Source organism: Pseudomonas sp. TKO26 (assembly GCF_003225665.1).
In the GTDB taxonomy this organism is placed as follows: domain Bacteria; phylum Pseudomonadota; class Gammaproteobacteria; order Pseudomonadales; family Pseudomonadaceae; genus Aquipseudomonas; species Aquipseudomonas saponiphila.
In genome coordinates, this window is sequence record NZ_QKLN01000004.1 from 112,645 (window position 1) to 165,945 (window position 53,301).

The window sequence follows — 53,301 nt, forward strand, 5'->3', positions numbered from 1 at the left end:
TACTCAAGCATCACCTTCTTAACCTAGAGCAGTCATTCAAAGAAGCTATTGCAGACTTGTCGCTTGGCAAATCCCACGCTCTATTCATAGACGGAATAGACTTTCGACCTGAGCAAATTAGCCATCGGGAGTATATAGAGTGCATAAAAGGTTTGGGTGAAGCTGTGTGGCAGTTGAACACTGATTTCTTTTCCGGCATTAACGACTCTAAAGGCAGGATAAAAGTATGCCTGCTCGTGCGCCCTGATGTTCTGAATACTCTAAACCTTTACAACTCTAATTCTCGAATCCAAGATAACTCCATACTGTTAAATTGGTCGGCTGACGAAAGAGATCACAAACAAGCAGGTATATATAAGCTATGCGACAAGTTTCTTGCCAGTCAACAAGCGACGAAGAATCAGCTTGGGGTAAGCTGGGAGCACTATTTCGATACGCCTCGTGAGCCTAGCAAAGTATTCAAGCATTTGCTCAAAACTACTTTTCATAAGCCGAGAGATTTTTTAACTTTTATAAAGATCTCCCGCGGCCTTGAAATAAAATATGGCAAGGGAGGGAGTGATGTGTTTTCTCCCGACATGATAAACTCGTCAAGATTCTCAAAAGAGTTCTCCGAGTATTTACTGGGTGAAGTGAAAAATTATGCGGCGTTCTATATGACGCACGAAGATTTTACTAAGTATATAAAGTTTTTTCAGTTTTTGGATGGGCGAAGTAGATTTTCCACTGCCCACTTTGTGGAAGCCTTCACCGCTTTTAAGAAGTGGGCCAACGGGGAAGAGTTCGATGCTCCCCGTTATTTGACTGATGCGGAGACATTGCTGCAGTTATTTTTTGATGTGAATGTTATTGGGTATAAGGATGTTACATCTTCTGGCAATAACGTTTTCTATCATTGGGCATATCGTGAGAGAACGCTCAATAATATCGCTCCAGCTGTTAAATTTGGCGCAGATTTACTGCTAAACCCAGGCATTGCTAAAGCATTGGACGTGGGGAGTCAGTTTAAATCAGTTTCACACGTTAGCGAGCGTAAAGCTAAAATAAAAAAACGCGTAAGGCGCAACGCACCTCATGAGCGCTCCTGAAGAGTAAGACGATCGTCCCTTTATCATTGCTTAGATGATAAGGTTGAGGATCAATCCGTGTTCAATAGGCTCCCACACCGTAACCTGGTAGGGAGCCTTTGCTCATTCGATGGAAACCTTCCAGGCAGTAATACCCATTTTCCACCTTGGCCCTCCTAGTTAATTAACATGCGGCAATGCTTGCGGATCCTATTACCCTTGGTTTGCCCCCTCAGCTAGATATATCCAGTCGCTCAGTGAACTTGCCTTGGACTTGCAAGTGGATATCTGTGAAGACTCAATGTTAGCTTCTGGCCAAAACCAGCCTCGGGACAATAGGGATTCGGTTCGAATCCCTATCCTCTCTTTGGTTACTTTAATTGAACGGATTTAATCGATATTTGATCGGTTTGAGTGGCCTTCCATCCACTCTGCTTAATTTTTGCTACAGCAAAGATTGCTTTTTTATTAAGTGTCTGAAAAATAAGTGATTTTTTATTTAATGCGCTCGATCCATCATCGGATCGATTGAGCTTGCAGGGTTCAGGAGGGGTAGAGGAGCCTTGAGGACTGCAGCTGTCACTGGGCTCTGAACCGCTAAGGGTGCCAGTGAAATCAGTTCCGCAATCAAAATAATGATCCGCATAGACCGTGGGCTGCAGGCTTTCTAAGAGATGGCGCTTGCGGAACGGATCTATCATTAACTATTTGAAAGTGTTGATATTTTATCTGGATTGCAAATCCGCCTACGCCGGTTCGATTCCGACCTCGGCCTCCACCCTTGAAAACCCCGTAGATCAACGTCTACGGGGTTTTTTATTGCCTGGGATTTGGGCAGTCATCTCCGCATATTTTTGGATCGTTCCCGTAATCAAACTATTTCTGGCATCGGGCTGAGCCAGTTTTCATCGTTTTCGCTCCTTGGTCATACCAGGTGCAACTAACTTCCCGGTCAACCGAGAATCTGCACGCCCGGTAACCCCGAGTCGCCTGAGATTCGCTTATCGACGTTCGTAGATAACGCCCTGAATCATCACCTGATCTGACTCGGGCTTTTCGTCAAAACGTTCGTGCGCCTGCGCAATGGCGAACTGGTTTTCGTTCGCCCAGTTGACCAGTGCCATCACCGGCTCCAGCAGCGTTTTTCCCATGTCGGTGAGTTCGTAATCGACGCGTGGAGGAATGGTCGGATACATCGTTCGGGTAATCAGTCCGTCACGTTCCAGCCCGCGCAAGGTCAGCGTCAGCATCCGTTGGGAAATGCCGTCGATGCCACGCTTCAATTCGTTGAAGCGCTGCGGGCCTTTAGCCAGCGTGGCGACGATGTAGAGGGTCCACTTGTCGCCGATGCGATCCAGGATTTTACGGGTCGCCAGACAGCCACCTGCGTCAGGAGCAGGCATGTCGGCAGGTAGTTCGGTGTGACTAAGTGACATGCGTGTGCCTTCTTGTGGGGAAACGGAAGTGACCATACCATCCTTCGTATGAATTGGTAATTTAGATTAAATAGTTTACTCAGTTCTTATTTTATACTTAGGAGCAGTCATGAGCCGTACTCTACTTGTCACTTCCAGTCCGCGCGGAGCGGACAGCCTTTCCACCCGCTTCGCCATTCAGATCACTGAAGGCATCCTGGGCCACTCGGGCGGCTCGCTTGTTGTGCGCGACCTTGCCGCCAATCCTCCACCGCACATCGCCCCGGCCTACATCGAGGGCCGCATCACATTGCCCGAAGAGCGCACGCCGGAACAGATCGAGGCCGTGAAGATCGCCCAGGAACTGGTGGATGAATTGAAGGCCGCCGATGTGATCGTGCTGGGGTCGGGCATGATCAACTTCGGCCCGTCCTCACAGCTCAAGGCATGGTTCGATCACGTCACTTGGCCAGGCATCACTTTCAGCTATGGCGACACCGGGCCGAAAGGATTGCTCGTTGGCAAGAAGGTCTATCTCGTTACCGCGGCTGGCGGCGTGTTTTCGGAAGGTGCTTGGGCGCCGTTCGACTTTCAAACCAACTATTTGCTGCACTTGCTCGGTTTCATCGGCTTGACCGACGTTGAAGTGGTACGCGTCGAAGGCACGGTGCTCGGTCCCGATGCGCTGCAGGCGGCAATCGCCAATACCGAAACAGCCATCAAATCCTTGTTGGCGAAGGTTGCGTGATCTCATGGGCGGGGTAAAACATCGCGCTGTTGTTCAGGATGATCGCGCGCAATGGCTATGAGGGCATCAAGCCGACAGGCAAATTGATCGCCAATTCGGGCTTGGACTGGACGCAGGAAGGCATCCCCAACCTCAAGGACGGCCGTGCTGATGGTGGCGTCAACGTGGGCTGGTATGGGAAAACCAAGCTCAGCATGAAGCTTTCCAGGGGTAGTCTCGCGAAGTTCCTTGAGGATCACGTGACTGACAAAGCGGTCCTACGCCTGGCACCTGCCATCGTAGTGATACGCCGTCCAGATCTGGCCGTTCATGCCCTTGCTGATACGGCGCGCCCAATACCCGGCAAAGACTGTCAGTTAGCGCAGCAGATGCACTGCCAAACCGACTAGCGCGCAGGCCATCAGCACTTGGATGACGCCCCGCTTGAAGCGGAACAAGGCAATCGCCGCTGCAACGGCGATCAGTGCAGAGGGCCAGTCGAGGTGGCCGCTGAAGCCTTTCGGCCAAATCGCGTGATAGCCGAAGAAACACGCCAGATTGAGGATCACCCCAACCACGGCAGCGGTGATGGCGGTAAGCGGTGCCGTGAACTTGAGTTCGTTGTGGGTCGACTCCACCAGAGGGCCGCCCGCGAGGATGAATAAAAATGATGGCAGGAAGGTGAACCATGTGACTAGCGCGGCGGCGACGGCTCCGGCCAGAAAGACCTGATCAGCCCCGAATACCTGCGAGACATAGGCCCCGATGAAGCCGACGAAGGCCACCACCATGATCAGTGGCCCTGGCGTGGTTTCTCCCAGCGCCAGCCCGTCGATCATCTGGGTTGGGGTCAGCCACCCATAGTGTCCGACTGCGCCTTGGTAGACATACGGCAGCACGGCGTAGGCCCCACCAAAGGTCAGCAAGGCGGCCTTGGTAAAGAACCATCCCATTTGGGTCAAGGTTCCTTCCCAACCAAAGAGCGCGGTCAAGGCACCCATCGGCAAAGCCCATAACAGGGCGCCGATCACTGCGAGCGATGCTAATTTCAACCAGCTAAAGCGGGCATGCTCCGGGGACGGAGTGTCGTCGTCGATCAAGGCCGGGCCGAAGGATTTCTTGGCGGCGCCATGGCCGCCGGTTCTGAATTTCGTGGGTGCCAGGCGTCCACCGACATAACCGATCAAGGCGGCCCCAAGAACGATCAATGGGAACGGAACATTGAATGCAAAGATCGCGGCAAATGAAGCCGCTGCTATCGCCCACAGCCAATTGTTCTTCAGCGCCCGAGAACCGATCCTATGTGCCGCCTGCACTACGATGGCTGTCACGGCAGGCTTGATGCCGTAGAAGAGCCCGGCTACCACCGGTACTTCGCCGAACGCGATGTACATCCACGACAGCGCGATCAGGATGAACAGTGAGGGCAGCACAAACAGCGCGCCGGCGATAACACCTCCCCACGTTCGATGCATCAGCCAGCCAATGTAAGTTGCCAACTGCTGCGCCTCTGGCCCAGGCAACAACATGCAGTAATTGAGGGCATGCAGAAATCTGTGTTCGGATATCCAGCGCCGCTGCTCCACCAATTCCTGGTGCATGATCGAGATCTGGCCCGCAGGCCCGCCGAAGCTGATGAAGCCGAGCTTCAACCAGAACCAGAACGCCTCACGCAGGCTGATCGCTTCCGGCTTCGACAGCTCTTCTTCAACCATGGGTGCCGATACCTTACTCATTGGGTTGTTCATCTTTCACAAAGCCGGCGAGCAGACCGTCGAAAATGGCGCTCGCAGCAGCCAGCAAATGGTCGTCGTCGGTAATGGTTTCGCGCAGGCCGGCAAGCACTCGCTCGACACCGGCTGCCTCCGCTGCATGAGTGCCTCCAACATCTAGGTAATGCACCAAGGCCGCGATACGGTTTAGGCCGGGCTCTTGAAGCTCGAAGCTGGCTTGCAAGGTCTCGAAAGTAACCCGGTTGCCCACATGACTGAAAGTCGCCTCAGCGAAATAAAAACTCAGCGCAGTGGCTGGGCAGTCCTGTGGCCTGTCCAGCCAGAGGATCTGAGCATCGTGGTCAATGAAGCGACGGATCAGCCAGGCACAAGCCAGGCGGTCAACCGAGAATGGCTGAGGTGAACAGAGGGGGAGCAGGTGCCTCGCGATGTGCCGGGTTCTGTAAGACTACCCTTGACCGTGCAACCAGCGCTCAGGCGCGGAAAGCGAGGCGCCGTCCTTTGGGGAATCCTGGTGCCCGATGTACGAACATCGGGCAAAAGGCTCAATTACAAGTGGAAGTCGCCCGCAGCCTCCGGCTGGTAAAGCACTTTCCGGATCTCGATCCTGCGGGTCCGATCAGAGATTCGCCAGTCGATGGCGTCTCCCTCCCGATAGCCAAGGATGGCGGCGCCTAAGTCGGAATACACGGAGTGCTTCCCTGCGTCGCAGTCCGCGTCTTCAGGGTAGACCAGGGCCACTTCGAGCTCTTCGTCATCCAGTTGCAGCAACGCCCTGGAGTTCATCGTGATGACATTGCCCGCCACCTGCTGCGGCTTGACGACAATGGCTCGTTCAAGCTCATGTTCAAGTTCTACAATCGCCGAGCCTTGCTCGAACACGATCAGGCTCTCGAGCCTGGCTTTGTCGATTTCAGTGATGTAGATCTCGGTGGAGTCGACAACGGTGCCTTCGCGCAAGAACTGGAGATAGCGCCCCGCGGTCATGGAAAATGATTTCAATGTCGGCGTTTCGCTTTCAAGCAGAAAGCCGCTGCGTTGAAAGGCTTTCAGCGAGCGTGCGTTGTCCGGGTGGATCTTGGCGATGAGCTTCTCGGCACGCATGTCGAGGAAGGCCAGTTTCATGCCTTCGCGGATGGTGCGGGCGCCGAGGTTTCGGCCCCATTTGTCGCTGTCTCCGATGACCAGGACTATCTCGCAGTTGGAGTCGGTCTTGATCAGACGGACAAAGCCCACCGGGGCGTCATGCCGGTCATAGGCCATGAAGAACCGGCCGCCTCGATTGAAAAGATGGGTCAGGATCGGCAATTGAGTCCGATCGATGACTTGTTCGATGGAGCGAGAGACATCACGCGAATCGCTCAGATAGCAGGTAACGCGCTCATCTTCCAACCAATCCATCAACGTCAGCGCGTGCGCCCGAGTGATTTCAGGGCACAGGGTAATGAAAGGCTTGTTCATCTAAACCACACTTCTTAGTAAAGGATGGAAGCCCTTCATGGCTAAAGTCACGACGGTTCTTCGGCAACCGCGCATTCTAAGATATACCGCGAGTAATAGCGAAGATCCCCGAGAGTTCGAGGAAAACATCGTATTGTCGAACCCGAGCCAGCCACGCGCTCAAGCGTCGATGAAGCCGACTCCATTCACGCTGTATTGAGCAATCAGTTCGGCAATGAAAGACGCTTGAGGCGGCAAACCTTCAACAAAGTGCTGCGGGCTGTCGGCGCCTCTCCGTAAGGGGAGGCGCTTGAGCTTGAGGAGAGTGTTGACCTGTCAGGCTGATGCCCGGTCTAGGCACTCAATGCTTTGCCCATCAAACGGTGAATCGGCTGATCAGCACGCCAAATGAGGTCGCGAGTCGCGACAGTTCGGCGCTTGAAGCGCTGGTTTGATGTGCGCCTGTCGCGGTTTGTGCGGAAAGATCCTGGATGTTGATCAGGTTACGGTCGACCTCGCGTGCGACCTGAGCTTGTTCTTCAGCTGCACTTGCGATGACCAGGTTCTTTTCGTTGATGACGGAAACGCCCTCGGTGATGCTGTCCAGGGCCTGGCCGGCCTCAATCGACTGCGCCCGTGTATCGGCGGCCAGCTCTTTGCTTTTGTTCATCGCAAGGACGGCTTCTTCAGCTCCCGAGCGCACCTGTTGCATCATCGATTCGATGTCCGCCGTCGACGCCTGGGTCCTGTGGGCCAGTGCGCGGACTTCATCGGCCACCACTGCGAAGCCGCGACCCTGTTCACCCGCCCGGGCGGCTTCGATGGCCGCATTGAGGGCCAGGAGATTGGTCTGCTCGGCGATGGCCCTGATCACTTCAAGCACTTTCGTGATCTCGTTGACGCGGGTTGCGAGCACCTCAACCTTGCCGGTCGAATTGGCAATTTCGTCTGCCATTGCGCCAACGGAGTCAACGGCCCTGCGCACTTGATCGCGCCCTTGCACGGCGCTGCGGCTGGTCTGCTCGGAGGCTTCTGAGGCGCCTGTGGCATTGCGGGCAACTTCTTCCACTGCCGCGGTCATTTCGTTTACCGCCGTTGCCGCTTGCTGAATCTCGTCATTCTGTCGCGTCATACTCCGCGAGCTTTCTTCCGTGACGGCGTTCAGCTCTTCGGATGCAGAGGCCAGTTGGTCAGCAGCACTGCCAATCTCCTTGACCGTGGCCCGCAGGTTTTGCTGCATTTTATCCAGCGCATTGAGCAGTGCACTGACCTCATCCCGGCCGCTGACCTGAATGCTCTTGGAAAGGTTGCCTTCCGCTACTTCCTCTGCGCTGTGGACAGCGATGGAAAGTGGCCGGGTGATCGAGCGGGTGATGATCATGCCCAACGAGACGGCCGCGATGAACGCGATCAGCACCCCGATGCCCAATGTCCAGTAAGCACTGGTAGTGGCGGCCTCGGCTGCGTCGGCGGCTTCACCGCTTTGGCGATAGTTGGAGGCAACTATGATTTGCAGTTGATCGATGATGCGCTTGGACGCCGGGGCAACCTGCTGCTGGAAAGTCTGCATGGCACCATCAAGGTCGCCAGATCTCGCCAGGGCGATGACTTTGTTCGCCCCCTGAACGTAGGCCGGCCAGTCCTTTTCGAACTGATCGCCCGCCACCCGCTCGTCATCGGCGAGAGGCGTCTGGCGATATTCCTTGAAAAGCCGCTCAACTTCCTTCTGGTTTTCGGACATGGACTGTACTGCCGCTTCAAACTTCCCTGAATCCGCCTTGGTGTACTTAAAAAGCAGGGCTGCATGCAGATCCCTGGAGTAGGCAAAAACACCGGCCCGAGCATTGCCCGTATTGTTAACGGACACCAGGTTGTTGCTAACGATTTCGTTTATTGTTGTTTTTAGCGATGCGATACCCGAGCGTCCCAAGAGCCCCACTCCCAGTGTGATGATGGCGCACACCACAAATGCAGAGATTAATCGTGTGGAAAGCTTGATGTTACGTAATGCGTCCATAGGACCCTCGACGAACTCTTAGTTGGCTGGCCCAAGCTGGCTTGGGTTTCCATGTATCCGCCGGAATATCTATTAACTTTAATGGCGAGCCGGTTTTTTTTGAGCACGATCATTAACTAGCTAAGTTTTTTTCTGCACTGAGTCATGGGTTTGATTTGGAACTAACGTGCAGTATTAACAATAAGGTTTCGTCTGCAGTCATTGTTGGTGTCATAAGCGATATTGACGGGGGCCAAACACCGTCTGGTGATGAGGGCCGCGATGGTGCGGCCAGTGGCACGCATGCGACACTTGTCGCCCGAAAAAACAGGCTGTGTATCTGCGTCGCAGGTACAGAGCTGTGTTTCGCAGTTGCGTCATTCTTGACGTTGCAGTGGGCACGGTGACTTCTTCTGGTGCTGATTAATGACTATGCATTTACTACTAGTTGATCTGCAATGGACTTTTGACCTCCCGCAACGGGTTTAAATTTCTACCAATCTATTACAACCGCTACACTAGAACTTGAACCGTACTATCCATAAGGTGGGAACGTGAAGCGTGATACACGCTTGGTTGTGCTTTTGCTGTTGGTCGTTGGTTGCTCCCTGGCGTCATTGACTGTCTGGAAAGTATTGGCATCTCGCGAGCAGGTATTAAGGGATGTCAATGTTCACGGTCTGAACCTGACCCAGGCGCTTGCTACCTACACCGAAGGGATAGTTCGTCAAAGCTCGGCGCTGTTGCTCGGGCTGGTCGAGCGCCTGGAAACCGAAGGTAGCGGTCCTCCTCAGATTCAGCGCCTGAGTAAGCTGATCCACCGGCAGGAACCGCTGATGCCACAGCTCAGCGGCGTCACCATTTACGATAATCAGGGCCGTTGGTTGATGTCTTCCAATCGGCCGATTCCTGCCGGGGCGAACAGCAGTGATCGGGCCTATTTCATTCATCATCGCGACGATCCATCCCGTGAAACCTTTATCGGGCCGCCCATCCAGAGCCGCTCCAATCAGGAGTGGGTGATTACCCTCAGTCGGCGTTTCAATGATTCTCGCGGCGAGTTTGCCGGAGTCGTGGCGGTTACCCTGGGGATCGAAAACTTCCTGCGGTTGTTTGGCAAGATCGATGTAGGGCAGGAGGGGGCCATCGGCTTGTCCAATACCGATGGTACGTTGCTGGTTCGCTATCCCTTCCGTGAGCAGGATATGGGGCGCAACTTTTCCAAGTCGCCGATCTATGCCAAGTACCTTGTCGATCGAACCGCCGGTACCGCGTCGTTTACCTCCAGCCTGGACGGTGTCGAGCGTCTTTATGCCTTTCGCAAGAGTGACCAGCTGCCTGTGATCACGACTGTTGCTCTCGGCAAGCGAGAGGCCCTGGCTGCGTGGCGTATGGAGGCGTTGTTGTCGACGGTCGTGGTGGTGGGGCTGCTGGGGCTTACCGCTCTGATCGGTTGCTTCTTGATCCTGGATATTCGCCGGCGAACCGAGGTTGAAGGCCAGTTGCGAGGCGCCCAGCAGCAGTTGCTCTCATCCAATCGCCAACTGGAGTTGCTGGCCATGAAGGACCCCTTGACGGGGCTGGCCAATCGGCGCTGCTTCGACGAGAGCCTCGCCACCGAAGCGCGTCGGGCACAACGTGCCAATGCCTCGTTGGTATTGATGATGATCGATATCGACTACTTCAAACTGTTTAACGATTCGCTCGGGCATGTAGCCGGAGACGCCTGCCTGCAGGCGGTTGGCAGAATCCTGGAGGAGTGTGTGCGACGGCCGTCGGATCTGGTGGCACGTTATGGCGGAGAGGAGATGGGCGTCATCATGCCGGGTACCGACAGCGACGGTGCGAGGATAGTGGCGCAACATATTCTCAGTCGCTTGGAGCAGGAGAACATTGCGCACGCTTCCAGCCCGTTGGGGCGGGTGAGTGTAAGCATAGGAATCGCCGCCGCCACGGGTGTGGAGTTGAACCATCTGCAAGGACTGATCGAAGCGGCAGATCAGGCGCTGTACATTGCCAAGGCATCGGGACGTAACCAGTTTGCCGAGGCAAAGGTGTAGTGGGCGTATGCCAGGCGTGCAGTATCAGCTGTCGGGGACGATGGCCGGGTCTTGAGCGACTTGCTCCGCCAGTTTCAATCGGTCGGCCTTGCTGATGTAGGTCGACTTCTTTTTCGGTGCCAGTTTGGCGCTGGCCTTCTTGGCGTTGGCCTTCAGCAGTTGGTTTATTTTCTTGCGGCGATTCATCGTTGTTACTCGGCGGATAAGTTGCCGGATGATATCAGCTAAGGGGATTGGGCCGTTCACCTGTGCCGAGTACGGGGGGCGCCGGGTCCTGTCGGCCTTGATCAGCTCAGCAGTTCTTGTCCTTGTCGTCGATCACGCAGGCCAGGGTGATGATGTCGTGACCTTCGGTGTACAGGGTGACAACGAGGGCCTCATGCCCCGCTCGGGGCAGATGACCAGTGCTGTGACACTGTGCCGCACTGGCGCAATTGCAGACTGTGGTCTTTGCTGTTGCGGGCCCGCTGGCGGAAGTGCTGGCAGGGCTTGCTGCGCGCCGTGCCATGGGCGTGCATCCGCCCCCTGAGACAAGGGGAAGGCGCGGATCGTGATCATTGTCTCGACCAAGGAGGTCAGGTTGAAAAGAAAAATGCTGGCGGCTTCGTTGCTGCTATGGATGTTCTCGCTGACAGCGCAGGCGGACTGCGCGGTGCTCGGGCCTGGTGAGGATCCGTGTGCCGGTCCGGTGCTCGGCCCGACGGTCTGCGAGTGCCCTTGATGACTGTCCGTGCCCTTGCCCGGGCACATGGACGATTGGATGACTGACCAGGAGGTCGCAAATGAAGAAAGTGCTGTTGGCGGTATTGCTGCTGTGTGGTTTCTCCCTGACTGCCCAGGCCTCGTGCCCGGTGTTCGGCCCGTCCAAGGATCCGTGCAGCGGTCCGGTATTCGGTCCATCGACCTGCGAATGCCCTTGAGATAGTGGCTATGGCAGGCCCGACGCAAATCGGGTCTGCCCGCTCCGCTGGCCGCTCGGCAAGTGCCGCAGCGTCTCTGGCAAATGCTTCACAGGTGGGTAATCAATTGCTGGTGATACCCACTTTCACCGATGGGGGCCGGACAGCGGCTTTCATCGAACGGCTGAATCCGCTCAATGTGTGGCGCGCAGCTCAGGTTGTCCTGTATTTTTCACCAGGGTCGGCAGGCAGTCTGAATCCAAGCCGACCAGGCGCGGACGTTGGAAGTCCCGTGCATCTCAATCCAAGGACAGCAGCCCCAGATGACTCAGCTAATTGATTTCAAATCCATCGTTGCAGCGGCGCAACGGATAGATGGATCGGTAACTCGCACGCCGACGGTCAACAGTTCAATGCTCAGCGACAAGGCTCGGCGGCCCGTCTTTCTCAAGCTTGAAAACATGCAGGTCGGGGGCTCGTTCAAGGCCCGCGGGGTGCTCAACAAGTTTTCGGCGCTTGCCAAGAATCTCGACGACAACCATTTCGTTGCCGTAAGTGGTGGCAATTTCGGGATTGCCATCGGCGAGGCGGCCAAGTGCTTCGGCGCCAAGGTAACGGTGATCATGCCCGAGAGCGCGCCCTCAACATCGGTCGAGCGAATTCGCGCCAGTGGCAGTTCGGTGATTATCGAAAAAGACGTTCATGGTGCATTTGCCCGGGCCAAGGCGCTTGAGGAGCAGGGCTATGTGGTTATCGACGATTGCGCCGACACCCTGATCGCCGAGGGGCATGGCACCCTGGCCCTTGAGTTCATTGCCGACTGCCCGTCCCTGACCGACGTATTCGTCGCGGTGGGTGGTGGGGCGATGCTGGCGGGAGTGGCCACGGCGTTGAAGGCGATCAAGCCCGGAATCCGTGTCTGGGGCGTCGAGACTGCCGGCGCAAGCTCCATGCAACAGGCGTTGCAGGCAGGCAAGCCAGTGGACGTGGAGATCAGTTCGATCGTCTCGACCCTGGGTGTTCCCATCATCGATGAGCTGATGTTTGCTCATGCGCGCCACTATCTGGAAGACATGCTTGTGGTTTCTGACCATGACGCCATCAAGGGCATGGTTTGCTTTGCGCAGGACGCCAGGCAATGGGTCGAACTGGCTTGCGGAGCGCTGGTTCCGGCCATGCTGGCCACCGCGCCGAGGCTGCCCGAGGACGCGGTCATCGGTCTGGTGGTCTGTGGCGGCAACATATCCCTTCAAGACATGAGCAAATGGGCCGCCTACGCGGGAATATCCTGAGTCCCCCCTGGGGTTTTCCTTGCATCAGGCTGGATGGTCAGGTCGGCGGCCTGCTGTTCGCAACGAATCAGCGAAGGCTATCGGCGGCACTGGGCATGGGTAGTGGCGGCAGGCTCGTGTCGCGAATGGCTGCTTCGAGCTTGTCCTGATAGAGGCTCAGAATGGAGTAGTCGAGCTTCTGGGTGATGTTCGCGCCACCTGCGCAATTTTGCAGCAGCTCGTCCAGTGCGCCGGCCACCAGGTCAGCGGTGACTTGCAGGACATTCAAGCCAAACGGGCTATCGACAATGACCAGACTCGTTAAATCGTACATACAACCCCTGCGGTCACTGTGATCAACAATAGTGGCTATGAGCCATCGCTATGTTAACTAAACCGCCGCCGGGCTGTCACTGGGCCGGCACGTTGGCATATGGGTTTTTCGGCGGTGAATTTCCTGCACCCGGATGCCCCTGTGTGTACCATTCGGGCCCGCGTAACAATCAGGTTCGATCTGCATGCTGAGACTGACAAAGGGTGATCACCAGCGCTCGCGCCAGGCGCGTTACGCGGCGGTGGTTGATGAAGTCAGGGAAACCCTGAGGCAATGTGGCTTCGAGATCCATCGCAACCCTACGCAAAGCCTGCAGATCCATTGCGACTACAAGGCTTGAGAGTGTGCAGTGCCGCGTCGGCCATGCAGCGCCCGGGGGCGCTTGCCGATGCTAGTGATAAGGATGTTACGTGTTGCGAAGTCTGTTGTTGCTGGCGCTGGCCCTGGGGCTGAATGGGTGCACCGCATTGATTGTCCGAACCACGCCCGACACCTGCCCCTATATCGGTGTGCGCATGGACTGGGCACTGGCGAAGGAAAACAACGGCGTGCTCTGGCCATTGCTGGCGCTGGATGCACCCTTTTCCGGCGTGGTGGATACCTTGATGTTTCCTTTTGAATATCAGTACAGCTGCTCGCTTTGATGCTCGGCGCTCGCAGGTCCGGCTCAGGCCGGACCGCCGGGGTTGCAGCCCAAGCTGGCTGAAACCCCGACACTGAGTCTGTCGACTGCCAGCACTATTCCCAGCGCTTGAACAGCACGCTGGCATTGACCCCGCCAAAACCAAAGCCGTTGGACAGGGCGTATTGCATGGCCACTTGGCGTGCCCGGCCGCTGACCAGATCAAGGCCCGCAGCGTCGTGGTCGGGGTTTTCCAGGTTGAGCGTGGCCGGGGCGATCTGGTCGCGCAAGGCGAGAATGGTAAAGATCGCCTCGATCCCGCCGGCCGCGCCCAGCAAATGGCCAGTGGCGGATTTGGTCGCGCTGATGGCCGGGCCGCGGCCGCTGCCGAACACGCTCTTGATCGCTGCCAGTTCGCCTTTGTCGCCCACGGGGGTGGACGTGGCATGGGCATTCAGATGCTGTACCTGGGCCGGCTGGACGCCGGCCTGGTTCAGTGCCTGCTGCATGGCACGCCGCGCACCGTCGCCATCTTCAGGGCCGGCTGTCATGTGGTAGGCATCGGCGCTGGTGCCGTAGCCCACCAGTTCGGCGATGGGCTGCGCGCCTCGGGCCAGGGCATGCTCCAGCTCCTCTATGACCAGCAGACCGGCGCCTTCGCCCATGACGAACCCGTCCCGGGCCTGATCGAAGGGGCGCGAGGCGCGCTCCGGCGTGTCGTTGTAATCGCTGGACAAGGCCCGCGCAGCGGCGAAGCCAGCCAGGCTGACCTGGTGAATTGCCGCTTCCGCTCCGCCACAGACGGCGATATCGATTTCTCCGGCGCGGATCATTCGCGCCGCGTCACCGATGGCCTGGACTCCGGCCGCGCAGGCAGTGACAGGCGCTCCCAGTGGCCCCTTGAGGCTGTGGCGGATCGAAACGTGGCCGGCGGCCATATTGCTCAGGAATGACGGAATGGTGAAGGGCGACAGGCGCCGCGGGCCTTTGCTGTCGCTGGTGCGCACGGCATCGGCAATCGCCGGGAAGCCTCCGACTCCCGAGGCAATGATGGTGGCGGTGCGTTCCTGGGCGGCGGCGTTATCGGGTTTCCACTGCGCCTGGGCCAGGGCCTCTTCCGCCGCGGCCAGGGCGAAGAGAATGAAACGGTCCATCTTGCGCTGTTCCTTGGGCGTCAGCAGACGGTCCGGATCGAAGCCGGCCTGCGGATCCTGCTGCGAGTCGGGCACCTGGCCGCCAATGGTGGTGGACAGACCCTGGATGAACTCCTGTGGCAGTTGACGGATGCCGGACTGCCCCGCCAGCAGGCGTTGCCAGACCTGTTCAACGCCACAGCCCAGTGGAGTGATTGCGCCCATGCCGGTGACTACGATGCGTTTACTCATGTGGGTCCTGCTCCTTCGCTTGTTTGGGGGGAACAACGAAATGTGGACGATACTATCATCATGAAAGTAACATCCCGTTCCACAAAAAACCGAGGTGCACTGCAGGAGCCCGTCATGCAACGAAAAAGTCTGATCGAAGCCGAATGTCCCATCGCCAGGAGCCTGGAGCGGGTCGGCGAATGGTGGAGCATCTTGATCATGCGCGACGCGCTGCATGGCTTGAGGCGCTTCGACGAGTTCTCCCGCAGCCTGGACATTGCCCCGAACATGCTGACCCGGCGCCTGAACGCGCTGGTGGAGGCTGGGTTGCTGGAGCGTCGCGCCTACAGCGAGCGGCCCTTGCGCCATGAATATGTGCCCACCGCCAAGGGCGAGGACTTTCGCGTGGTGTTGCTGGCATTCGTGGCATGGGGCAACCGCCACTTCGCTCCCGAAGGCGAGAGCGTGCAACTGATCGAGCGTGCAAGCGGACGACCTGTGCAGCCGGTCATGGCGGATGTGGCCGATGGGCATCTGGTGCCGTTGCAGGACTGCACCGTGCAGGCCGGGCCCGCCGCCAGTGCCAGCATGCGCCAGCGCTTTGCGACTATGGCGGATTGAGCGCGCCGGGGGCGGGCTGATTCTGCGCCACGCCCGCGTTGGCTTGGGGCGCGGCTTGTTGGGCCTCAATGGCTGGCGCGGGCCCGCTGGCGGCAGGGTTGAGGCTAGTGGGGATCAGTTTGCCGACCACATAGCCGCTGTGGCTGATCAGGGCCAGCAACAGCAGGGTGCTGTGCAGTTTCGGCAAGTCCTGCATAACCCAGTAGCCGGACCCCAGGCTATGGCCGACGGCTGCCCCATACACCAGGATCACCAGCAGGGTGATCAACAACATCTGCAGGCGCGGCAGGTCAACGATGGTGCCGTTGGTCACGTCTTCACCGCGAATCAGATCGGCCAGTCGCGCGTCCTTCGGATCACCTTTCATCAACACCTGGCCATTGGCCGAAGGCATGGCGGCCAGCTTCTGACTGTCGAGCAACTGCTGACCGGTGCTGGTCAGCGCAACGCTGTCGGTAGGTTGCTCGGCTTTACGACTCAGGGCCATGGGCGCGCTGACGAAACTGGCCAGGCTGAAGCCCATCAAGGCGATCAGGTTGTAATCCAGATCTACTGTCAGCGCCGTGGTGGCATCGCCGCGGACAATGTTGGCGATGTACACCGTGTACAAGGTGGCCAGCACCAGCAGGGTCCACAGGCTCATCTGCAGACGCGACAGCGAGTAGCGATTGCGCTCGTCGATCAGTACCCCGAGGACGCGCCCGCGAATGCGCAGGCCGGCCAGCACGAACAGCGCGGCCAGGCCCAGCAGACAGCAGCCCCAGGCGCTCAGTCGAGGCCAGTCGATATGGGGGGCAAACGGCGGGTAGGTGATGGGGCGGGGATGACCGAGGAGGATGAGCGTGGGGACTATGACCGCCAGCAGCACGGCCAGGGTGCGCAGCAGATAAGCATGAGCTTTCACGGTGGCAGGCCCTCTCCCTGTGTGGGCGGCTCATGTCCTGATCTGCGTGAGCCGCTTTTGTGCAGGCGGCGGGTCCTTTGGCGAGCGTCCCGGCGCCTGCTCTTGGGTATAGCGAATCCTTGTGCGGGCGACCGGCCGTTGGTCGGGTGCCGAGGGCGTCAGCGAGGAGCTTGCCCGCGGCGCCAGCTTGGGTGGAAGTGTCGCCAGTGAGGGTCCTGGGCCGCTGCCAGCAGCTCATGGTCGCCCCGGGTATCGCCCCAGGCCCGGACACGGTACTGGCTCAATGGGCCGTAGACGCTTTCCAGGCGCAGTACCTTGTTCTGGCAGCGGCAATTGTGACCCGCGATATGTCCGGTCAGTACGCCGTCGACCACCTCCAGTTCGGTGCCGATCAATTGGACTCCCAGGCGCGTGGCGAAAGGTTGCAGGACCAGGGCCGGCGAGGCCGAGCACAAGGTTACCCGTGCACCGGAGCGCAGTTCGTCGGCCACTGCCTGCAGACCGTTTGGACGCATCAGCCGGCTCCAGGACCGCCGGCAGAAGGCTTCAGCCTGTTGTTGCACCCATGTCGCTTCGACACCAGTCAGAAAGGTGCGGATCAATTGTGCCTTGAGCTGGTCGCGGTCCATCCGCCGAGCCAGATACTCCAGGCTGGGCAAGGCCAGCCTGAGGATTTTCCGGTTGAAGCGCTGCTTGCCGAAGGCAAACCGCAGGAAGGGCACGAAGCTGTCATGGCGGGTGGGGGGGCCGGCAAAGTCGAATACCGAGAGCACCTGGGCTGCATCGGCGTCCACTGCCCGGGGGTCCCGGGGAGGCGCAGGCGTTTGACCGTCTGCTGTCGAGGGGCTCATGGGCGTGGGAGCAGGGGAGTGGGGCGACATGCTGTTCTCGGTGGTGGGGGCGGCCTGCTGGTCGGGCCGCCGGGAGTGCCAGGGTTGGCAGCAGTTTACGCCTTGCTGGCGGCCGGGTGCGGATCGCCGGTGATTCACCAGCGCAGCATGGGCAGGGGCTTCCAGGGCCGGGTCAGGCACTGCTTGGCGGACAATTGAACCAGCCGCAGATGAAAGCCCGCGTCAGGAAAAGCCGAGAAGATCTGTCGCCGTACGTCCCGCGGGATGCCGAAACTGATCAGCCCCAGGGATACATCGATCCAGTCGGCACGCCGGAAACTCTCCACCAGGCTGCCGGGATGAGCCGTGGCAGCACCGACTTTGTGGTGCAGTTCGATCATCGCCAGCACTTCGCTTTTCCATTCGGGCCTGGCGATCTCATCCAGATGGGCCTCGGCCAGCTGTAGCGAGGGAGGCAGGTAGTCAAAGGTCCTGGCGGTCCAGATCCCCAAGTCATGGAAGGCGCCGGCGATGGCCAGTTTTTCCAGTTGCTCGGCGTTGGCGTCGATCAGCAGATTGCAGAAGTTGATGACTCGGTAGACGTGGTTGCGATAGCCGAGGAAGTCCTTGCCCAGCGCCGGGCGATGGCGCTGGAGCAATTCATCCAGAGGTTCCAAGCGGGTCAGTAGCATTGCTTCTTCCTTGCAGGCTCGATGCCTGGGCACGGTCGTCAATGTCCGGATACCAGTGTTAGTTCGCAGTGGTGGCTTGGCTGCGCGCTCTTTCAACCATGGCCACGATGGTGGCGCGCAGTTCTTCCTGGGCTTGTTCGGGGCTGATTTCACCCAGCGCCGCCGCGTGAGAGAGCGCTTCGGCGGCACCGAGCATTGCCCGTAAGCCGGCCGTGGTCAGCATTGCACCAGCGGCGAAGGGCTCCAGGTTGGCGCGGCATTTTTCCAGGAATAGCCGTTGGTAGTCGCGCTTGATGGTTTCCAGCTCCGGTGAGCTGGCCAGGGCCGCGATGACTCCCGGGATCTCCCGGCCCTGCAGCAGCACGCATTCCACATAAGAGCTGGCAATGACCGTGGAGCGGGCGGCCAGAGTCGGTTCGCAGGCTTCCAGGGCCCGATCCATCAGTACGGTCTGGCGCTGGTCGAAATCCTCATAGAGCGTCGCCAGGAGTACTGCCCGGGTGGCGAAATGGTCGTAGACCACCGGTTTGGTGACCTCGGCCTGCTCCGCCAGGTGGCCCAAAGTCAGGGCTTCGGTGCCATGCTCGCGGACAATCTGCCAGGCCACGGCGATCAACTGTTGCAGGCGCTGTTCCCGGGACAGGCGGCGTCGCGGTACGGAAGCAGGGGCGGGTTTCTGACGGCTTGACATGATTATATACCAAAGGTAACTTAATGACTTAACTTACTAAAAGTATATAGATTCCGGTTAATCCTGCGCAATCCGTCCTTTGGAGTACTCGTCATGCACGCTCTCATCGTTGTCGCTCATCACGACCCCAAGTCCCTGACCCACAGTCTCGCGCGGCAGATTGCCGAGGGGCTGGGACGTTCTTGCGAACATTCCAGCGAGATCGCCGATCTGTGGGCTGAAGGATTTGACCCGCGTTTCGCCGCCGCCGATATCGCGGTGCATCGCACTCAGGTGCCGCCTCCCGCGGATGTGCTCGCCGAACAGGCGCGTATCGACCGAGCCGACGCCCTGGTGCTGGTCTACCCGGTGTACTGGTGGTCCATGCCGGCGTTGCTCAAGGGTTGGATCGACCGGGTTTTCGCCAATGGCTGGGCCTTCGACTTTCGAGCTGACGCCAAGCTGGTGAAAAAACTCGGGCAGTTACAGGTGCATCTGTTGGGTGTGGCTGGAGCCGATGCCGGTACCTATGAACGGCATGGCTATCGCCAGGCGATGCAGACCCAGATCGATCACGGCATCTTTGACTACTGCGGAGCCCGAGTGCTGAGTTCGCAATTGCTGTTTGATTCTGAGGGCGGCGAGGTGATCCCGGCTCTGGAGCAGGCGCACGCGCTCGGACAGACACTGTTCAGCGTCAACCAGGAAAGCGAGCCGGCGTGAAGGCGAAAGGCGGGGGAGGGGCAATGCGGTGGGCGCGATCGATGGGATTGAGGTCTTTCAGCCCCAGCAGCACCAGGCAAAGGTGGTCAGGCAGAGCATCAGGGGCAGGGCGTCGAGAAAGTCATTCATACCAGCACACACCATAGAGAACGGTGCCGGCAATTTATGATGGGCAGGCACGTCTGTCTGTTGCGATTTTGTGAATTTTCAGCGCACTTTTGTTTAAGCCTGGTGACGCTTGCGCGGAGCAGCTTCAATCCAGGAAAAACCATTGGAAAACCGCTCTTCAAAAAGCCATAGACTCAAAAAAAGTGTGGATATTTAATGACTTAGGTGATTATATTTGCGTTTTTTTTCTAAAAATATCTTGTTACAGAATGTACTGTTCCGTTACTATAGCCCTGCGTTCACCTACCACGGTTTATGCATTTTTAGTCCCAAGTGTCCATCAGCTACTTGGGCTTTTTTTTGCCTGAAATTTGATTTCGCCGCCCATCGCCACGGCATATCTTTCTTTGCCGGACTGACAGTCGGACTCCTTGCGGAGCCCGTTGGTCGAGCATCAGGCAACCGGGTGAACGACGATATGCAGTCCTTCATCCGCCCGCGGAGGCACGAAGTAACTGCAGATCAACGCGAACTGCTCCTCGCTGGTGCTGAAGGGGTGGTCGCCCCGGTCATTGCGCTCACGCAGCCGGGTGCGGCAGATGTCTTCGTCCACATCCAGAAAATGCAGCCGATGAGCGACGCCGGCCCGATCCGCCAGGGCCCGCAACCCACTGCGCTGGGCGAGGGTATTGGCCGGAAAATCCAGTACGACACCGGTTCCTGCCTGGAGCATGGCGATCACCAGCGGCTCCAGCACGTCTTTCAGGCGCTGGGCATGCTGCAGATAATCCGCGAGCGAGTGGATCTGGCCTGGATACAGCTGCGCCAGCCACTGGTCTTCACTGATCAATACGCTGCCGCAAGCCTGTGCCAGATGACTGGCCAAGGTGGATTTGCCCGAGGCGATCTTGCCGCATAACAGGTGCAGCGTTGCGGGGGACGACGGGTTCATGTTGTGTCTCCTGTGGGGCTTGCCTCAGAAGAGCGGTCATGAACCCGCCTTCGAGGCGGGTTGGTTACGGTTTGGATAGCCGCTAGCCCACCTGGCTGATGCAGGTGGTAATAATCGCGGTGCGCAGTTGCCAAAGATTCAGGCTCATGGGCTGAAACTTACACAGTGGAGGGCCGAAAACCTAGAAAATCTTCGTGCAAATCCAGCGCTGATCGAGAACTCGGTTGCAGGTGGCAACAGCGTCGAGGAACTGTGAGGCAGTTATCGTTTCTTGTGTATTTTTCGACACACAAGCTCAGATGCTGGCCTATCCTCATCGGGAAAAATCCACTCAATCTCACACAGGCGAGACAGCCATGCTCTCCACCAGCGAGCTTTGCCACATACTGGAGTCCGGCTTTCTCCCGCTTTCCTGCACCTGCAGCCTGGCTGCCAATGGTGCCCTGACCATCAAGATCTACGATGCCGAAACGGGACGAGTGGAGCTGTTGCTGCCCGGGGTTTCCACCGCCGAACTCACCAGCGTGCGAGACATTTCCAATCTGATCGGCGAGTTGCGCACCGAACTGCGGGCCGGGCGCAGGGCCTTTGCCGGTGCTTTTACCCATCATGCCGGCTGAATTCATGCCGTCAGTGATTGCTGACAGTTGAACATGTTATTGCGAACGCTTAGCGTTATGCCGTTCGCCCGGTATCTATGACTCTTTACCGGTTCATGGATGGCGAGGTCATGTGTACTGGGCGAACTCCATCGGCAATCGGCGTGTTTGATCGGTGCGCAGGTCTTAGTTCCTCCCCTCATTTGTTAGCCATCGCAGGCACCAGTGGATTGATTCGATATCAAGGATGACTCTCATGAACATCGGCAATACTCGTCCTGGCAATTACACCTACGCCCAACTGTCCAAAGTGCTGGAACTCAATCGTGGCGTTGCGCAAATCAAGGGCTCCGAAGTCCGCGATACATCAGTCGTAAAGCAAGCATTTTCGACGCAGCTGGAGCACGAGCAGGCCGCAGCCAAGGACGAAGCGCTCAAACTCAAGTTATCGCTGAATTTTTCCGCCGAGGCCTGATACCTGATTGCCCAGATCCGTCCCGCGCTTTCAACAACACAGCGACGCGGGCTTCAAGTGTGTCTGGCGCTTGAAGATAAGTCGTTAAAAATCAGTTGGTTAGCTAATTCTGCCATGTTAGTCTTGGCGCCGCCGAGGCAGGTACCGAACTGCAAGACGGCATCCTCGCTGGCAAGTGAACGGATGCTGTAGATCCCTGATTTAGCGTGTTTTTTCACTGGATTCAGTGAGCGCAGAAGACGGTTTTTTTGCAGGTTTCGTTCTTGCTTCACCTGGGCTGGATGTATATATTCCACTCCCTGCTTCAAGCACTGGCCGGGCTGATGCCCATTCATGGCTCCAGTGTCGCGTGATCGCGCTACCGCCCGAATGGCGAAACTGGTAGACGCATGGGACTTAAAATCCCCCGCTCGTAAGGGCGTGCCGGTTCGATTCCGGCTTCGGGCACCATGAATATCAAGGGCTTGCATGACATACCTCATGCAAGCCCTTTGTTCTTTTTTCCGCAATCAAAAAATCTTTTCCGCAATTCGTGACCGTTAGTTACCTCGTGGGGGTGACCTTCATGCCCTTTCGCATACGGATGTACTGTTCTGTCAACTGACCGACATCAACGACAGTCGTCGCGGCTCGCTCGCCTATCGCTACGATTCCGTCGGCCGACTGCTCAGCGCCGTGACGCGTCAAGGCGCTGAAACGTTCGCCTTCGACCCGGCCGGTAACCTGCTGGATGACAAGGCTGCCGAAATCCGTCGTCCACTGGATCTGACGCCACCGCGCAGCAAGCTGGTCGACAACCTGCTGCGCGAATACGCCGGCACCCACTACGACTACGACGAACGCGGTAATCAGATCCAGCGCTGGCACAACGGTCAGCGTAGCGATATGCGTTGGGAGCTGTTTGATCGACTTGTCCATTTCGAAGATCCGCGCCTGAGCGTGGACTTCGCTTACGACGCACTGGGACGCCGCCTGCACAAAAAAAACCGCGCGCACTACAAACCGCGCCCGGAAGCCGCTTCCCTCTGGAACAGAAACGAACACGCCCGCAAACAGCGCGAACTGGGCTGCGGTTTTACGCTTTACGGTTGGGATGGCGACAATCTTGCGTGGGAAAGCAGTCTGGCGCAGGGCGATGGCGAGCCGGGACGCACGGTGCATTAGGTCTTTGCACGGGGCACTTTTGTCACTGTTGCACAGGCTGTACGGCATGCGCCGATCAATCTGATGGAGCAACCGGATTGATGATTCAAAACTGAAAGCATGGGCAAATACCCGTGGAGCAGAATCCAATCACGCCCTGACTGACGGTGTGTTGAAATCAATAAGCCGCAAAGGGGGGAAGTAATGACTGAAAAACTAAAATGCGTTGATCTTCTTCAGGGCTTTTTAGACAGGGTTTATGGACTGGCGTCGAGAGAACAGGACAGTGTATTAAGTAGAAACTGTGGTCATTACGATTATGCGGGTGGCAAATTCTTTGTATATATTACGGTTTTTCCCGAGGAAGTTGAGCTTGTTTTTGAAGGTGAGCAAGTAGAGGGCGGAAGTTTTGTTGTAAGTCTGGATATATGTACTCCTGAAGGGAAAATCTTGAAGGGCAAGGTGATGTCTGCAAAAGGCGGTTGTGACGAAATCAGGAAAGCTTTGGAGCGTTCAGATGCCTCAGTACTTGCAGAATTTTTGAGGTTTCTCAACGTATGAAGTCAATGCATGCTTGGTTCCAATAATTGGGACGGATTTATTTTTGCAATGAGTTATGAATGCAAGCTGGTGTCCGACGACACCACTTCAGCCAGCAAAGTAATGAAGAAAGTAGAGGGCAGTGGCACATGCGTTCGCGTGCAACAGCCTGGTGACCTCTACCTGAAAGATAAGTCGATCAGATGCGCACATCAGTCAGGCGTTCATAGTAAAAGATACAAAAAGTGAGCGTGTTGATGTTGAAGTAATAACTGGCAAAGCTTTTGTGGAGTAGCAAAGTGTTCAATACCTATCTGAATAATAAAGATTATTACCTCGAATTGGGGTGGAGTTTTTATGGTTGTTTTTAATTGACGATTCAGGTGGGTAAAGTTGCTGCTGAAGTATTTAAAGCACCTTATTAAAATACTTTTTCAAATGTTATGCAGTTTATGGAAGGCAATCAAATTCTCTCCGCAAAAAATGAAGTAAATGGACAGATCCTTAGAGTTGTGTTGGATGAGGATGTTCATGAACTTTGTTCATGTCGCGACAAGGAGGCAGAGATGTTCTACAACGCAAAACGCCGTCATGGTTTCAACAATCAGCTGTCACCAGTAGAGTTTGAAAAGCGTTACGTAGTCGCCAGCTGACTGAAAGCCAAGAGCTTCACCGGAACAGCGCTGACGGCAGCTCCTTTGGTTGGCGTGTCCAGCCATTCAGCCCCGTCAGCCGAGAGGCCACGGGGCTTTTTTGCACGATGAAGATTACCGAGGACCGGCTGGATTGGCAGCGCCATGCAGAAACATCTGTTCCACGATATTGGCCGAGTTGGCACTGGCGGCACGCCCACGGCGTTCGGCATCGACCATGGCGAAGATCATGGTCAGGAACAGCTCGGTGAAGACCGCAGCAGTGATATCGATACGGAACGCGCCCAGTTGCTGGCCGCGCAGAAAGAATGCATCGAGGGCGTCGAGATAGAACTGCCAACGTTTGCCTTCATCGGAGTCCGTGAACGTGTCAGGGCGATACTGAAAGAGCAGGAAAACCAACATTTCACGATGCGCCAGATGCTCATTGACCAAACTACGCAACGCCTGCGCAGGGTCGTCGTGCATCAGATCAGTCGTGCTGGTGATCTGGCTCAGCACCGTCTCACCGTGGCTTTTCATAATCAGCACCAGGTTGTCACGGGTACCGCAAAAGCGATGCAGCGTAGCCTTGCTCACGCCAGCCGCCTCAGCCAGTTCCTTGAGCGTCGCCCTAGGGCGATCAACGATGGCCAGGGCCAGCGCCTTGATGAGTCGTTCGTCTTGGGGAGTCAGGGACATCAGTCGTTCTCGAAGCGAATTTCAATGCGAGTGATTGTGCAGGAAAAGCTCATTACTGCAACCTTAGATGCCCTTGGGCATGACTTTGGCTCAAATGAGTCATTGCCTGTTCAGGTTCTTGCTCGAGATTTTTGAGCATTCGATGGTGAGCTTTGCGCTTCAGTACAAGCTGATGAGCCTGCTAGTGCACATCATCCACGAGGCGTGTCTAAGTTGATTGGCATTTGCAACGGGTAGCAATCGGCTAGAGGCGGCTACTGGCGATAGTTCGATATCGGACGTCAAGGCGTATGCGGATTGGGCTGATGGCGACCATTGAAAGGCTGGTTACACTCTTCAAGCTCGGCGGCACGATGGCGATGCTGGCAGGGCTTCCCATGGTTCTGTTTGGTGATAGATGGGCATCGCCATTCTCTGGCTAAGTGCTGCGTTCAACTTAAGCGTGCATCAAATCCCACTCCGCGAATCACTACCTGGATAACGACAACGGTACGCCCCAGACGGGATCCTCCATGCCTTGCCTGCCCAGCGGCGTGATCTGCATGGGTTGTGGAGCCTGGACAGCAGTTGCCGGTGCTTCTCGCTCAGGCTGCGCTGCTCAATGAGATTCTGGGTAAAGCTCATGGGCGCCGGCCAGGTGTAGATGGTCAGGTTGTCGAGCGGACACTCGATCTTCTGCGGATCGACCGCCCGGCACTTCGAATGCTGGTACTTGTAGCCAGGGGGCTTCAGGTGCATGCGCGGGGCCAGCAGCAATTGCCCGCCTTGAAGGGTGAAGCTGGCGCGCGCCTTGTCCACCGGCATGCGCGCCTGAACCTTGATCGCGGGAGCGTCGCGCGAGTCGGTTTGTTGGTAATAGCCGGCCGGGGGCCGACGTTGTCGCGGGGCGCGGGGGCTAGGACGAACAGGCTACAGATTCAATGGCGTGTTTGGCCTGGGCGACGCTGAAGGCGCCCGGCAAACTGACGCCGTTCTTGGCGGCAAGGATCTCGGCTATCACGCTGACGGCGATTTCCGCAGGTGTCTTGCTGCCAATGTAGAGGCCGATGGGTCCGTGCAGGCGCTCGAGTGAGGCTGGGGTTTCAGCAAAATGCTCGATCAGGCGTTCGCGGCGCAGTTGGCTGTTGCGCCGCGAGCCGATGGCGCCGATGTAGAACGCCGGGCTGTGGAGGGCTTCGAGGAGGGCCAGATCATCGAGTTTGGGGTCATGGCTCAAGGCGACGATGCAGGTTCGGAGGTCGACGGCAAAGTCGCGGACCACGTCATCGGGCATGCCGATGATGCGCTCCACGCCCTGTACCGCCCAGGTTTCGATGTATTCCGGACGAGGGTCGCAAACCGCGACCCTGAAGCCGTTGAACAAGGCCATGGTGGCCAGATACTCGGCCAGCGCGCCGGCGCCGATCATCAGCAGCCGATACGCCGGCCCCAGGGTATTGAACATCTGCCGGCCATCGAAACTGAACTGCTCGGGTGTCGCAGTGGCGGTCAGCGTCACCTCATTGCTGGCCAGAGTCAGGCCCCGGCGTATCAGGCGTCCGCTGTCGAGCGCAGCGAGCAGTTCATCCAGCGCTGGCCCCGACGGGTTGAATTCGAGAACCAGCTGCAGGGTGCCGCCGCAGGGCAAGCCGAAGCGATGGGCGTCGTCGGCGCTGACGCCATACTGCACCACCTCAGGCACGCCATCCTTGAGCCCGGCGCCGCCATGGGCGGTGCTATAGCGATGGATCAAGTCGTCCTCGATGCAGCCGCCGGACACGCTGCCGACCACCCGCCCATCCCCACGCAAGGCCATCATCGACCCCACCGGGCGCGGTGAAGAGCCCCAGGTGCGTGCCACCGTGACCAGCAGCACCGGTTCGGCGGCGGCGCGCCAGTCCCGTGCGGTGCGCAGGACTTGCAAGTCAATGCTTTCCATTCGCCTCTCCTCTAGCGCATGTGCAGGATGATCGGGCTGCTGCTGGCCGGATCGGTGTGCTGACGCAACTGGCTCACTGCCTGGGCCTGGACGGCGCTGCCGTGATTGCCCCAGGCGCCGCGCACGAAGGTCAGGACCTCGGCGATCTGCTGATCCGACAACTGTTCGCGCAAGGCCGGCATGCGATAGGCGTCCGGCACTCCCGCGGCCACGACACGCTGCGAGCCGTTCAGGGAGATGTTGATCGCCGAGGCACTTTCCCTGGCCAGGGCAGAGGTAGCCCCCGCCAGCGGCGGTATCCATTCGCCTTGCCCCTTGCCGTCCGGGCCGTGGCACGAGGCGCAGTGCGTCATGTAGGTGTGGGCGCCAGGCGCGTCCAGCGCCGTCGCGCTCGACAGCGCTTGATACTGCCAGGGCGTGCCGTCTCGCTGGCCATCCCCAGGCAGCGACTTGAGGTAACGGGCAATGGCCATCAGGTCCTGGTCGGTCATGAACTGGGTGGAGTTGTTGAACGCTTCGGTCATCGAGCCATAGACCACAGCGTGCTCGTTGCGGCCGGTCTTGAGGAACTGCACGATCTGCGCTTCGCTCCAGCGGCCCAGGCCGGTGTTGTGGTCGGCACGCAGGCTTGGCGCATACCAGCCATCGAGCAAGGCGCCGGCGAGGAACGGCGCTGCGGACTCATCCAGCGCCTTCTCGTTGAACGCCAGGCCGCGGGGCGTATGGCAGCTGCCGCAGTGTCCGGGGCCCTGAACCAGGTAAGCGCCGCGGTTCCACAGATCATCCTGCGTCGGTTTGGCCGCGTAGGGCTCGGCGTCGACAAACACAGCGTTCCACAGGGCAATCGGCCAGCGCAGGTTCAGCGGCCAGGGAATGGCGCTGGGGATGTTCGCCTGCCTGACCGGCGCCACGCCTTTCATGAAGAACGCGTACAGCGCCCGCACGTCGTCGTCACTGAGCTTGGCGTAGGACGGATAGGGCATCGCCGGGTACAAACGGCGGGCGCCGGGAGCCACGCCATGGCGCAGCGCCCGGTCGAAGTCCGCCAGGCTGTAGTGGCCGATGCCGCTTTCGGTGTCCGGCGTGATATTGGTCGCATGGATCGCGCCCAGCGGTGTGGCCATTTCCAGGCCCCCGGCGAACGGCGCGCCGCCCGGCACGCTGTGGCACGCCACGCAATCGCTGAGCCTGGCGACGTATTCGCCGCGGGCGACCAGCGCCGGGTCGATCTCGGCCGCCTTGATCGGGTGGCTGGCAAGCGCCGAGGCGGGCTCGCGAGTGACGTACCAGGCCAGCAGGCCGGCGACGACCAGGCATGACGCTGTCAGCCAGCCAGCGGTTCTTGCGAATCGGTGGTTATTCATGGACGCTCCGGCGCTCATCAGGTGAAGGTGTGTCGGCTCATGGGCAGGCTGCGGACCCGCTGTCCGGTCAGCGCCGCCACCGCGTTCGCGACGGCCGGTGCGACCGCGGGCAACGGCGGTTCACCGATACCGCCCATTTTTTCTCCGCTCTCGACGACTCGCACGTGCACCCGCGCCATCCGCGCAGGCGGCAGGATCGGATACAAGTCGTAGTTGCGAGCCCGAGGCTTGCCATCGACCCACACCGATTCCTCCACCAGGGTCTGCGACAACCCCAGCGCCACGGCGCCGTTGACTTGAGCCTCGACAATTGCCGGATTGACGATGCTGCCGGGGTCGATCGCCTGCCAGATGTCGTGCACCTTGACCTGCCCGTTTTCGATGGAGACTTCGGCAATCACCGCAGTCTGGGTGCCGAACGGCGACGCCATGGCCACGCCTCGCGCCCGTCGGGTGCCGTCTTCGGCGGTAAAGGGCCCGCGCTTCCAGCCTCCCGACAGTTCACCCACCGCCTGCAGCAGGGTGGTCAGGCGCTGGTTGTCCCGCAGCAAGTGCAGGCGCAGTTCGAACGGGTCCTTGCCACCCTTGTCGGCCAGCTCGTCAAGGAAGGATTCGTAGAAGAAGTCGTTGAGGGAATTACCCACCGAACGCCAGTAGCCCAACATGGCCGGGCCCTTGACGTAGATCTGCGCGATACGCTTGTGGGGAATCGCGTAGGACTTGCCCGACAAGCCTTCCAGCGCCGTGGGGTCGAGCTTTTCACCCTGGCGGCCGGCGAGGGCCTCGGTCGGCCCCTCGGTGGCACTGATCGCTTCGATTGCCAGGGGCCAGCCGTCGTTATCCAGGGCGGCGCGGAAATTCACCGCGGCCACCGGACGCAGCACGTCACGCAGGAACTCTTCCTCCCGGCTCCAGATCAGTTTTACCGGGCGGCCAACCGCCTTGGACAACTCGATCGCCTGGGGATAGGGATTGGCTGAGTCGTAGAGGAAATGCCGCCCGAAGAATCCCCCCAGCAATGGCGAATGCAAGGTGATGCGCGATGGATCCAGCCCAGTGCGCTTGGCGATGTCCGCCAGGAACATGTCCGGCGCCTGGTTCGGCAGCCAGACCTCCAGCGAGCCGTCGGGGTTGAATCTGGCCAGCGCCGATGGCGGTTCCAGCTGCCCGTGGTTCAGGTATTGGTTGTGGTAGGCAGCGTCGATCCGGGTCTTGGCGCCGGCCAGAATCGATGCCACGTCGCCCTGGTTTTCGTCGTCCCTGGCCGGGCCCTTTTCATGGGCAAGGCGCTGGATCCAGCCGTCGCTGGAAAAGTCCTTGGGCATCGGCCGCACCTTGCTGTCGGCCGATGGCTCCAGCCAGTCGACCTGAATCGCCTCCACCGCTCGTTTGGCGTGCCACCAGCGTTCGGCGACCACCGCCACGGCGCCTGGCAGGCGATGCACCGAGTGCACGCCTTTCATCGCCTTGACTTGATCTTCGTTGCGCAGGCCGCCCACGGTCATGCCCAGGCGGGGGGCATGTTGAACGGCAGCATGCAGCATGCCGTCGACCTGCAGATCGATGCTGTAAAGCGCCTTGCCCGTGGACTTGTCGTAGGCATCGACGCGCTTGACCGGCTTGCCGATCCAGCGGAACCGGCTCGGGTCGCGCAGTGGCACGGAGGCCGGATCGGGAACCGGCAGATCCATCGCCCGCTCGGCCAGTTCACCGTAGGTCAGCGCGCGGCCCGACGCGGCATGCAGCACTTTGCCAGGCTCGGTGCTCAACTCGCTCACCGCCACCCCCAGCTGCAATGCCCCCGCCTGCAGCAGCATGGCGCGGGCCAGGGCACCGAGGCGGCGCATGACCGGGTAACTCATGCGCACCGACATGCTGCCGCCGGTGATGCGCAGGCCGTTGTCCATGACCACATAGGCCTCGCCGGGTGGCGCGGCCTCCACCAGGAAGGTCGCCGGGTCGGCGTCCAGTTCCTCACCGACGATCTGGGCCATCGCGGTGAAGGTGCCCTGGCCGCCTTCCATGAACGGGCACAGCAGGCGCACGCGGTTATCCGGGCGGATTTCCAGAAACGCCGGGACCTGGGTGCCACGCGCGGCAGTCGTCGCCGCTTGCACCCGTGGCGAACCCAGCGGCAGGCCGAACCCTAGCACCAGCGCGCCGACGGCGGTGCCGGTCAAAAAGCGCCGGCGCGACAGATTGACCGGATCGTTCAGGGCCAGCGCCGAGGCGTCGAGGGAAGGATCGATTGCAGGCTTCATGACAGGTTCCTCTTGCCGGCCAGCTCATGCAGGGCGGCATGAATGGCGTTGTAGGTACCGCAACGGCACAGATTGACCATCGCCGCGCGGATCTGCGCGTCGCTCGGCTCGGGGTTCTGCTTGAGCAGCGCCGTGGCCGCCATCACCTGTCCGGACTGGCAGTAGCCGCACTGGGCGACCTGCAGGTCGACCCAGGTGGCGACCACCCGCTTGCCCACGGCATCGGCTTCGATGGCTTCGATGGTGGTGACCTCCCGGCCGACCACTCCGGCCACTGGCGTCACGCACGAACGCACCACATTGCCGTCCACCAGCACGGAGCAGGCGCCGCACTGCGCCAGCCCGCAACCGTACTTGGTGCCGGTCATGCCCAGATCATCGCGGATCACCCAGAGCAAGGGCGTATCGGCGTCGGCATCGACCTGATAGGTCTTCTGGTTGATTTTCAGTTCCATGGCTCACCCGCTTGATCATCGGTTGAAGGGCATTGTTGTCGGGGCTGACACGCAGCGAGGCGCATCAGCGGTAAAACCGGTGCTTGGCTCAATGTGCCGCGTTGTCGAGCGCTTGTGCCGCGACGGGCTGGCCTCGCAGCAGCCCGATGTCACGACTGGGCGCGGTGCCGAACAGGCGGCCATATTCGCGGCTGAACTGCGAGGGACTTTCATAGCCGACGGCGAACGCCGCTCGCGAAACGTCCAGGCGCTCCATCAACATTAGCCGACGGGCCTCGTTCAGCCGCAGCCACTTCTGGTAACGCAGCGGACTCATGCCGGTGAGCTGACGGAAATGATGGTGAAAGGTCGGGGCGCTCATCTGTACCCGCGCCGCCAGCTCTTCGATGCGTAGCGCCGTGGTGTAGTTGACCTTGAGCCAGTCGATGGCTTTGCCAATGCGGTAGCCCTGGCCATCGACGGCGGTGATCTGCCGCAGTCGTGATCCCTGATCGGTATTGAGCAGCCGATAGTGGATCTCCCGCAGAATCAGCGGCGCCAGCACCGGGATCGCCTCGGGTTCATCGAGCAAGGCCAGCAGGCGATCGAGGGCACCCTCCAGGGGCGGCGACATCAGGCCAATGCCCACACCAGCCGCCTTGGCGGGCGGGCGGTTTGCCGGCAAACCACCCTGGGTGATGAGCTCGGCGAGCAGGCTGACATCCAGCTTCAGCACCAGCCCGACGCAGGGTTGCCGGGGGCTGGCTAAAAGCACTTCGGAGTTGGCCGGCAGGTCCAGTGAGGTGAGCAGAAATCGCGATGGGTCGTAGCGGTAGCCCTCGCCACCGACCCACAAACGCTTTTCCCCACGTCCCACCAGCACCAGGCTCGGCTCGATCATGCACACGGCAGGGGGCGCCGGTTGGTCGCGACGAAACAGCGACAGGCCGGGGATGGCGGTGGCGAAGTCTCCGGGCGCATTCACCCGCGGGTCGATGTTCAACGCCAGGGGCGATTCGTGGCGCGGGGCGGTCTGGATCATGTCGGCTGGCTCCTGTTGAGCGAACTCTAATCCGCTCATCAGAGGTTTCCTATCCAGCTGCCTGCAACCTCATAGGATTAGGCAAGCATTCAAGCGTAATGCACTAGGGCAGGGGCGGATCGACCGGGAAAAATATGTCGACCTGTCAAAGGAGAGCCTCTATGCAAGTCTTCGCTTATGGCGCCCATGCGGGCGACAAACCGCTTGAACCGCTGCGCATCACCCGTCGCGATCCCGGCCCGGACGATGTGCTGATCGAGATTGCCTATTGCGGCATCTGCCACTCCGACCTGCACCAGGTGCGCGGCGAGTGGGCGGGGACCCACTTTCCTTGCGTGCCCGGCCACGAGATCGTCGGCCGGGTCGCCGCGGTAGGTCACAAGGTCACCGGCTTCGCCCCGGGTGACCGGGTGGGGGTGGGCTGCATTGTCGACAGCTGCAAGCATTGCCAGGAGTGCGCCGAAGGCCTTGAGAACTATTGCGACGGGATGATTGGCACCTACAACTTTGCCACGCCCGATGCGCCGGGCTGGACACTTGGTGGCTACTCCCAGGCGATCGTCGTGCATCAGCGCTATGTGCTGCGTATTCGTCACCCCGAGGCGCAGTTGGCGGCCGTTGCGCCGCTGCTGTGCGCCGGCATCACCACCTGGTCGCCGCTGCGTCACTGGCAGGCTGGGCCCGGGAAGAAAGTCGGCGTGGTGGGCATCGGCGGCCTGGGCCACATGGGCATCAAGCTGGCACATGCCTTGGGCGCGCAGGTGGTGGCTTTCACCACGTCCGAATCCAAGCGCGAGGCGGCCACAAGCCTCGGCGCCGATGACGTGGTGATCTCAAGCGATGCCGGGCAAATGGCCGCGCACCTGCAAAGCTTCGACCTGATCATCAACACCGTTGCCGCGCCCCACGACCTGGATGCCCTGCTGGTGCTGCTCAAGCGCGATGGCGTGATGACCCTGGTGGGCGCGCCGGCCTCGCCGCACCCGGCGCCCAACGTGTTCAACCTGATCATGAAGCGCCGCACCCTGGCCGGATCGATGATCGGCGGCATTGCGCAAACTCAGGAGATGCTCGATTTCTGCGCCGAGCACGGCATCGTTTCGGACATCGAGCTGATAGCCGTGCAGCACATCGATCAGGCCTACGAGCGGATGCTCCGGGGCGACGTCAAATACCGTTTCGTGATCGACAACGCGACGCTGGCGCAGTGAAAGACGACGCTGCCGGGCCGGGATCGACCTCGGCCGCCAGCGTTTTTGCCCGCAACGCCCACCCGCTTTTAGTTGCACAGGTAGAGTCAATGACCTTTCGTTCCACAGAAAAAACCGGCTGGAGCGCAGTGCTGGCCATGTCCTTGGCCGCATTCGCCCTGGTCGCTTCAGAGTTCATGCCCGTCAGCCTGCTGACCCCCATCGCGACCGACCTGCACATCAGTGAAGGCCAGGCCGGGCAGGGCATTTCCGTGTCCGGGGCCTTTGCCTTGGTCACCAGCCTGGTGATTGCGGCGATTGCCGCTCGGGTCGAGCGCAAGACGCTGCTGCTGTGCCTGACTTTGCTGATGATGGTGTCGGGCACGCTGGTCGCGCTTGCGCCGGGCTACCTCTGGTTCATGTTCGGGCGTGCCTTGATCGGTATCGCCATTGGCGGTTTCTGGTCACTGTCGGCGGCCACCGCCATGCGCCTGGTGCGGCCTGATCAGGTTTCCCGGGCGCTGGCCATGGTCAACGGGGGCAACGCCCTGGCCACGGTCATTGCCGCCCCGGCGGGCAGCTTCCTGGGCTCGCTGATAGGCTGGCGTGGCGCATTCTTCTGTGTGGTGCCTGTCGCGACGCTCGCCGCCCTGTGGCTGCTGATCAGCCTTCCGTCCTTCAAGATCGAGCGCCGGGCCGCGAGCGGCAATCCCTTGCGGCTGATGAAGCAGTTGCCGGTCGCCCTGGGAATGCTCGCCGTCAGCGTGTTCTTCATGGGGCAGTTCATGCTGTTCACTTACCTGCGTCCATTTCTCGAGGTGGTCACCGGCGTCAGCGTTTCCACCCTGTCCTTCATGCTGCTGGGGCTGGGAGTGGCCGGTTTCATCGGCACCTGCGTGATCGAGAGATTCATGGGCAATGGTCTTTACCGCACGCTGACGCTCATACCTCTGAGCATGGCGGTCATAGCGCTGGCCCTGGTGAACTTCGGTAGCTCGCCGCTGCTGACCGCCGTACTGCTCGGGGCATGGGGACTGGTCGCCACGGCCGCTCCCGTTGGCTGGTGGACCTGGCTTGCGCAAACCCTGCCCGATGATGCCGAAGCCGGAGGCGGCTTGCTGGTGGCCATCGTGCAACTGGCTATCGCCGGCGGGGCGATCATCGGTGGGCTGGCCTTTGATCTGCGCGGCTATCAAGCCACGTTCGAGCTAAGCGCGGTGGTGCTGGTCGCCGCTTCGCTGCTCGCTTGGCTTGCAGGTCGCAGCGCCACGCACATGAGTCTGGTCGAGGCGAACGCCAGGGTCTGACGAGATGGGCAGAGGCTCGGGGCCTGGTCGCATGAAGCAGTGCCGGCTGACAACGGTCTTTGGGCGAGGTCAGCGTGGTACGCATAGATCCGGGGTCGTTCACGAATTGCCCTGGAAGATCGTTGCAAGCCAGGTTGTGTCGAAAGAGAATGGCCGACTTTCAATCGGCGGCACCAGCCCTAGCTCGGTGAAATCCATGAGTTGATTTGATGTGCCCGGAGCGCCGCCGTTTGCCCTCGATACAGCGCTGCTTTATTCAACAAGGCCATATGGAAATGAATCTGAAAATACTGGGTATCGCCTCACTCGGGTTGTGGTCGCTCATGCAAGCCCCGCTGTCGGTAGCGGAGAACGCCAATGGTAAGAATCTCTACCTGCAGCGATGCGCCGTGTGTCACGGCGCGGACATCAAGGGCACGGGGCCGTTGGCGCATAAAAGCAACCCGCCGACACCGGACCTGACCACCACCGCGTTCAAGAAACGCCTCGGTGATTATCCGGGGGTGATTGTCTCTTCAGTGATCCTGCGCCCCAATGGCGACTTGATCCCCAGAACCTTGCGCGAGAACGGTGTAAAGATCGCGCCGCACCCTTGGAGCGTTAAGGATTTTCGCGACTTGAACCAGTACATGAGCGAGGTCATCGCCAGAAGTCGGTGATGTTGCAGGGGCAGCGACACCGCTGGCCGCCCAAGGTTGATCAGGACAGTGGCGCCCATCACGCCTCAATGCAGCGTGACAATCCTGCGGCTCTCTCCAATCCTGATCCGATCCAGTGCCCGGTTTAACCCGTCCAGGGCATTGATCAGGGCCTGGGCTTCCGCTTCCCGGCCATCTCCCCACAGGCGCTCGGCCATCTTGTTGAGGGCCTGTATGGAGCGTTCGATATCCGCAGCAGTCACTGTGTTGCTCTCTGCCGGCTGTTTCTTGGTCATTCGATCGGTCTTCCACGGCGCTTGAGAATCAGCGCGAAGGCTACCACGCTCTTGATGGCGCAAGAGCACGAGCGCACGCGCTGCTGGATCAACTGAGCGCCCATTTGTCGCTTGCCGTTCCAGGGCGGTTTCAGCGTTGTCCCGGATCCGGCTGCACCAGATGCCGCCAGGGAAATACGGGCCGGGCAAAATTCGTTACGTAGCCGCCGCCAGTGGCTTGGATCACCATGAACTGCAAGGCAGGGCGCAGCCGTTGCAGGCTCTCGAGCTGTTCCAGGCTTAGGCAGGTATTGCGCAGGCGCAGCACCCTCAAAGGGTCGCAGGCAGCACTGGCGAATAGTTTTTCATAGTGGGCGAAAGAAGTGACGGACTGGTCCGTGCGCTGATCTGCCCAGTTGTTCTGCAGCTCGGTGGATTCGGTGAAGTCCAGGTTGCTCAGCCCCGGCAGATTGTCCGAGCCGGCCAGGTTGGCAATGAAATGCTGGGTGTCCCAATGGCCGCCAATGCGCAAGTGGCCAAGGTGCGGCAGTTGGACCTGAAAGAAGCTCGAATCGGGGGCGTTGGGCAGGGTCAACTCGCTGAGGTGCGGCGCTTTGGCGACAAAGCGGGCGATTTCTCCTGCTTCCTCCATCAGCATGCCGGCTTTCTGGATCAGCGAGACATTGTGGTCCTGGGGCTCACTGGGGCGAATCGCTAGCGACCTGAGGATGGGAAAGCTCACGTCGCTGTCCAACAAGGGCGTGAACTCCCATTCGCGGGTGCCATTCGCCCCTTGGTCCGGGCCGGAAAAGGCCAGGGAACTGAGGGTGTCGGCCACGGCCTGGTCGGCGAGGCATTCCAGGGTCCAGGCAAAGGGCTCTTCCCACAGCTCGCCATGAAACTCCAGATGCAGGCCGCCGCGTATCGGCGCCAGGGCCAGGTAGTTGTAGTCGCGGACCCACAGTGGCCCCGTCAGGTCCTCGGGGTTGTCGTCGCGCTCGATTGCCTGGTCCCGGGTGAAGTCATGGATGCGTTGCTGCAGGGCCAACAGGCGCTGGTAGCCCGGCGAAGACAGAGGTGAGGACATGCTTGCAATCCGTTGCTGGGTGGGGCGCCCATGATAAGTCCTGGGGCCTGCCCGAGTCTTGGCCAGGCACCGTGCGCTATACATTTTTTCAACAAATTGACCATGTCGCCGGTTGCGCAGGGAGCGCTAGGATCGCCCCTTCATGCACGGGTCTGGTGGCCCTTTCGGAGCGTTACCCCATGCAACAAGGACCATTGCCTCATTCATCCACTGGACTGCTGGTCAGGGAGATCAGCCTGTTGGATGTCGAGCGGTTGCAGGCGTTCTTCGTTGAGAATCCGGACTACTTCCACATTGTTCACGGCTGTGCGCCGCAGCCGGACGAAGCCCGCGATGAAATCGATGACTGCTTGCCAGAGGGCTGGTCCTTCACTCGCAAGTGGAAGATCGGTTACTTCGACGGGACAGGTGCGCTGGTGGCCATGGTCAGTATCGTCAGTGATCTGCTGGCGCCCGGGGTTTGGCACATTGGCCTGTTCATGCTGGCCGGTTCGCTGCAGGGCCGGGGCATTGCCCGGCAGTTGCATTGCGAGCTTGAAGACTGGGCGGTCGGTCTGGGCGCGCGCTGGCTGCGCCTGAGCGTGGTGTTCGATAACGTCCGGGCCGAGGGCTTCTGGAGAGCCTGCGGCTATGTTGAGGCTCGTACCCGGGACGGCATCGAGCTAGGCCGGCTGCGGCACCGGGTGCGCATCATGATCAAGCCGCTGTCCTCGGATTCTCTTGAGGACTACCTGACCCTGATGCCCCGCGATCGGGTCGAGCCCCCGGTGTCAGTCTGAGAAAAAAGATTGGCAGTAGCGCGCTGCGTGCCGGGTGGGGCGGGGCGTCCGAATCCGGGGGAGCGAGCGTCCGTCCAGCACCTGGGCCAGCGCTGTGCTGGAACGCTCGGCAGCCCGGGGCGAAGCCTTTCGGGCATGAACTAAAATCGCTGTCACCAGTCCCATGGGGCATCTTTGACCATCCGGGGGAACTACCTTGAAAACTCGTCTTGCAATGCTCTGCGCCGTGGCTTTGGCTTCGGGCCTGCCGCTTCTGGCCGAGGCTGCCCAGGCTCAGTCACCCGCCCCTGAGCCGAGCTATCAGAGCCAGGTGGCGCGCTATCAGTGCGAGGGCAATGTCCGCATCGAGGCGGCCTATCTGAATATCGACAATGGCAGCTCGTTCGCCACGCTCCACTACAAGGACCAATTGATTCCCATGCACATTGCCCGTTCGGGTTCCGGGGCGTTGTATATCGCCGATGACGAGCAGAACAGCTTTCGCTGGCATACCAAGGGCAAGCAGGGCGTCTTGTCGTTCCTTGAGGCCGACCACACTGCCGAGGAAGAGACACTGCTCAAGGACTGCCAGGAGATCGACCCGCAGTGAGCCCCGGCCGGCGCTGCCTGCAGGCAAAAAAAAGCCCGCGGGAGAGGGCGGGCGAACGTAGTTGCTTGAATGAGCGAAGGGACTATACACAGACGCGATCGGCCCTTGGGTGAAGGAAGTTTCATCTTGACCGGTGGTCGTCCCGTCGACGAAACCGGGCGGTCGCCGGATCTGTTCTAACCTGATCAGGGCAGTGAAACATCCCTTCAGGAAGAGAGGTGGGCATGACAACACCAGAGCAACGCCCTTGCGAGCATGAACGCAGCGATGACGCGCAGCAGCACGAAGTCGAACACCGCGAGCCGCCACCGCAGACCTGGAAGCATCCGGACGACGGCAAGAGCCTCTCCGAGCTGGATGAAGAACGTCCCTTGAAACCCTAAGCCCAGGCCCCGCCAAAGAGCGGGGCTTTTTGTGCCGGGCGGTCAACGGCACATGGCCGGCAGCGAGTCTCTGCGCTCTGCTACCATCGCCGGCTTTGCCGTTCCGTGATCTCGGGACGGGCTGTTCGCTCAAGGGAGAAGTGCATGATCGTCACCACCACCGCCCATATCGAGGGCCGGGAAATTGCCGGTTATCTGGATATCGTCAGCGCCGAATCGGTGCAGGGCATCAACGTGGTCCGCGACCTGTTCGCCGGGATGCGCGACTTTTTCGGTGGCCGTTCCCAGACGCTGGAACGGGCCCTGAGAGAGGCGCGGATCCAGGCCACCGATGAAATCAAGGAGCGCGCCCGCAAGCTCGATGCCGACGCAGTGGTCGGCCTGGATTTCGAGATCAGCATGCCTTCGGGGCGCGGCGGCATGGTGGTGGTGTTTGCCACCGGGACTGCAGTCAGGCTCAAGTGACACCCCGCACGCTACCAAGTGGAATCCGGCGTCAACCCCGACAGCTGCGGTAAGCGCCCGCAGGCCGGCGCCCGGGCCGAGGGAGGACCGCGCTTGCGGGCCGTGTTGCTTCACGGCCGGCACTCGCGCAGCTGCCAGCCGCGGGCTGACCATTGCCACTCATGGGTCGGTGCCAGGGCCTGGAGAAAGGCCTCATCGTGGGAAGCCACCAGCAGCGCGCCGGGAAAGTCCCGCAGCGCTTGTTCGAAGGCTTGTACCGATTCCAGGTCCAGGTGGTTGGTGGGTTCGTCGAGCAGCAACAGCTGCGCCGGACTACCGGCCCACAACGCCAGTGCCAGGGCGGCCTTCAGGCGTTCGCCGCCGCTGAGCAAGGCGCAGGGTTGCTGGACCCGACGGGCGTCGAGTTGCAGGCGCGCCAGCCGGGTGCGCAGGGTGCTTTCCTCCAGGGTTGAGGCACCGCCATGCAGCTGCTCCAGCAGCGAGCGCCCGGCGGCCAATTGCAGCAGGTGCTGATCCAGGTAGGCGCTGGCCACCGCCACCCGGCAGTGGCCACTGAGCGGTTGCAGGTGCCCGGCCAGCATCTTCAGCAAAGTGGATTTGCCGCAACCGTTGGGGCCCACCAGGGCAATCCGCGCCGGACCGCTGAGGTTGCCGGTGAGATAGGTCGCCGGCGAGCCGCTGTCCAGCCAGGGCAGTTGCGCCCGCTGCAGGTTGAACAGCGCCTGGCCGGGCGCCAGGCGAGTCTCTGGCAGGGTGAGCAGGGTCGGTTGCTCCGGGGCGACCCGAGCGTAGGCATCGCGAACCTGTTGATCGAGGGCGCTTTTGTGTTCCTGATGCTGGTGCCGCACCTGGCCCATGATGTCCCTGGCGCCGCCGAGCAGGCTGGCCCGTTCCATGCTGGAGACGTTGGCGGTCTTGGCCTGCTTGCGTGAAACCGCGGCGTGGCGCTGGATGCTGTCATGCTCGCGCTGCAGGCGCTTGAGTTCGCGGCTGCGTTGGCTGCGGGCCTGTTCCAGGGTTGCCTGGGCTGCACCTTCAAGGGCCTGGCGCTGGGCCTGGAACAGAGCGTAATTGCCGCCGTAGACCCGAGCGCCCATAGGGCCAAGCTCGACGATGCGCTGCACCTGCATCAGCAACTGGCGGTCATGGCTGACCAGGATCAGCCCGCCGCGCCAGCGCCGCAGCTGCTCCATCAGCCAGCAGCGACCGGCCCGGTCCAGATGGTTGCTCGGCTCATCGAGCAGCAGCAATGGCGCGTCGCCAAGCAGAGCGCCGATCAGCGCCACCCGGGCCAGTTGCCCGCCGCTCAGGGTGGCCGCCGGGTCCTCGGGTTGCAGCCAGGCTAGGCCGGCCTGATCCAGGGCCTGACGCAGCCGCTCGGCCAGGTCCCAGCGGCCATCGACCTGTTGCCAATCCTCCGCGGTCGCGGTGCCGGCCGCCAGGCGTTGCAGGGCGTGCAGGGCTTCGGCCAGCCCGGTGACCTGGGCCACCGTCTGCTGCGGTGCCGGCTGTGGGTCCTGGGGCACGTAGGCAAGACGGGCAGTGCGCTGGATGCTGCCCGAAGAGGGTTGCAGTTCCCCGGCAATCAGGCGCAGCAGCAGGGATTTGCCCGCGCCATTGCGCCCGACGATGGCCGTGGGCAGGCCATCGAAACTCAGGTTCAGGGCATCGAACAGGGTGTCGCCATTGGCGAATTGATAGGTCAGGCGGTTCAGTGAAACCAGCGCAGGCAGCCGTTTGACGTGAGTCATCAGCACCTCCGGAAAATGTGGCAACAGACCAACGAGCGCGGTTGAAGGGCTCGTCGCGGATACATTTTGGAAGGCTTAGTTGTTCACGTCGGCAATCGTCCTGGGACGGCAAGGAAGGCGCGCAGCCTAACGCCGGACCCAGGGCCCTGGCAAGGGCGGTGATGGACTCAAGCCAGAACCGCCACCGCCTTGATCTGGGCCCAGAGCTGCTGGCCGGGGTGCAGGTCGAGCTGATCCCGGGAGTAACGGGTGATGCGCGCCAGCAGCGGGGTGCCCGCCGCGTCCAGGCGCACCAGGACGTGGGCGGCGTTGTCCGCCGGGATTTCTTCGCACACGGTCACCGGCAGGCGGTTGAGGATGCTGCTGCGTTCGCTGGCCTGCAGGCTCAGGCTGACGTCTCGGGCCTGGACCTTGAAGCGCAGGGCCTTGCCCAGGGCCAGCGGACCGTGGGCCACGCGGACCTGCAATCGGCTGTCGGGCAGTTGCAGGGTCAGCAATTGGTAGCTCGGGTCGTAGTGGCTGACCCGGCCCTCGACCACCACGCCGGCATCGTCACCCAGGGCCAGGGGCAGATCCAGGCGCGCCAGGGTCTGGCCGATGGGGCCGCTGGCCAGGGCGCGGCCATCGCTGAACAGCACGATGTGGTCCGCCAGGCGTGCCACTTCGTCCTGGGAATGACTGACATAGAGCACCGGGATATCCAGTTCGTCGTGCAGGCGCTCCAGGTAAGGCAGGATTTCGCCCTTGCGTCTGGAGTCCAGGGCCGCCAGGGGCTCGTCCATCAGCAGCAGGCGCGGACTGCTGAGCAAGGCCCGGGCGATGCCGATGCGCTGGCGTTCGCCGCCCGAAAGGTGCTGCGGATGGCGCTGCAGCAAGTGGCCGATACCCAGCAGTGCGGTGGCTTGGGCCATGTCCACCCGGCGCTGCGCCTTGGGAATGCGGCGCAGGCCGAACTCCAGGTTGGCCTGGACCGACAGATGGGCAAACAGGCTGGCCTCCTGGAACACATAACCCAGGGAACGCTTGTGCGGCGGGACGAACAGCCGTTGCCGGCTGTCCTGCCAGACCTCGTCGTTGATCTGGATGCGGCCGCGCCCGGCCTTTTCCAGGCCGGCGATGCAGCGCAGGCAGGTGGTCTTGCCGGATCCGGAGTGCCCGTACAGCGCGGTGACCCCGCGGCCTGGCAACTGCAGGTCCAGATCCAGGTCGAAGTCCTGGTAGTCCAGGTGCAGCTTGATGTGCAGGCTCATGGCTCAGCTCCAGCCGGCTTTGGTCTTGCGGCTGGAATACAACGCCAGCAGCACCAGAAACGAGAACACCAGCATGGCTCCGGCCAGCCAGTGGGCTTGGGCATACTCCATGGCTTCGACGTGGTCGTAGATCTGCACCGAGACCACCCGGGTCTTGTCGGGAATGTTGCCGCCGATCATCAGCACCACGCCGAACTCGCCGACGGTGTGGGCAAAGCCGAGGATCGAGGCGGTGATGAAGCCCGGCCGCGCCAGGGGCAGGATCACCGTGAAAAAACTGTCCCAGGGGCCGGCGCGCAAGGTGGCGGCGACCTCCAGCGGGCGACTGCCGATGGCGGAAAAGGCGTTCTGCAGCGGTTGTACGACGAAGGGCATGGAATAGATCACCGAGCCCAGCACCAGGCCGCTGAAGCTGAAGGTCAGGGTGCCCAAGCCCAGGGATTGGGTGAGCTGGCCGAAAAAGCCGTTGGGCCCGAGGGCCAGCAGCAGGTAGAAACCGATCACCGTGGGTGGCAGCACCAGGGGCAGGGCCACCACGGCACCGACCGGCCCGCGCAACCAGGAACGGGTGCGCGACAGCCACAGGGCAATCGGAGTGCCGACCACCAGCAGGATCAGCGTGGTCAGGGACGCCAGTTTCAGGGTCAGCCAGATGGCGGAAAAATCGGCACTCGACAGGCTCATTTACAGTTGATAACCGTAGGACTGGATGATGGCGGCGGCTTTCGGACCCTTGAGGTAGTCGACCAGCGCCTGGGCGGCCGGGTTGTCCTTGCCCTTGTTGAGGATCACCGCGTCCTGCTTGATCGGGTCATGCATCTGGGCAGGCACTATCCAGGCCGAGCCGCTGCTGACTTTGCCGTCCTTGTAGATCTGTGACAAGGCGACAAAACCCAGTTCGGCGTTGCCGGTGGAGACGAACTGGTAGGCCTGGGTGATGTTCTGGCCTTCGACAAGCTTGTCCTTGACCTGGTCGCTCAGGCCCAGCTTGGCCAGGACCTGGGTCGCGGCCAGGCCATATGGCGCGGCCTTGGGATTGGCGATGGACAGGTGCTGGTACTGGTTGTCCTTGAGGACCTGGCCCTTGCTGTCGACATATCCCTGCTTGGCCGACCACAGGGCTAGGGTGCCGATGGCATAGGTGAAGCGCGAGCCCTTGACGGTATCGCCTTCGCTTTCGAGCTTCTGCGGGGCGCTGTCGTCGGCCGAGAGAAAGACTTCGAAGGGCGCGCCATTCTTGATCTGGGTATAGAACTGCCCGGTGGCCCCGTAGGCGGCCACCAGTTTGTGGCCGGTGTCCTTTTCGAAGTCGGCGGCTATGGCCTGGATCGGCGCGGTGAAGTTGGCGGCTACCGCCACCTGGACTTCGGCGGCTTGGGCCGTGCCCAAAGCGAAGACGGCGAGCAGGGCGGCAAGGCCGGTCGGGGCAAAACCTGAGGCGCGAAGGTTCATCAAACAGCTCCAGTGGGGGGAAGGAAGAATGGGCGCGAGCGGCGATTGCAGGGCCCGTGCAGGCAGGCGAGGTCAAGCGCTGTATAGCGGAATATATAGCGAATCGCCGGCAAGCGGAACTGTGAATCGGCCCCCATGCGCAGGGCCGCGACCGAAGTCGCGGCCCTGTTCCTCAGCGTCTGCGCAACTGGGCTAGCGTCTGTTCGGCCAGGCGCAAGGTCAGCTCGTAGGACGGTAGCTCCACCCCCAGGCGCAGGGCCTGGCCGGACCAGAGGTTGGCAAAGTCCGCCTCGTCCTTGGCCCTGAGCGGCATCAAGGCGCCTCCGGCCCGGGGGAAGGCCGGTGCCAGCGGGCTCATGGGGCCGATTTCACGCATTACCCGGTTGACGATGCCCCGGGCCGGGCGGCCGGTGAACAGGTTGGTCAACGCGGTCTGGCTCTCCTTGGCGTGGCGCAGCGCGTGATGGTGGGCGGCGCTGACCTTGGCCTCCGGGGTGAACAGGTAGGCCGTGCCCAGCTGCGCTGCCGAGGCGCCCAGTGCCAGCGCCGCGACGATGCCCCGGGCATCGCCGATGCCGCCCGTGGCAATGACCGGCAGTTGCACCGCGTCGACGATCTGCGGCACCAGGGCCATGGTGCCGACCTGGGTGTTCAGATCGTCGCTGAGGAACATGGCCCGATGGCCGCCGGCTTCGTAGCCCATGGCGATGATCGCGTCGCAGCCGCGGGCTTCCAGCCAGAGCGCTTCATCGACGGTGCTGGCGGAGGACAGAATCCTGGCCCCGGTGGCTTTGACCCGATCCAGCAGGGCCGGGTCCGGCAGGCCGAAGTGAAAACTCACCACCTCGGGTCGCAGTTCTTCGACCAGTTGGCAACTGGTTTCATCGAAGGGCGCGCGGTTGCTGACCGGCGTCGGGGCGTCGAAGTCCGCCCCCAGCTCCTGGTAGTAGGGCTTCAGGGTTTCTTTCCAGCGGGCTTCGCGTTCGACATCGACGGCGGGCATCTGGTGGCAGAAGAAGTTCAGGTTCAGCGGATTGCGGGTGGCCGCACGGATGGCCTGGACTTCCAGGCGAATCTGTTCGGGGCCGAGCATGGCGCAGGGCAGGGAGCCCAGGGCGCCAGCCCGGCAGACCCCGATCACCATGGCAGCACCGGTGACCCCTGCCAGTGGCCCTTGAATGATGGGGAGGTCGATACCCAGCAGGTCTAACAGGCGGCGATCAGTCCATTGGCTCATTTGCAAGAATTCTCCGTCGGCGGGATTGGACAATGAGGCTCATGGTTTTTAGCAGGAGAACCCGACCCGAGGCCAGCCGACTTTTTCAGCAGAGGCTCAATATCGGGTACTGGCAATGGATGCAGCGGCCACTGCCGACGGCTGTCGGTGGCGCCGATCCGACGCTAGACTGCGGCGGATATTTTTCCTCACCGCCCCATAAAGGAATGCTGACCATGGATGTAAAACTGCGCGAAGTACGGCCCTTTCGCGTTGCAGGCCTGCAAGCACGGACCCGCAACGCGGCGGAGCAACAGGCGGACAGCGCCCGGATCGGGCCGATGTGGCAACGTTTTTATGTCGAAGACCTGTTCAACAAGATTGCCTTGCGGCAACCGGACTCGTTCGTCTACGGGGTCTATTCCAACTACGAGTCCGATGCCTCTGGGGCGTTCGACGTGATGGCCGGAGTGGCGGTGAGTGATGCCAGCGCCGACTACCCCAGCGTGCAGATCCAGGGCGGTGACTACCTGGTGTTCAGCGCCCAGGGCGCGATGCCCGATTGCGTGATCCAGGCCTGGGGCCTGATCTGGGCCTACTTCCAGGACAATCCTGAGGTCCGTCGCGCCTTCGCCACGGATTTCGAGGTCTATACCAGCCCCGACTCGGTGGCCATCTACATCGGGATTCAGGACTCGGGCAGCGCTTCGCGCTCCAGCAACTGACGCTTGCGCTCCACTCCCCAGCGGTAGCCGGAAAGGCTGCCGTCGCTGCGCACCACCCGGTGGCAGGGGATGGCCACCGCCAGGCAGTTGGCTGCACAGGCCTGGGCCACCGCTCGCATGGACTTGGGCGCGCCGATGCGCTGGGCGATCTCGGCGTAGCTGGCGGTGCTGCCGGCGGGAATGCTCTGCAGGGCCTGCCACACCCGTTCCTGGAACGCGGTGCCGCGCAGGTCCAGGGGCAGGTCCAGGCCAATCGCCGGCGCTTCGATAAAGCCTACCACCCGGGCCACCAGACGCTCGAAATCCGCGTCGGCCCCCAACAGATTGGCCCGAGGAAACTTGTCTTGCAGTTGCTCCAGCAACTGGTTGGGGTCGTCCCCCAGGAGGATGGCGCATACCCCGCGCTCGCTCCGGGCCACCAGGATCGCCCCCAGGGAGCACTGGCCCACGGCAAAGCGGATATCGGTGTTGGGGCCGCCGGCGCGGTAATCGCTGGGTTTCATGCCCAGCAATTGGTCGGCGGCCTCATAGAAGCGGCTGTTGGAATTGAAACCGGCGTCGTACAAGGCGTCGGTTACCGAGTGGCCGTTCTCCAGGTGGTGGCGGACTTTGCGTGAGCGTTGCGCGCTGGCATAGCCCCGCGGCGTGAGTCCGGTGGCGGCCTTGAACACCCGGTGGAAGTGGTAGCTGCTCATGCCCGCGTGCCGCGCCAGTTGCTCCAGGCTGGGGGCCGATTCGGCGCGCTCGATCTGTCGACAGGCTTCGGCCACCATCGCCGCGTGGTGAGCGGCGACCTGGGTCTGGTCGCTGGCCTGGCGTTTGCTCGGCCGATAGCCTGCGGCTTCGGCTTGTTCGGCGCTGTCGAAGAACTCGACGTTTTCCGCTTTCGGCCGTCGCGACAGGCTGCTGGGGCGGCAGTACACGCCTGTGGTGCGCACGGCGTAGACGAAGCTCGCATCGGCGCTGGCGTCGCGCTTGAGCACGGCCTGCCAGCGTGGGTCCTGTTCGATGCGCTGTTTGCGCGATGGGGCATTCATGATCGGTCCTCGGCCGGAAGTGGCGGCCAGATTAACCCCCTGGGGCTTGTCCGGCACTCCGCGGCTTGCGCTTGAATTCCCGCTTTCAACCGGCATGGCGAAAGGTCAGGTTGATCCGCTGTCGGCCAAGCTCCGGGTGAGTGCCGTCCTTGAGCGGCAGCACTCCGTGATAGCGCAGGCGATCGACACCGCCCCAGACCACCACGTCGGCATGGAGCAGAGGCACCCGCTGGCTCTTGTCGCTGCGCTGCTGGCCGCCGAACAGGAAGATCGCCGGCAGCCCCAGGGACAGGGAAACAATGGGCGCGTTGAAGTCGCGTTCGTTCCTGTCCTGGTGCAGGGACATTTTCGCGCCGGGGCGGTAGCAGTTGATCAGGCAGGAGTCGGGATTGAAGTCGTGGAAGCCGGCGGCTTGTGCCGCGTGCTCGGCCAGTTGCCGGAACACCTCGGGCATTGCCGGCCAGGGCCGCAGGCTTTGCGGGTCGATGGCGCTGTAACGGTAGCCGCTGCGGTCGGTGGTCCAGCCCAGCGCGCCGCAGCTGCTCAAACCGACGGACATGGTATGGCCGCCCGGCGTCATCATCTGGCGAAAGGGCGCTGCTGCCAGCACTTCGTCGAGCCTGGGCAGCAGGCGTTCGATCCAGGGCAGGGCAAAGCCGCGCAAGACCCGGGCCTGGGCCCCCAGCACCTCGGTACGTGCCGGCTGCAGCAGGTCGCTTTCGGCAAAGAGCCCGAGATTGGCAGGGGCGTCAGGGTTACAAGGCATCGTGAAAGATCACTCCAAGGGTGTGGCGCTGGCCGCTGTGCACGCGGCTGACCCCGTGGCGCAGGGTCACCCGATAATGCCCGCGCGCACCTTTTACCGGCCGATGATGCACGGCAAAAACCAGCCCATCACCTTGCTTCAGACCAATGACCTGTGGCCGGGATTGCATGCGCGGGCGCTGCTCGGTGAGCACCAGTTCGCCGCCGCTGAAGTCGGTTCCGGGTCGGGACAGCATGAACACCGCCTGCAAGGGAAACACCTGCTCGCCATACAGATCCTGGTGCAGGCAGTTGTAGTCCTCGGGACCGTATTGCAGCAACAGTGGCGTGGGGCGCAACTGGCCAGCGGCGTGACAGCGCTGGATGAATGCCGAATGTTCTGCCGGGTAGCGGACGTCGAGGTTCATGTTCTGGTTCCAGCGGTTGGCCTGCTCCACCAGATGGGGATAGAGCTGCTGGCGCAGTTGCGCCACCGGTTCGGGCAGCGGATAGCGAAAATACTGGTACTGACCGCGGCCGAAACCATGGCGGGCCATCAGCACTTTCGAACGGAACAGTTCGGGCTGCGGATACAGGTCGCAGAGGGCCTGGCATTGCTGGGCCGTCAACAGGCCTTCGAGGCGGGCGCAGCCGTCCTGGTCCAGGGCCTGCGCGATGCGGGCCCAGTCCAGTTGCTGCAGACGCTGGTGAAGCGAGGAAGCGGGCATGGCACGAGTGTTCCTGGGCCGGAAAGATACCGGGCAGTCTGGGGCTCGGTCGGCCAGTGCACACTCCGCTGCTTGCGCTCGAATCCGGGGTGGGGGAATTACAGGGCCTTGCTGACGCTGACGTCGCTGATTACGTCGCCGGACTGACCATGCAGGGCTTCGAGGGCGGCCCGGGCCTCTTCCTGGGTGCCGTTTTGCAACTGGGCGAATTCGAAGCGGCGCTCACCGTTGAGCTTGTATTTGATGACGTACTTGGTGGTCTGAGACACGGGATTACCTGTTGGCGCAGAAGGGCTGTGGCTTAACGCAGTTTCGAGCTGGAGCGGCGAATGATGCGGATCGAGTGGCTCAGGTTCGGCTTGCGGGTCACGCTGATCGGGCGCCGATTGACCGTGTCGATGGTGATATTCCAGAAGCCGGTGCTGGGTGCGGTGATTTTCGCCGGAAACTTGTCGAAAGCACCGCCGTGATAGGTGTGGCGGCCGCCATTCTTGAAACTGCGGAAGTTGGCGTCGCTCATCAGGCGAATGTTGCAGACCTGGGAGCATTCGATGACGACGATATCGTCTTCGTTCAGGTGCTCGCGCTGGTGGATGAATTTCATGGGCGCCTCCAGAAGGGCTATAGCTACAAAAAACCAAAACAGGTGCGTGGGCGATGGCGCAGTTTATCAGGCCCGACGGGGTATTATTCGGCCCCCGCGTCGGGGTTTGACAATTTAAAACAGTTATTTGGATTTTTATCGGCGATAAAGCCGTGCCTCCGGAGAAAAACAGCGCCGTTGCTGTCGGAGGGACATTTATTGGAGTTTTGCTATGAAACGCTGGGCGTGGATTGTGGTGTTGGCCATCAGTGGCTGTGCGACGGTTTCGGACATCAACCAGACGCCGCCGACCCTGAGCGTGATCTCCGGCAAGAAGCCCCAGGAGTACGTCCAGTGCCTGAGCGGCAAGCTCTCCGGCAGCCGCGGTGCGTTGCAGGTCGAGCCGCACAAGGGCGGGTATCGGGTGATCGTGCCCCAGAGCCTGTCGTCGGCTCCGGCGGCGGTGTTCTACATCGATGAACGCTCCGGGGGCAGCAGCATCAAGCTGCACGAACAGATGTCCAACAACCCCTTGCGTCCTCAGGACGTGCACAAGGCCGGGGAGGCCTGCATCTCCGGTTGAGCGTGCGGGCCCAGGCGTGTCCTGGCTTCTCTTTCTTCGCCGGTGCCGCAGGCGCTGGCCGGTTCAAGCCGCCCGGCAAGGCCGCGCCCGTGCGGTGCGACAGCGGCCTGCCTGCAGTGCACAGGCGCCTGTTTTGCATTGTCGCAGTGGATCTATTGCCCTACTATTTGTGTGCTTATGCCGGCTGGGTCTAAGCATATAGCTAGAATAATGGAGTACATATGATCCCACTGGATCGGATGCTGTTGAGCGGCCTGATGCTGCTGTTCATACAATCTGCCTCTGCCGTCGACGGCCAGAAGGTGTTCACCCAGGGTGGCGCCCAGCCAGGGGCGACGGCCTGTCTGGCTTGTCACGGTGCTGATGCAATGGGCCTGGCGCCTGCCGGCTTTCCGCGCCTGGCGGGGTTGCCGGCGGGCTACCTGGCCAAGCAGTTGCATGATTTTCGCAGTGGCGCCCGCAACAACCCGGTGATGCAGCCCCTGGCCAAGGCCTTGAGCGAAGAGGAAATCACCGCGGTCACCGCGACCCTGGCGGCGATGCCTGGACCACAGACCCTGCAGACCCACCGCAGCCAGAGCGCCAGCGGCGTTGGCGAGCGCCTGGCCCTGCGCGGTGCCTGGGAGCGTCAGGTGCCCGAGTGCGTCAGCTGTCACGGGCCGGGTGGTGTCGGTGTGGGCGTGGCATTTCCGCCGCTTGCCGGGCAGCCCGCCAGCTACCTGGTGGCTCAGTTGAACGCCTGGCGCGACGGCACTCGTCACAACGATCCCAATGACCTGATGGGGCATGTCGCCAAATCCCTGACTGGCGACGAGGTCACGGCGGTGGCGGACTACTTTGCGCAATTGAAAACCCAGGAGGCGCGGCCATGAAACTATTGATTGCCGGGCCGTTGCTGGCGTTGCTCGCCGCCCAGGTACAAGCCGCCGGCATTGCCATGGAAGATCAGTCGCAGATACCGGCACCAAGCGCTTCGCCCCGGGCCGAGTACTTCAGGCCGCCTGCCGAAAGCGAGTTGCCGGACAATGCCTACGGCAAGCTGGTGCGCGAGGGCCATGCGCTGTTTGTCGACACCAAGCGCCGCGCGCCGCAATACGTGGGCAATGGACTCAATTGCAGCAACTGCCACCTCGATCAGGGGCGCCTGGCCAACTCCGCGCCGCTGTGGGGCGCCTATCCGATGTACCCCGCCTACCGCAAGAAGAACGACAAGGTGAACACCTTCGCCGAACGCTTGCAGGGTTGTTTCCAGTTCAGCATGAACGGTGGTCAGCCGCCGGCGGCCGACAGTCCGGAGATAACCGCGCTATCGGTGTATGCCTACTGGCTGGCGAGCAAGGCGCCACTGGGTGTGGAACTGCCGGGGCGGGGGTATCCCGACGTGGCCCAGCCGGCCAAGGGGTATGACCTGAAGCAGGGCGCGGCGGTGTATCAGGCGCAATGCGCGGTCTGCCATGGCGAACAGGGGCAGGGACAGAAGGTCGGGGCCGATTACGTGATGCCGCCGCTGTGGGGCAAGGATTCCTACAACTGGGGGGCGGGGATGCACCGGATCAATACGGCGGCGTCCTTCATCAAGCACAACATGCCACTGGGCCAGGGTGGCAGCTTGAGCGATCAGCAGGCTTGGGACGTGGCAGCCTTCGTCAACAGCCATGAACGGCCTCAGGATCCGCGTCTGGTGGAGGGCTCGATCGAGAAGACTCGGGTCAAGTTTCACGCCAATGACGGGGTAAATTTGTACGGTCAGACCGTAGAGGGCGTGCTGATCGGCCAGGGCATCCGATAAACTAGCGCCTATCGTTACCGATGCCGCCAGGGCTCACGCCTTGGCGGCATCGTTTTTTTGGGAGAGAGCATGAAGCGGGAAGACGTCAGGGAAAAGCATGCAGAGGGCTCGATCTCTGCCACCCATGTGATCCAGAACCCGGCCAATTCCGGGGAGTGGATCGTGTTTTTCAAGAAAAGCGCCGGGCGCAGCTATTTTCTGGTGGATGACAGCGACGAGGTGGAGTCCTTTGCCCGCCTCGACGACTTGATCGAAACCATTCGTGGCCTGGGCATCAAGTTCGCTGAAATTCATATGTAGCGGGCATCTGTCCGCTACTTGCAGACCACCACCACGCTGCGGCTCTTGTAGTTGCCGACATCGACGCCCAGGGTCTTGTCGCTTTCCTTGGGGGCGGGGGTGCCATCGGTGCTGACGATCCGATAGCCGGTACCGGCGCAGGAAGCATCGGCTTTTTCATAGCAGCTGGCCCAGGAGCCGGCCTCTCCGGAGCAATCGATGCTCAGGCCCTGTTCGCCATTGGCCAGGTAAGTATTGGAGGCGGTGGCACATCCGGTCAGGGCCAGTACCGCGGTGACTGCGAGAAGTCTGTTCATGGGGATTTTGTCGTCTGCAGAAGAGGGAATCTTGGGGCTGTGCATCAGTGTCGCGATGCTATAGCCAATGGCCATTTCGGTACAGCGCATCCCCTTAGTCCATCGTCGCCGCTGAAAAGTGCCGCCACTCGATAGACGGGATATTCCGCGAACTGCTCAAGGGGGTGGCCGAAGGCTATTAACGGTGCCATCAGTCACGCCTGGCGGAGGCTCTGGGAGGGTATTGGGGGACGCTACGCTCGGATGTCCGCCCGGTGCCTGGGCTCGGCGTGCAGACGCCGGATTTCAAGGCCTGCGAGGGTATGGGGGGTAACCTTGAGCGCTAACTGATGGATGCTACGGAACTATCTGGCGCTTTATTTCTCTATGATGGCAGCGGTTAGCCAGCGCGGGGCATTGTAAGGTGCACGCCGCCTGATTAGACTGCGCCGAAACTCGCACGCACAGCCTTTTTAAGGACTCATATGATCAAGAAATGCTTGTTCCCAGCAGCCGGTTACGGTACTCGCTTCCTGCCAGCGACTAAAGCCATGCCTAAAGAAATGCTGCCGGTGGTGAACAAGCCACTGATCCAGTACGGCGTTGAAGAAGCGCTGGATGCCGGATTGAATGAAATCTCCATCGTGACCGGCCGTGGCAAGCGCGCCCTCGAAGACCACTTCGACATCAGTTACGAGTTGGAAAACCAGATCAAGGGCACCGACAAGGAGAAATACCTGGTTGGTATCCGCAAACTGCTGGACGAGTGCTCGTTCTCCTACACTCGCCAGACTGAAATGAAAGGCCTGGGCCACGCGATTCTGACCGGCCGCCCACTGATCGGCGATGAGCCGTTCGCCGTGGTGCTGGCGGATGACCTGTGCGTCAACCTCGAAGGCGACGGCGTCCTGACCCAGATGGTCAAGCTGTACAAGCAGTTCCGCTGCTCGATCGTGGCCATCCAGGAAGTCGACCCGCAGGAAACCAACAAGTACGGTGTGATCGCCGGCGAGATGATCCGCGACGACATCTACCGCGTTCACAGCATGGTCGAGAAGCCAAAGCCGGAAGATGCGCCGTCGAACCTGGCGATCATCGGTCGTTACATCCTGACTCCGGACATCTTCGACCTGATCGAGCAGACCGAGCCGGGCAAGGGTGGTGAAATCCAGATCACCGACGCCCTGATGAAACAGGCGCAGAACGGCTGCGTGATGGCCTACAAGTTCAAGGGCAAGCGTTTCGACTGCGGTGGCGCCGAAGGCTACATCGACGCGACCAACTTCTGCTTCGAGAACTTCTACAAGACCGGCAAGGCTTACTGATAGTCGCTGCACGGGTTTGTCGGAAAAAGCCACCTTCGGGTGGCTTTTTCATTGGGCGCCCTTATGTCAATCCACTGCGCTGACCCGATCGCCATCTGCGGTTATGCTTGTCAGCCTGCCTGGGAGAGTGAAATGGCCTACGATTTTGATCTTTATGTAATTGGCGCCGGTTCCGGCGGTGTGCGTTGCGCACGCTTCGCGGCGGGCTTCGGCGCAAAAGTTGCGGTGGCCGAAAGCCGCTATCTGGGCGGTACCTGCGTCAACGTCGGTTGCGTGCCGAAAAAACTGCTGGTGTACGGCGCACACTTTGCCGAAGACTTCGAGCAGGCGTCGGGTTTCGGCTGGTCCCTTGGCGAGGCAGATTTCGATTGGGCGACCTTGATCGCCAACAAGGACCGCGAAATCAATCGTCTCAACGGTATCTACCGCAATCTGCTGGTCAACAGTGGCGTGACCCTGCACGAAGGCCACGCCAAGCTGATCGACCCGCACCAGGTGGAGGTCAATGGCCAGCGCTATACCGCCAGGCACATCCTGATTGCCACTGGCGGCTGGCCGCAGATTCCGGACATCCCGGGGCGCGAGCATGCCATCAGCTCCAATGAGGCCTTCTTCCTCAAGGCGCTGCCCAAGCGCGTGCTGGTGGTGGGCGGTGGTTACATTGCGGTGGAATTTGCCGGGATTTTCCACGGTCTGGGTGCTGATACCCAGCTGCTGTATCGCGGCGATCTGTTCCTGCGCGGCTTTGATGGTGCGGTGCGCAAGCATCTACAGGAAGAGCTCACCAAGCGTGGCTTGGGCTTGCAGTTCAACGCGGACATCGAGCGCATCGACAAGCAGGCCGACGGCAGCCTTGAGGTCACGCTCAAGGATGGTCGCAAGCTGGTCGCCGACTGCGTGTTCTACGCCACCGGGCGCCGGCCGATGCTCGACAACCTGGGCCTGGAGAACACCGGGGTCAAACTCGACAAGCGTGGCTTTATCGAGGTGGATGAGCAGTACCAGAGCAGCGAGCCATCGATCCTGGCGATTGGCGATGTGATCGGTCGCGTGCAATTGACCCCGGTGGCCCTGGCCGAAGGCATGGCCGTGGCTCGGCGCCTGTTCAAGCCTGAGCAGTACCGCCCGGTGGACTACCGGATGATCCCCACGGCGGTGTTCAGCTTGCCGAATATCGGCACTGTTGGTCTGACCGAAGAGCAGGCGCGGGAAGCGGGGCACAAGGTGCAGATCTTCGAAAGCCGGTTCCGGCCGATGAAGCTGACCCTGACCGACTGCCAGGAACGTACCTT

Annotated in this window: 61 protein-coding genes, 1 tRNA gene and 4 pseudogenes (2 of these 66 cut by a window edge); 31 read left to right on the plus strand and 35 right to left on the minus strand. The window is 60.8% G+C overall.

Translation table 11 applies throughout. The annotated features are described in order from the left end of the window. Positions 1 to 1,088 carry the 3' portion of a P-loop ATPase, Sll1717 family gene (locus DNK59_RS31890; RefSeq protein WP_177431214.1) on the plus strand. Its footprint begins 568 nt before the window's first position, so only the last 1,088 of its 1,656 coding nucleotides appear in the window; the start codon falls outside the window, past its left edge; its stop codon occupies positions 1,086 to 1,088. A gap of 980 nt (positions 1,089 to 2,068) precedes the next feature. On the opposite strand, the gene DNK59_RS07610 is transcribed toward DNK59_RS31890, so the two are convergent. After that, a complete protein-coding gene (locus tag DNK59_RS07610) occupies positions 2,069 to 2,539 on the minus strand; it encodes a helix-turn-helix domain-containing protein (protein WP_256596310.1) in 471 nt (156 codons plus the stop codon). A gap of 73 nt (positions 2,540 to 2,612) precedes the next feature. Between DNK59_RS07610 and DNK59_RS07615 the strand changes: the two genes are divergently transcribed. Further along, a complete protein-coding gene (locus DNK59_RS07615) occupies positions 2,613 to 3,230 on the plus strand; it encodes an FMN-dependent NADH-azoreductase (RefSeq protein ID WP_110722800.1) in 618 nt (205 codons plus the stop codon). A gap of 38 nt (positions 3,231 to 3,268) precedes the next feature. Continuing rightward, on the plus strand, positions 3,269 to 3,619 hold the full coding sequence (locus tag DNK59_RS07620; RefSeq protein ID WP_177431215.1) for a hypothetical protein: 351 nt from the start codon (positions 3,269 to 3,271) through the stop codon (positions 3,617 to 3,619). On the opposite strand, the gene chrA is transcribed toward DNK59_RS07620, so the two are convergent. From chrA to DNK59_RS32450, 5 genes and pseudogenes are all read right to left on the minus strand, one after another. Next, positions 3,587 to 4,945: a chromate efflux transporter gene (gene chrA, locus DNK59_RS07625; protein WP_110722801.1), complete on the minus strand. Its 1,359-nt coding sequence runs from the start codon at positions 4,943 to 4,945 to the stop codon at positions 3,587 to 3,589. The two genes, DNK59_RS07620 and chrA, sit on opposite strands and share 33 nt — an antisense overlap. Then, a pseudogene (locus tag DNK59_RS07630) lies at positions 4,938 to 5,327 on the minus strand (chromate resistance protein ChrB domain-containing protein); the annotation flags it as partial. The gene chrA and the pseudogene DNK59_RS07630, both read right to left, overlap by 8 nt. A gap of 164 nt (positions 5,328 to 5,491) precedes the next feature. After that, complete coding sequence (locus DNK59_RS07635) at positions 5,492 to 6,403, minus strand: bifunctional GNAT family N-acetyltransferase/nucleoside diphosphate kinase regulator (protein WP_110722802.1); 912 nt, start codon at positions 6,401 to 6,403, stop codon at positions 5,492 to 5,494. Between the two features lie 355 nt (positions 6,404 to 6,758). Continuing rightward, positions 6,759 to 7,622: a methyl-accepting chemotaxis protein gene (locus DNK59_RS32445; protein WP_371920267.1), complete on the minus strand. Its 864-nt coding sequence runs from the start codon at positions 7,620 to 7,622 to the stop codon at positions 6,759 to 6,761. Then, positions 7,614 to 8,399: pseudogene (locus DNK59_RS32450) on the minus strand (MCP four helix bundle domain-containing protein); the annotation flags it as partial. The pseudogene DNK59_RS32450 and the gene DNK59_RS32445, both read right to left, overlap by 9 nt. A gap of 533 nt (positions 8,400 to 8,932) precedes the next feature. On the opposite strand from DNK59_RS32450, the gene DNK59_RS07645 reads away from it, so the two are divergent. Next, positions 8,933 to 10,438 (plus strand): diguanylate cyclase, encoded by a 1,506-nt coding sequence (locus DNK59_RS07645; RefSeq protein ID WP_110722804.1) that lies wholly within the window; start codon positions 8,933 to 8,935, stop codon positions 10,436 to 10,438. Between the two features lie 24 nt (positions 10,439 to 10,462). Here DNK59_RS07645 and DNK59_RS07650 read toward each other — a convergent pair whose 3' ends face one another. Beyond that, a complete protein-coding gene (locus tag DNK59_RS07650; RefSeq protein ID WP_110722805.1) occupies positions 10,463 to 10,624 on the minus strand; it encodes a DUF2986 domain-containing protein in 162 nt (53 codons plus the stop codon). 394 nt (positions 10,625 to 11,018) lie between these two features. Here DNK59_RS07650 and DNK59_RS07655 point away from each other — a divergent pair, with 394 nt between their 5' ends. The 3 genes from DNK59_RS07655 (at position 11,019) to DNK59_RS07660 (ending at position 12,629) form a co-directional block, all read left to right on the plus strand. Continuing rightward, positions 11,019 to 11,159, plus strand: a complete 141-nt coding sequence (locus DNK59_RS07655; RefSeq protein WP_003083582.1) for a hypothetical protein — start codon at positions 11,019 to 11,021, stop codon at positions 11,157 to 11,159. Between the two features lie 61 nt (positions 11,160 to 11,220). Beyond that, positions 11,221 to 11,358 (plus strand): hypothetical protein, encoded by a 138-nt coding sequence (locus tag DNK59_RS31895; RefSeq protein ID WP_092314125.1) that lies wholly within the window; start codon positions 11,221 to 11,223, stop codon positions 11,356 to 11,358. Positions 11,359 to 11,660: 302 nt separating this feature from the next. Continuing rightward, complete coding sequence (locus DNK59_RS07660) at positions 11,661 to 12,629, plus strand: threonine/serine dehydratase (RefSeq protein ID WP_110722806.1); 969 nt, start codon at positions 11,661 to 11,663, stop codon at positions 12,627 to 12,629. A gap of 67 nt (positions 12,630 to 12,696) precedes the next feature. Here DNK59_RS07660 and DNK59_RS07665 read toward each other — a convergent pair whose 3' ends face one another. Beyond that, positions 12,697 to 12,942 carry a hypothetical protein gene (locus DNK59_RS07665; RefSeq protein ID WP_110722807.1) on the minus strand — a complete coding sequence of 82 codons (246 nt, stop codon included), beginning with the start codon at positions 12,940 to 12,942 and terminating at the stop codon, positions 12,697 to 12,699. A gap of 184 nt (positions 12,943 to 13,126) precedes the next feature. Between DNK59_RS07665 and DNK59_RS31785 the strand changes: the two genes are divergently transcribed. Continuing rightward, the gene (locus tag DNK59_RS31785) at positions 13,127 to 13,282 is read left to right on the plus strand and encodes a hypothetical protein (RefSeq protein WP_158288743.1); all 156 of its coding nucleotides are present in this window, start codon (positions 13,127 to 13,129) and stop codon (positions 13,280 to 13,282) included. A 70-nt stretch (positions 13,283 to 13,352) separates the two neighbouring features. Beyond that, entirely contained in the window at positions 13,353 to 13,586 is a 234-nt protein-coding gene (locus tag DNK59_RS07670) for a YceK/YidQ family lipoprotein (protein WP_092314133.1), read from the plus strand. 94 nt (positions 13,587 to 13,680) lie between these two features. Here DNK59_RS07670 and fabF read toward each other — a convergent pair whose 3' ends face one another. After that, on the minus strand, positions 13,681 to 14,949 hold the full coding sequence (gene fabF, locus DNK59_RS07675; RefSeq protein ID WP_110722808.1) for a beta-ketoacyl-ACP synthase II: 1,269 nt from the start codon (positions 14,947 to 14,949) through the stop codon (positions 13,681 to 13,683). A 114-nt stretch (positions 14,950 to 15,063) separates the two neighbouring features. On the opposite strand from fabF, the gene DNK59_RS07680 reads away from it, so the two are divergent. Next, positions 15,064 to 15,549, plus strand: a complete 486-nt coding sequence (locus DNK59_RS07680) for a helix-turn-helix domain-containing protein (RefSeq protein WP_092314137.1) — start codon at positions 15,064 to 15,066, stop codon at positions 15,547 to 15,549. On the opposite strand, the gene DNK59_RS07685 is transcribed toward DNK59_RS07680, so the two are convergent. The 4 genes from DNK59_RS07685 to DNK59_RS07700 form a co-directional block, all read right to left on the minus strand. Then, positions 15,536 to 16,453: a hypothetical protein gene (locus DNK59_RS07685; protein ID WP_110722809.1), complete on the minus strand. Its 918-nt coding sequence runs from the start codon at positions 16,451 to 16,453 to the stop codon at positions 15,536 to 15,538. The two genes, DNK59_RS07680 and DNK59_RS07685, sit on opposite strands and share 14 nt — an antisense overlap. A gap of 158 nt (positions 16,454 to 16,611) precedes the next feature. After that, a complete protein-coding gene (locus DNK59_RS07690) occupies positions 16,612 to 17,247 on the minus strand; it encodes an HAD-IB family phosphatase (RefSeq protein WP_256596311.1) in 636 nt (211 codons plus the stop codon). 191 nt (positions 17,248 to 17,438) lie between these two features. Continuing rightward, positions 17,439 to 17,975 (minus strand): HD domain-containing protein, encoded by a 537-nt coding sequence (locus DNK59_RS07695; protein WP_110722811.1) that lies wholly within the window; start codon positions 17,973 to 17,975, stop codon positions 17,439 to 17,441. A 58-nt stretch (positions 17,976 to 18,033) separates the two neighbouring features. Next, entirely contained in the window at positions 18,034 to 18,666 is a 633-nt protein-coding gene (locus tag DNK59_RS07700; protein ID WP_110722812.1) for a TetR/AcrR family transcriptional regulator, read from the minus strand. 93 nt (positions 18,667 to 18,759) lie between these two features. On the opposite strand from DNK59_RS07700, the gene DNK59_RS07705 reads away from it, so the two are divergent. Then, a complete protein-coding gene (locus DNK59_RS07705) occupies positions 18,760 to 19,368 on the plus strand; it encodes an NAD(P)H-dependent oxidoreductase (protein ID WP_110722813.1) in 609 nt (202 codons plus the stop codon). 562 nt (positions 19,369 to 19,930) lie between these two features. On the opposite strand, the gene DNK59_RS07710 is transcribed toward DNK59_RS07705, so the two are convergent. Beyond that, positions 19,931 to 20,428, minus strand: a complete 498-nt coding sequence (locus DNK59_RS07710) for an ATP-binding protein (protein ID WP_110722814.1) — start codon at positions 20,426 to 20,428, stop codon at positions 19,931 to 19,933. A gap of 356 nt (positions 20,429 to 20,784) precedes the next feature. Between DNK59_RS07710 and DNK59_RS07715 the strand changes: the two genes are divergently transcribed. Beyond that, entirely contained in the window at positions 20,785 to 21,048 is a 264-nt protein-coding gene (locus DNK59_RS07715) for a DUF1652 domain-containing protein (protein WP_092314151.1), read from the plus strand. 235 nt (positions 21,049 to 21,283) lie between these two features. After that, entirely contained in the window at positions 21,284 to 21,502 is a 219-nt protein-coding gene (locus DNK59_RS07720; protein WP_092314153.1) for a hypothetical protein, read from the plus strand. Positions 21,503 to 21,555: 53 nt separating this feature from the next. On the opposite strand, the gene DNK59_RS31590 is transcribed toward DNK59_RS07720, so the two are convergent. Continuing rightward, positions 21,556 to 21,837 carry a hypothetical protein gene (locus DNK59_RS31590; protein ID WP_146249890.1) on the minus strand — a complete coding sequence of 94 codons (282 nt, stop codon included), beginning with the start codon at positions 21,835 to 21,837 and terminating at the stop codon, positions 21,556 to 21,558. A 28-nt stretch (positions 21,838 to 21,865) separates the two neighbouring features. On the opposite strand from DNK59_RS31590, the gene DNK59_RS07725 reads away from it, so the two are divergent. The 4 genes and pseudogenes from DNK59_RS07725 (at position 21,866) to DNK59_RS31900 (ending at position 23,838) form a co-directional block, all read left to right on the plus strand. After that, a tRNA-Leu gene (locus DNK59_RS07725) sits at positions 21,866 to 21,952 on the plus strand. A gap of 147 nt (positions 21,953 to 22,099) precedes the next feature. Continuing rightward, a pseudogene (locus tag DNK59_RS07730) lies at positions 22,100 to 22,744 on the plus strand (RHS repeat protein); the annotation flags it as partial. 105 nt (positions 22,745 to 22,849) lie between these two features. Then, complete coding sequence (locus DNK59_RS07735) at positions 22,850 to 23,206, plus strand: hypothetical protein (protein ID WP_110722815.1); 357 nt, start codon at positions 22,850 to 22,852, stop codon at positions 23,204 to 23,206. Between the two features lie 431 nt (positions 23,207 to 23,637). Continuing rightward, a complete protein-coding gene (locus tag DNK59_RS31900) occupies positions 23,638 to 23,838 on the plus strand; it encodes a hypothetical protein (protein WP_177431211.1) in 201 nt (66 codons plus the stop codon). 114 nt (positions 23,839 to 23,952) lie between these two features. Here the strand turns inward: DNK59_RS31900 and DNK59_RS07750 are convergent, their stop codons facing one another. The 7 genes and pseudogenes from DNK59_RS07750 to DNK59_RS07780 form a co-directional block, all read right to left on the minus strand. Next, on the minus strand, positions 23,953 to 24,519 hold the full coding sequence (locus DNK59_RS07750) for a TetR/AcrR family transcriptional regulator (protein WP_092314160.1): 567 nt from the start codon (positions 24,517 to 24,519) through the stop codon (positions 23,953 to 23,955). 469 nt (positions 24,520 to 24,988) lie between these two features. After that, positions 24,989 to 25,383 (minus strand): annotated as a pseudogene (locus DNK59_RS07755) (hypothetical protein); the annotation flags it as partial. Between the two features lie 31 nt (positions 25,384 to 25,414). After that, on the minus strand, positions 25,415 to 26,437 hold the full coding sequence (locus DNK59_RS07760) for an XdhC family protein (protein WP_110722817.1): 1,023 nt from the start codon (positions 26,435 to 26,437) through the stop codon (positions 25,415 to 25,417). 11 nt (positions 26,438 to 26,448) lie between these two features. Further along, complete coding sequence (locus tag DNK59_RS07765) at positions 26,449 to 27,801, minus strand: cytochrome c (RefSeq protein WP_110722818.1); 1,353 nt, start codon at positions 27,799 to 27,801, stop codon at positions 26,449 to 26,451. Between the two features lie 17 nt (positions 27,802 to 27,818). Further along, complete coding sequence (locus DNK59_RS07770; RefSeq protein WP_110722819.1) at positions 27,819 to 30,062, minus strand: xanthine dehydrogenase family protein molybdopterin-binding subunit; 2,244 nt, start codon at positions 30,060 to 30,062, stop codon at positions 27,819 to 27,821. Next, a complete protein-coding gene (locus DNK59_RS07775) occupies positions 30,059 to 30,517 on the minus strand; it encodes a (2Fe-2S)-binding protein (RefSeq protein WP_092314167.1) in 459 nt (152 codons plus the stop codon). Before DNK59_RS07775 ends, DNK59_RS07770 begins: the two co-directional genes overlap by 4 nt. Positions 30,518 to 30,605: 88 nt before the next feature. After that, entirely contained in the window at positions 30,606 to 31,538 is a 933-nt protein-coding gene (locus tag DNK59_RS07780) for an AraC family transcriptional regulator (protein WP_110722820.1), read from the minus strand. Positions 31,539 to 31,699: 161 nt separating this feature from the next. Between DNK59_RS07780 and DNK59_RS07785 the strand changes: the two genes are divergently transcribed. The 3 genes from DNK59_RS07785 to DNK59_RS07795 all read left to right on the plus strand — a co-directional run bounded on the left by DNK59_RS07785 (position 31,700) and on the right by DNK59_RS07795 (position 34,694). Further along, entirely contained in the window at positions 31,700 to 32,749 is a 1,050-nt protein-coding gene (locus DNK59_RS07785) for an NAD(P)-dependent alcohol dehydrogenase (RefSeq protein ID WP_110722821.1), read from the plus strand. A gap of 89 nt (positions 32,750 to 32,838) precedes the next feature. After that, positions 32,839 to 34,035 carry an MFS transporter gene (locus DNK59_RS07790; protein ID WP_092314173.1) on the plus strand — a complete coding sequence of 399 codons (1,197 nt, stop codon included), beginning with the start codon at positions 32,839 to 32,841 and terminating at the stop codon, positions 34,033 to 34,035. A gap of 275 nt (positions 34,036 to 34,310) precedes the next feature. Next, on the plus strand, positions 34,311 to 34,694 hold the full coding sequence (locus tag DNK59_RS07795) for a cytochrome c (protein ID WP_110722980.1): 384 nt from the start codon (positions 34,311 to 34,313) through the stop codon (positions 34,692 to 34,694). Positions 34,695 to 34,759: 65 nt separating this feature from the next. Here the strand turns inward: DNK59_RS07795 and DNK59_RS07800 are convergent, their stop codons facing one another. Further along, positions 34,760 to 34,969 (minus strand): hypothetical protein, encoded by a 210-nt coding sequence (locus tag DNK59_RS07800; RefSeq protein WP_016967305.1) that lies wholly within the window; start codon positions 34,967 to 34,969, stop codon positions 34,760 to 34,762. Positions 34,970 to 35,099: 130 nt separating this feature from the next. Beyond that, positions 35,100 to 36,035: a hypothetical protein gene (locus DNK59_RS07805; RefSeq protein ID WP_110722822.1), complete on the minus strand. Its 936-nt coding sequence runs from the start codon at positions 36,033 to 36,035 to the stop codon at positions 35,100 to 35,102. 179 nt (positions 36,036 to 36,214) lie between these two features. On the opposite strand from DNK59_RS07805, the gene DNK59_RS07810 reads away from it, so the two are divergent. The 4 genes from DNK59_RS07810 (at position 36,215) to DNK59_RS07820 (ending at position 38,251) form a co-directional block, all read left to right on the plus strand. Next, on the plus strand, positions 36,215 to 36,814 hold the full coding sequence (locus tag DNK59_RS07810; protein WP_110722823.1) for an N-acetyltransferase: 600 nt from the start codon (positions 36,215 to 36,217) through the stop codon (positions 36,812 to 36,814). A gap of 196 nt (positions 36,815 to 37,010) precedes the next feature. After that, entirely contained in the window at positions 37,011 to 37,403 is a 393-nt protein-coding gene (locus DNK59_RS07815; RefSeq protein ID WP_110722824.1) for an MliC family protein, read from the plus strand. A gap of 224 nt (positions 37,404 to 37,627) precedes the next feature. Then, the gene (locus DNK59_RS31905; protein ID WP_167365658.1) at positions 37,628 to 37,786 is read left to right on the plus strand and encodes a hypothetical protein; all 159 of its coding nucleotides are present in this window, start codon (positions 37,628 to 37,630) and stop codon (positions 37,784 to 37,786) included. A gap of 144 nt (positions 37,787 to 37,930) precedes the next feature. Then, positions 37,931 to 38,251 (plus strand): YbjQ family protein, encoded by a 321-nt coding sequence (locus DNK59_RS07820; protein ID WP_092314184.1) that lies wholly within the window; start codon positions 37,931 to 37,933, stop codon positions 38,249 to 38,251. Positions 38,252 to 38,361: 110 nt separating this feature from the next. Here DNK59_RS07820 and DNK59_RS07825 read toward each other — a convergent pair whose 3' ends face one another. The 5 genes from DNK59_RS07825 to DNK59_RS07845 form a co-directional block, all read right to left on the minus strand. Beyond that, entirely contained in the window at positions 38,362 to 40,002 is a 1,641-nt protein-coding gene (locus DNK59_RS07825; protein WP_110722825.1) for an ATP-binding cassette domain-containing protein, read from the minus strand. Positions 40,003 to 40,169: 167 nt separating this feature from the next. Further along, entirely contained in the window at positions 40,170 to 41,252 is a 1,083-nt protein-coding gene (gene modC / locus DNK59_RS07830) for a molybdenum ABC transporter ATP-binding protein (protein WP_110722826.1), read from the minus strand. A gap of 3 nt (positions 41,253 to 41,255) precedes the next feature. After that, the gene (modB, locus tag DNK59_RS07835) at positions 41,256 to 41,936 is read right to left on the minus strand and encodes a molybdate ABC transporter permease subunit (protein ID WP_092314190.1); all 681 of its coding nucleotides are present in this window, start codon (positions 41,934 to 41,936) and stop codon (positions 41,256 to 41,258) included. After that, a complete protein-coding gene (gene modA / locus DNK59_RS07840) occupies positions 41,937 to 42,704 on the minus strand; it encodes a molybdate ABC transporter substrate-binding protein (protein WP_110722827.1) in 768 nt (255 codons plus the stop codon). 172 nt (positions 42,705 to 42,876) lie between these two features. Beyond that, positions 42,877 to 43,941 (minus strand): nitronate monooxygenase family protein, encoded by a 1,065-nt coding sequence (locus DNK59_RS07845; protein ID WP_092314194.1) that lies wholly within the window; start codon positions 43,939 to 43,941, stop codon positions 42,877 to 42,879. Between the two features lie 215 nt (positions 43,942 to 44,156). Between DNK59_RS07845 and DNK59_RS07850 the strand changes: the two genes are divergently transcribed. Next, entirely contained in the window at positions 44,157 to 44,645 is a 489-nt protein-coding gene (locus DNK59_RS07850; protein WP_110722828.1) for a GyrI-like domain-containing protein, read from the plus strand. On the opposite strand, the gene ada is transcribed toward DNK59_RS07850, so the two are convergent. The 5 genes from ada to DNK59_RS07870 form a co-directional block, all read right to left on the minus strand. After that, the gene (gene ada, locus DNK59_RS07855; protein WP_092314198.1) at positions 44,609 to 45,682 is read right to left on the minus strand and encodes a bifunctional DNA-binding transcriptional regulator/O6-methylguanine-DNA methyltransferase Ada; all 1,074 of its coding nucleotides are present in this window, start codon (positions 45,680 to 45,682) and stop codon (positions 44,609 to 44,611) included. The two genes, DNK59_RS07850 and ada, sit on opposite strands and share 37 nt — an antisense overlap. Before the next feature lie 85 nt (positions 45,683 to 45,767). Continuing rightward, positions 45,768 to 46,448 carry a DNA oxidative demethylase AlkB gene (alkB, locus tag DNK59_RS07860; RefSeq protein WP_110722829.1) on the minus strand — a complete coding sequence of 227 codons (681 nt, stop codon included), beginning with the start codon at positions 46,446 to 46,448 and terminating at the stop codon, positions 45,768 to 45,770. Continuing rightward, the gene (locus DNK59_RS07865; RefSeq protein WP_110722830.1) at positions 46,438 to 47,154 is read right to left on the minus strand and encodes a 2OG-Fe(II) oxygenase; all 717 of its coding nucleotides are present in this window, start codon (positions 47,152 to 47,154) and stop codon (positions 46,438 to 46,440) included. Before DNK59_RS07865 ends, alkB begins: the two co-directional genes overlap by 11 nt. A 98-nt stretch (positions 47,155 to 47,252) precedes the next feature. Further along, positions 47,253 to 47,423, minus strand: a complete 171-nt coding sequence (locus tag DNK59_RS31910) for a hypothetical protein (RefSeq protein WP_092314204.1) — start codon at positions 47,421 to 47,423, stop codon at positions 47,253 to 47,255. Positions 47,424 to 47,455: 32 nt separating this feature from the next. Next, entirely contained in the window at positions 47,456 to 47,758 is a 303-nt protein-coding gene (locus tag DNK59_RS07870; RefSeq protein ID WP_016964155.1) for a DUF1883 domain-containing protein, read from the minus strand. A gap of 211 nt (positions 47,759 to 47,969) precedes the next feature. Here DNK59_RS07870 and DNK59_RS07875 point away from each other — a divergent pair, with 211 nt between their 5' ends. The 4 genes from DNK59_RS07875 to DNK59_RS07890 all read left to right on the plus strand — a co-directional run bounded on the left by DNK59_RS07875 (position 47,970) and on the right by DNK59_RS07890 (position 50,409). Further along, the gene (locus DNK59_RS07875; protein WP_110722831.1) at positions 47,970 to 48,320 is read left to right on the plus strand and encodes a hypothetical protein; all 351 of its coding nucleotides are present in this window, start codon (positions 47,970 to 47,972) and stop codon (positions 48,318 to 48,320) included. A gap of 221 nt (positions 48,321 to 48,541) precedes the next feature. Then, positions 48,542 to 49,192, plus strand: a complete 651-nt coding sequence (locus DNK59_RS07880) for a cytochrome c (RefSeq protein WP_110722832.1) — start codon at positions 48,542 to 48,544, stop codon at positions 49,190 to 49,192. A 65-nt stretch (positions 49,193 to 49,257) separates the two neighbouring features. Continuing rightward, positions 49,258 to 50,109 (plus strand): c-type cytochrome, encoded by an 852-nt coding sequence (locus DNK59_RS07885; protein WP_371920270.1) that lies wholly within the window; start codon positions 49,258 to 49,260, stop codon positions 50,107 to 50,109. A 69-nt stretch (positions 50,110 to 50,178) separates the two neighbouring features. Then, complete coding sequence (locus tag DNK59_RS07890; protein WP_092314212.1) at positions 50,179 to 50,409, plus strand: hypothetical protein; 231 nt, start codon at positions 50,179 to 50,181, stop codon at positions 50,407 to 50,409. A 14-nt stretch (positions 50,410 to 50,423) separates the two neighbouring features. On the opposite strand, the gene DNK59_RS07895 is transcribed toward DNK59_RS07890, so the two are convergent. After that, on the minus strand, positions 50,424 to 50,705 hold the full coding sequence (locus DNK59_RS07895) for a hypothetical protein (protein ID WP_016964160.1): 282 nt from the start codon (positions 50,703 to 50,705) through the stop codon (positions 50,424 to 50,426). 464 nt (positions 50,706 to 51,169) lie between these two features. On the opposite strand from DNK59_RS07895, the gene galU reads away from it, so the two are divergent. Further along, complete coding sequence (gene galU / locus DNK59_RS07900; RefSeq protein WP_011061681.1) at positions 51,170 to 52,009, plus strand: UTP--glucose-1-phosphate uridylyltransferase GalU; 840 nt, start codon at positions 51,170 to 51,172, stop codon at positions 52,007 to 52,009. Positions 52,010 to 52,141: 132 nt separating this feature from the next. Continuing rightward, positions 52,142 to 53,301, plus strand: partial view of a glutathione-disulfide reductase gene (gene gorA / locus DNK59_RS07905; RefSeq protein WP_110722834.1) — the 5' portion only. The gene runs 199 nt beyond the window's last position; the window shows 1,160 of its 1,359 coding nt (coding positions 1–1,160); it begins with the start codon at positions 52,142 to 52,144; its stop codon lies beyond the right edge, outside the window.

Bases quoted from the DNA above. Each gene is read 5' to 3' on its own strand.
- DNK59_RS07610 (WP_256596310.1), bottom strand. From the start codon at position 2,539: ATGGTCACTTCCGTTTCCCCACAAGAAGGCACACGCATGTCACTTAGT.
- DNK59_RS07615 (WP_110722800.1), top strand. From the start codon at position 2,613: ATGAGCCGTACTCTACTTGTCACTTCCAGTCCGCGCGGAGCGGACAGC.
- DNK59_RS07620 (WP_177431215.1), top strand. From the start codon at position 3,269: ATGATCGCGCGCAATGGCTATGAGGGCATCAAGCCGACAGGCAAATTG.
- chrA (WP_110722801.1), bottom strand. From the start codon at position 4,945: ATGAGTAAGGTATCGGCACCCATGGTTGAAGAAGAGCTGTCGAAGCCG.
- DNK59_RS07635 (WP_110722802.1), bottom strand. From the start codon at position 6,403: ATGAACAAGCCTTTCATTACCCTGTGCCCTGAAATCACTCGGGCGCAC.
- DNK59_RS32445 (WP_371920267.1), bottom strand. From the start codon at position 7,622: ATGCAGCAAAACCTGCGGGCCACGGTCAAGGAGATTGGCAGTGCTGCT.
- DNK59_RS07650 (WP_110722805.1), bottom strand. From the start codon at position 10,624: ATGAATCGCCGCAAGAAAATAAACCAACTGCTGAAGGCCAACGCCAAG.
- DNK59_RS31895 (WP_092314125.1), top strand. From the start codon at position 11,221: ATGAAGAAAGTGCTGTTGGCGGTATTGCTGCTGTGTGGTTTCTCCCTG.
- DNK59_RS07660 (WP_110722806.1), top strand. From the start codon at position 11,661: ATGACTCAGCTAATTGATTTCAAATCCATCGTTGCAGCGGCGCAACGG.
- DNK59_RS07665 (WP_110722807.1), bottom strand. From the start codon at position 12,942: ATGTACGATTTAACGAGTCTGGTCATTGTCGATAGCCCGTTTGGCTTG.
- DNK59_RS31785 (WP_158288743.1), top strand. From the start codon at position 13,127: ATGCTGAGACTGACAAAGGGTGATCACCAGCGCTCGCGCCAGGCGCGT.
- fabF (WP_110722808.1), bottom strand. From the start codon at position 14,949: ATGAGTAAACGCATCGTAGTCACCGGCATGGGCGCAATCACTCCACTG.
- DNK59_RS07680 (WP_092314137.1), top strand. From the start codon at position 15,064: ATGCAACGAAAAAGTCTGATCGAAGCCGAATGTCCCATCGCCAGGAGC.
- DNK59_RS07695 (WP_110722811.1), bottom strand. From the start codon at position 17,975: ATGCTACTGACCCGCTTGGAACCTCTGGATGAATTGCTCCAGCGCCAT.
- DNK59_RS07700 (WP_110722812.1), bottom strand. From the start codon at position 18,666: ATGTCAAGCCGTCAGAAACCCGCCCCTGCTTCCGTACCGCGACGCCGC.
- DNK59_RS07705 (WP_110722813.1), top strand. From the start codon at position 18,760: ATGCACGCTCTCATCGTTGTCGCTCATCACGACCCCAAGTCCCTGACC.
- DNK59_RS07710 (WP_110722814.1), bottom strand. From the start codon at position 20,428: ATGAACCCGTCGTCCCCCGCAACGCTGCACCTGTTATGCGGCAAGATC.
- DNK59_RS07715 (WP_092314151.1), top strand. From the start codon at position 20,785: ATGCTCTCCACCAGCGAGCTTTGCCACATACTGGAGTCCGGCTTTCTC.
- DNK59_RS07720 (WP_092314153.1), top strand. From the start codon at position 21,284: ATGAACATCGGCAATACTCGTCCTGGCAATTACACCTACGCCCAACTG.
- DNK59_RS31590 (WP_146249890.1), bottom strand. From the start codon at position 21,837: ATGAATGGGCATCAGCCCGGCCAGTGCTTGAAGCAGGGAGTGGAATAT.
- DNK59_RS07735 (WP_110722815.1), top strand. From the start codon at position 22,850: ATGACTGAAAAACTAAAATGCGTTGATCTTCTTCAGGGCTTTTTAGAC.
- DNK59_RS31900 (WP_177431211.1), top strand. From the start codon at position 23,638: ATGGAAGGCAATCAAATTCTCTCCGCAAAAAATGAAGTAAATGGACAG.
- DNK59_RS07750 (WP_092314160.1), bottom strand. From the start codon at position 24,519: ATGTCCCTGACTCCCCAAGACGAACGACTCATCAAGGCGCTGGCCCTG.
- DNK59_RS07760 (WP_110722817.1), bottom strand. From the start codon at position 26,437: ATGGAAAGCATTGACTTGCAAGTCCTGCGCACCGCACGGGACTGGCGC.
- DNK59_RS07765 (WP_110722818.1), bottom strand. From the start codon at position 27,801: ATGAATAACCACCGATTCGCAAGAACCGCTGGCTGGCTGACAGCGTCA.
- DNK59_RS07770 (WP_110722819.1), bottom strand. From the start codon at position 30,062: ATGAAGCCTGCAATCGATCCTTCCCTCGACGCCTCGGCGCTGGCCCTG.
- DNK59_RS07775 (WP_092314167.1), bottom strand. From the start codon at position 30,517: ATGGAACTGAAAATCAACCAGAAGACCTATCAGGTCGATGCCGACGCC.
- DNK59_RS07780 (WP_110722820.1), bottom strand. From the start codon at position 31,538: ATGATCCAGACCGCCCCGCGCCACGAATCGCCCCTGGCGTTGAACATC.
- DNK59_RS07785 (WP_110722821.1), top strand. From the start codon at position 31,700: ATGCAAGTCTTCGCTTATGGCGCCCATGCGGGCGACAAACCGCTTGAA.
- DNK59_RS07790 (WP_092314173.1), top strand. From the start codon at position 32,839: ATGACCTTTCGTTCCACAGAAAAAACCGGCTGGAGCGCAGTGCTGGCC.
- DNK59_RS07795 (WP_110722980.1), top strand. From the start codon at position 34,311: ATGAATCTGAAAATACTGGGTATCGCCTCACTCGGGTTGTGGTCGCTC.
- DNK59_RS07800 (WP_016967305.1), bottom strand. From the start codon at position 34,969: ATGACCAAGAAACAGCCGGCAGAGAGCAACACAGTGACTGCTGCGGAT.
- DNK59_RS07805 (WP_110722822.1), bottom strand. From the start codon at position 36,035: ATGTCCTCACCTCTGTCTTCGCCGGGCTACCAGCGCCTGTTGGCCCTG.
- DNK59_RS07810 (WP_110722823.1), top strand. From the start codon at position 36,215: ATGCAACAAGGACCATTGCCTCATTCATCCACTGGACTGCTGGTCAGG.
- DNK59_RS31905 (WP_167365658.1), top strand. From the start codon at position 37,628: ATGACAACACCAGAGCAACGCCCTTGCGAGCATGAACGCAGCGATGAC.
- DNK59_RS07820 (WP_092314184.1), top strand. From the start codon at position 37,931: ATGATCGTCACCACCACCGCCCATATCGAGGGCCGGGAAATTGCCGGT.
- DNK59_RS07825 (WP_110722825.1), bottom strand. From the start codon at position 40,002: ATGACTCACGTCAAACGGCTGCCTGCGCTGGTTTCACTGAACCGCCTG.
- modC (WP_110722826.1), bottom strand. From the start codon at position 41,252: ATGAGCCTGCACATCAAGCTGCACCTGGACTACCAGGACTTCGACCTG.
- modB (WP_092314190.1), bottom strand. From the start codon at position 41,936: ATGAGCCTGTCGAGTGCCGATTTTTCCGCCATCTGGCTGACCCTGAAA.
- modA (WP_110722827.1), bottom strand. From the start codon at position 42,704: ATGAACCTTCGCGCCTCAGGTTTTGCCCCGACCGGCCTTGCCGCCCTG.
- DNK59_RS07845 (WP_092314194.1), bottom strand. From the start codon at position 43,941: ATGAGCCAATGGACTGATCGCCGCCTGTTAGACCTGCTGGGTATCGAC.
- DNK59_RS07850 (WP_110722828.1), top strand. From the start codon at position 44,157: ATGGATGTAAAACTGCGCGAAGTACGGCCCTTTCGCGTTGCAGGCCTG.
- ada (WP_092314198.1), bottom strand. From the start codon at position 45,682: ATGAATGCCCCATCGCGCAAACAGCGCATCGAACAGGACCCACGCTGG.
- alkB (WP_110722829.1), bottom strand. From the start codon at position 46,448: ATGCCTTGTAACCCTGACGCCCCTGCCAATCTCGGGCTCTTTGCCGAA.
- DNK59_RS07865 (WP_110722830.1), bottom strand. From the start codon at position 47,154: ATGCCCGCTTCCTCGCTTCACCAGCGTCTGCAGCAACTGGACTGGGCC.
- DNK59_RS07870 (WP_016964155.1), bottom strand. From the start codon at position 47,758: ATGAAATTCATCCACCAGCGCGAGCACCTGAACGAAGACGATATCGTC.
- DNK59_RS07875 (WP_110722831.1), top strand. From the start codon at position 47,970: ATGAAACGCTGGGCGTGGATTGTGGTGTTGGCCATCAGTGGCTGTGCG.
- DNK59_RS07880 (WP_110722832.1), top strand. From the start codon at position 48,542: ATGATCCCACTGGATCGGATGCTGTTGAGCGGCCTGATGCTGCTGTTC.
- DNK59_RS07885 (WP_371920270.1), top strand. From the start codon at position 49,258: ATGGAAGATCAGTCGCAGATACCGGCACCAAGCGCTTCGCCCCGGGCC.
- DNK59_RS07890 (WP_092314212.1), top strand. From the start codon at position 50,179: ATGAAGCGGGAAGACGTCAGGGAAAAGCATGCAGAGGGCTCGATCTCT.
- DNK59_RS07895 (WP_016964160.1), bottom strand. From the start codon at position 50,705: ATGAACAGACTTCTCGCAGTCACCGCGGTACTGGCCCTGACCGGATGT.
- galU (WP_011061681.1), top strand. From the start codon at position 51,170: ATGATCAAGAAATGCTTGTTCCCAGCAGCCGGTTACGGTACTCGCTTC.